Below are 57087 nucleotides of genomic sequence, written 5' to 3'. Positions count from 1 at the left end.
CCCGTGCACAGGTCGACGACGACGGCGTCCCCCCGGTCCGCGACGATCGCCGACGCCGCGTCGATCGCGACCTGGGCGACCTCCTCGGTCTCGGGCCGGGGCACGAAGACACCCGGACCCACCGCGAGCTCGAGGTGCCGGAACGCCGCCCACCCGGTGAGGTGCTGCAGCGGCTCGCGGCGCGCCCTGCGCTCCACCAGCCGCGTGTAGCGGTCCGCGACCGTGGTACCGGACAGGTTCTCGCCGTCGACCCCGGTGCACGGCACCGGCGCGTCCAGCAGGGCGAGTCGTCTCAGCTCGCCCCGGTCCAGCCCCAGGACGTGCCCGAGCAGGAGCTCCGCGTCGACGCGGGGCGACGGCACGCCGGCGTCGGCGAGCGTGGCGGACGCCGTGCGCAGGAGGGCGGCTGGTCGCGAGGCCGCCGCCGGGCGGTCAGGCATCACCGGCGGCGGCCAGTCGGGCTGCCTCGTCGGCGTCGATCGCCGACTGCACCACCGGGTCCAGCTCGCCCGACAGCACGTGGTCGAGGTTGTACGCCTTGTACCCCGTGCGGTGGTCCGCGATGCGGTTCTCCGGGAAGTTGTACGTCCGGATCCGCTCCGACCGGTCGACGGTACGGATCTGGGACCGGCGCAGGTCCGCCGCCTCGGCCGCCGCGGCCTCCTGCTGCGCGGCGAGCAGCCGGGCGCGCAGCACGCGCATCGCCTGCTCCTTGTTCTGGAGCTGCGACTTCTCGTTCTGCATCGACACGACGATGCCCGTGGGCAGGTGCGTGATCCGCACCGCCGAGTCGGTGGTGTTCACGGACTGACCACCCGGGCCGGAGGACCGGTAGACGTCGATGCGCAGGTCGTTCGGCTCGATCTGGACCTCCCCCGGGTCGTCCACCTCGGGGAACACGAGCACGCCGGCGGCCGAGGTGTGGATGCGACCCTGAGACTCGGTGACGGGCACACGCTGGACGCGGTGCACGCCGCCCTCGTACTTGAGGTGGGCCCAGACCCCGTCCCCCGGGTCCTGCAGGCTTCCCCGGGACTTGATCGCGACCTGCACGTCCTTGTACCCGCCGAGCTCGGTCTCCGTGGACTCGAGCACCTGGGTGGCCCAGCCGTGCCGCTCGGCATACCGCAGGTACATGCGCAGCAGGTCGCCGGCGAACAGCGCGGACTCGTCGCCACCCTCCCCCGCCTTGACCTCGAGGATGACGTCGCGGCCGTCGTCCGGGTCGCGTGGGACGAGCACGCGCCGCAGGTTCTCGGCGGCGACGTCCAGCGTCGTCTCCATGGCGGGCAGCTCGGCGGCGAACGAGGCGTCCTCGCGGGCCAGCTCGGCGGCGGCGACGACGTCGTCGCGCGCGGCCTCCCAGGACCGGTAGGCACCGACGACGCGGTTGAGCTCCGCGTACCGCCGTCCGAGCGTGCGGGCACGGCCGGCGTCGGCGTGCACGGCGGGGTCGGCGAGCGCACGCTCGATCTCGGCATGCTCGGCGAGCAAGGGCTCTGCCACCGCGAAGTCTTCGGTCACGTCATCTCCAGTCCGGGCGGTCCCGCGGGAGTGTGCGCTGCCTCGCGGAATACGACAGCGCCGGTGGTCCGACGTCCGACTGCCCCTGGAGAGGTTGTCGGGCGGACCACCGGCGCTGCGGGGGTGCTACTTCTTGCCGTACCGAGCCTGGAACCGGGCGACGCGGCCACCGGTGTCGAGGATCTTCTGCTTGCCCGTGTAGAACGGGTGGCAGGCGCTGCACACGTCGGCGGCGATCTTGCCGGACTTCTCGGTGCTGCGCGTCGTGAACGTGTTGCCGCAGGTACAGGTCACCTCGGTGGTGACGTACTCGGGGTGGATACCGGACTTCATGATGCTCCTTGGTGTGATGCCGCCGGGTCGCCCCGCAGGACAGCGGGCCGTGAACCGGCAGGCCGACGAACCATTGTGCCAGAACGCGTGAGCGCCTGGTGTATTCCCACTCGGGTATTCCCGCTCGGGGCCCCCTCGGGTCCCCGCTCGTGACGTCAGATCGTGTCGCCCGGATCGCCGTCCGAGAGCCCCGCCGGCGTCGTCTTCTGCACGTGCAGCAGGAACTCGACGTTGGTCTTGGACTTCCTGAGCTGGCCCAGCAGGAGCTCGATCGCCTGCTGCTGGTCCAGCGCACCCATGACCCGGCGCAGCTTGTAGACGATGCCGAGCTCGTCCTTCGACAGCAGGATCTCCTCGCGGCGCGTGCCGGACCCGTTGACGTCCACCGCCGGGAAGATCCGCTTGTTCGCGAGGTTGCGGGACAGGTGCAGCTCCATGTTGCCCGTGCCCTTGAACTCCTCGAAGATCACCTCGTCCATCTTCGAGCCCGTCTCGACCAGCGCGGAACCGAGGATGGTCAGCGAGCCGCCCTCCTCGATGTTGCGGGCCGCGCCGAAGAACCGCTTGGGCGGGTAGAGCGCCGCGGCGTCCACACCACCGGACAGGATGCGGCCCGACGCCGGGGCGGCCAGGTTGTACGCACGCGACAGGCGGGTGATGGAGTCGAGCAGCACGACGACGTCCTGACCCAGCTCGACGAGACGCTTGGCCCGCTCGATCGCGAGCTCCGCCACGATCGTGTGGTCCGAGGCCGGGCGGTCGAACGTCGAGGCGATGACCTCGCCCTTGACCGTCCGCTCCATGTCGGTGACCTCTTCGGGCCGCTCGTCCACGAGCACCACCATGAGGTGGACCTCGGGGTTGTTGGCGGTGATCGCGTTGGCGATCTGCTGCATGATGATCGTCTTGCCGGCCTTGGGAGGCGAGACGATGAGGCCGCGCTGACCCTTGCCGATCGGGGCGACGATGTCGATCACGCGCGGCGTGAGACGGGTCGCCTCCGGGTTCTCCAGCCGCAGGCGGTCCTGCGGGTACAGCGGCGTGAGCTTGGTGAACTCCGGCCGCTGGCGCGCCTCGTCGGGCGTCATGCCGTTGACGGTGTCCAGCCGCACGAGCGCGGAGAACTTGCTCCGGACGTTCTTGCCGCTCTGGCTGCCGCCGGTGGGCGGCTCCTCGCCCTCGCGCGGCTGGCGGATCGCCCCGACGACGGCGTCACCACGACGCAGGCCGGACTTCCGGACCTGGTTCAGCGAGACGTAGACGTCCTTCGGGCCGGGCAGGTAGCCGCTCGTGCGCACGAAGGCGTAGTTGTCGAGGATGTCGAGGATGCCCGCGACCGGGATCAGGACGTCGTCCTCGCGGACCTCGACCTCCTCGGGGCCCAGCTCGGGAGCGTTCCCGCCGCGACCGGTGCTGCGGTTGCGCTTGCGGTCACGACCGCGGTCACGCCCCCGACGGCGCCGCGAACCGTTGCGGTCCTGCTGGTCGCCGCGCTGCCGGTCGCCCTGGCCGCGATCGTCGGTGTCGATGCTCTGGTCGGAGCCCTTCCCCGCGTTCTGCGTGCTCTGTCCGCCCTGTCCGCCCTGGTTGCTGCTCTGGCCGGACTGGCGGTCGCCCCGCTGGCGCTGGCCCCGCTCGCGCGGCGCGGCGACGGCGTCGGCCAGCTCGGCGAGCCGAGCCTCACGGTCCGCGCTGCTCTCACCGGACGACTCGCCCGAACGTGCGGTGCTCTGGGCGGCATCGGCCGACGAGCCGATCGGACGCGTGGCGCGGCGCTGACGGCGCTGCCCGTCGGCAGGTGCGTCGGTGCGCACCGTCGGCGTACCGGTCGACGCCGCGGCGACCGGAGCGGCGGAGGCCTGCTCGACGGTCGCCGGGGCCTCGCCCTCGGCGGATCGACGCTTCTGGGCGGGACGCTTCTCGGCGGCAGGCGCGGACTGCGAGCCCGATGCGCCATCTCGCTTGGCGCGGATCGTCTCGGCAAGGTCTCCCTTGCGCATGCGGCTCGTGCCCTTGACGCCCAGCTGGGACGCCAGTGCCTGGAGCTCGGCAAGCTTCATCGAGCTCAGGTTGTCGGTGGTGTTCGTCACGAAGGACCCTTCCCCCTCGTATGCGGTCCGGCGGTTTTATCCGCGCGGACCGGGGTGGTGGGCGTCCGGGCGCAGGGGGCGCCAGGACGCGGAACCTCACGTCAGTGGTACGACGACGTCGGCTGACGGGGTTGCTGTCGGCCTTCTGCACGGGACGTCGGTGGCGATGGAGCTACCCCTGCGCCCTGGCACTCCGCTGACTGCGACGACGCGCGTAGTCGCACGGCGCAGAGTGGGGTGGGTGCCGTCGTGGTCGAACCTGAAGGCTTGCTTCATGCTATCACTTTCGCGCGACGCTCCGACATGTCGCCCCGGTCGTGTCGATCACCGGGTGACCGACGTGCCAGCCCGAGGCGCTGCCCGCGAGGTCGCCCAGGAGCTCGCCGACCAGGTCGTCGAGCATCGGCCGCTGCTCCTGCGTCGTGAGCACGAGGACCGACGGCCCGGCACCTGAGACGGCAGCCGCCAGGCCCGCGGCCCGCAGCGAGCGGACGAGCTCGGCCGTCGCCGACATGACCTCTGCCCGGTAGTCCTGGTGGAGCCGGTCCTCCGTCGCGTCCAGCAACAGCTCCGGTCGGCGCGCGAGCGCCTCGACCAGCAGCGCGGCACGCCCCGCGGTGAACGCGGCGTCCGCGTGCGGCACCTGCTCGGGCAGCACGCCACGCGCCCGGCTCGTGGCAAGGCGCACGTCCGGGACGAGCACCGTCGCGTGGATCCTGGGGTCGACCTCGAGGTCCACCGCCCGCGGACCGTCGTGACCGGCCCAGGCCAGGGTCGCCCCGCCCCGTAGCGCGGGCGCCGCGTTGTCGGGGTGCCCCTCGAACTCCGTGGCGATGCCCAGCATGGTCCGGGCGTCCAGAGCGTGCGGGTCGGCCAGCAGCCCGCGGGCCGCGACGACGCCCGAGACGACCGCCGCCGCGGACGAGCCCAGACCACGGCCGTGCGGGATCTGGTTCGTGCACCGCAGGTGGACCCCGGTCAGCGGCGCTCCCGCCAGCTCGAGCGTGTGCTGCAGCGCCCGCACCACCAGGTGGTCGGCGCCGTCGGGCACCTCGCCCGCACCCTCGCCGATGACCTCCACCCGGACGTCGTCGCTCGCGACCAGCTGCACCTCGATCTCGTCGTGCACCCCGAGAGCGAGCCCCATGGCGTCGAAGCCGGGCCCGAGGTTCGCGCTCGTGGCGGGGACCCGGACGACCACGTGGTCGGTGCCGAGCCTCATGTCACTCCAGCCCGAGCGCGTCGGCGACGGACACGACGTCGGCCGTGACGCGGGTCGGCGTGACCTCACCGCCGTCGAGCGTGCGCAACGCCCACTGCGGGTCCTTCAGCCCGTGGCCGGTGACGGTGACGACGATCCGCGCCCCGGCAGGAACCAGGCCCCGCTCCGCTCGGGAGAGGACGCCGGCGACGCCGGCCGCCGAGGCCGGCTCGACGAAGACGCCCACGTCGGCCGACAGGAGCCGGTGCGCCGCGAGGATCTCGTCGTCCGACACGGCCTCGATGACGCCCCCGGAGTCGTCGCGGGCCGCCTCGGCCTGAGCCCAGGACGCCGGGTTGCCGATCCGGATCGCGGTGGCGATCGTCTCGGGGTCCACCGGGTGGCCCTTGACGATCGGGGCCGCCCCCGCCGCCTGGAACCCCCACATCGCCGGGGTTCGCGACACGACAGCCTCAGGAGCCGCCCCCGGGCCCTCGTCGCTGGTCGAGATCCCCGCGTACTCGCGGTAGCCCTTCCAGTACGCCGTGATGTTCCCGGCGTTGCCCACAGGCAGCGCGTGGATGTCCGGGGCGTCGCCGAGCGCGTCGACGACCTCGAACGCTCCCGTCTTCTGCCCCTCGATGCGGTCCGGGTTCACCGAGTTCACGAGCTCGACCGGGTAGGCCTCCGCGAGCTTGCGCGCCACGACGAGGCAGTCATCGAAGTTCCCGTCCACCTGGAGCAGGCGGGCACCGTGGGCGATCGCCTGGCTCAGCTTGCCCATGGCGATCTTGCCGTCCGGGACGAGCACGGCGCAGGTCATCCCCGCACGCGTCGCGTACGCGGCCGCCGACGCCGAGGTGTTGCCGGTCGAGGCGCACACCACGACCTGGGCGCCGCGGCCGGCCGCCGCAGACATGGCTGTGGTCATGCCCCGGTCCTTGAAGGAGCCGGTCGGGTTCATGCCCTCGACCTTGACGTAGACCTCGGCGCCGGTCCGCTCCGAGAGCGCCGGGGCTTCGACGAGCGGCGTGCCGCCCTCGCCCAGGGTGACGATCTTCTCGGCGACGTGGGCCGGCAGGCGGTCGGCGTACTCGGCGATGACACCCCGCCACTGGTGTGCCGGCATTCTCAGACTCCCTCGACTCGCAGGACGGACGTGATCTGGCGGACGGGATCGAGCCCGTCCAGGGCCGCGACGGTCGCGGCCAGCGAGGCCTCGCGCGCCGCGTGGGTGGTGATGACCAGGCGCGCGAGGGGCTCGGTCTCCTCGGGCTCGGCCTCGGCCGCCGGCTCGGAGGCGGGCTCCGCCTCGAACGACGCGGTCAGCGCCTCGCTCTGCCGGACCGTGTCGATGGAGACGCCGTGGTCGGCGAGCACCCCCGCCACCTGGGCGAGCACGCCGGTCCGGTCCGCCACCTCGAGGCGGACCTGGTACCGCGTCACGGCGGCGTCGGCAGCCAGGACCGGCAGCGAGGCGTAGGCCGACTCGCGCGGCCCCTTGCCGCCGACCAGCCGGTCGCGCGCGGCGGACACGAGGTCGCCGAGCACCGCGGACGACGTCGGACGCCCGCCGGCACCCTGGCCGTAGAACATCAGCGGCCCGGCGGCCTCGGCCTCCACGAAGACGGCGTTGAAGGCGCCCCGCACGGCGGCCAGCGGGTGGTCGGTCGGAACGAGGGCAGGGTGCACCCGGGCGGCCACGCCCTCCGCGGTCCGCTCGGCAATGGCGAGCAGCTTCAGCACGTAGCCGCTGCGGCGGGCCCACTCGACGTCGTCGGTGGTGATGGAGCGGATGCCCTCGCGAGCGACCTGGTCGATGGAGACGCGCGTGTGGAACGCCAGCGACGCGAGGATCGCCGCCTTGGCCGCGGCGTCGAACCCGTCGACGTCGGCCGTCGGGTCGGCCTCGGCGTACCCGAGCTCCTGGGCCTGCTGCACGGCCTTGTCGAGCCCCAGCCCCTGGGTCGCCATCTCGTCGAGCACGTAGTTGGTGGTCCCGTTGACGATGCCGAGCACGCGGGTGACGTGGTCGCCGGCGAGCGACTCGCGCACCGGCCGCACGATCGGGATCGCGCCCGCCACGGCGGCCTCGAAGGACAGGTCGACGCCCGCGGCGTCGGCCGCCTCGAACAGGACCGGTCCCTGCTCGGCGAGGAGCGCCTTGTTCGCCGTCACGACGCTCGCGCCGTGCTCGATCGCGCTGAGGATGAGAGTCCGGGCCGGCTCGATGCCGCCCATGACCTCGACGACCAGGTCGGCACGCGTCACGAGCGACGCGGCATCGTCCGTGAGCAGCTCGGGCGGTACGCCGTCGCGCGGCGTCGTGGTGTCGCGCACGGCGATCCCGACGAGCTCGAGCGGCGCGCCGGCCCGCGCGGCCAGGTCGTCCGGGTGCTCGAGGAGGACACGGGCCACCTGCGTACCGACGACACCGCAGCCGAGCAGGGCGACCCGCAGCGGGCGGGGGGCGGCTGGGGACGGGTCGGGCGCCGGGGCGTGGGCAGGCACAGGTCCACCTTCGATTTCGGGTGCCGGGACGAAGGTCAGGATAGCCGCCCCGACCGGCCCGCGGCCGCGCCGTCCATGACGGGCACGATCGTCGTCGCGTGGCCGGGCCTCTTCGTCACGATCTGGTCACGGTCCCGGCTTTGCGAAGGCCTCAGGCAACGCTGTGTCAAGGGCAGGCTGCTGACGCGCCACTCGGTCGAAGAACTGCCCGCTGGTGCTCAGCATCGGTGTCTCCGGCGGCGAGGGACGGGCTGGTGGTCACGACCGCGTCCCGCACGAGGTCCCCAGAACGCTCCAGGCGCGCCAGCTGCTGCTGACGCCACGCCTCGGTCACCGCGACCTGGTTGAAGGTGAAGACGTGCAGCCCGAGGACGTTCATGTCGTCCGCACCGAGGGCGTCCACAGCCCGGCCGAGGAAGCGCAGCGGGTCGTAGCCTCCCGGCGCGGCGATCCTGGCGAAGACCCCTCGATTCTTGGCGAGGAACTTGGTCGACTCCCCCACCCCGATCTTCGTCGCCATCGCGAGCAGCTTGGCACGCTCGACCGGTCCCGGCAGACCGATGAGGATCGGCGTCGTCACGTCGCGGTCCCGCACCCGGCGCACCCACGAACCGAGCACGCGCGGGTCGAACGTCAGGTTGCTGACGATCTGGGTGGCGTACCGGCGCTTGTCCCACATCGTCTGGATGGTGACGTCGTCGCGGATGGTCGGATGCGACTCGGGGTAGCCGGTGATCCCGATCTGCGTGAAGGGGTTGCCCAGTCCGACGACGTCCTCCAGCAGGTCCAGCGCTCCTGTGTAGGGTCCGGCCGGTGGATCGGCGTCGCCCGCCGGTATGAACACCGTCGTGATGCCGGCCTGCTCCATTCGCCCGAGGATCTCGCTCAGCTCCGCCGGACCGGAGACCATGCGGGCCGCCAGGTGGGGCACGACGTCGTAGCCGCGGGCGGCCAGCCGCTCGGTCAGGGCGAGCGTCGCTTCCAGTCCCTTGCTGGGCGAGGCGGTCACGGTCAGCGTACGACCGAGCGGTAGATGGTCGGCGACGATGCCCTCGATCGTCTCCGTGGGCAGGATCTCGTAGCGCGCGTGGGTGAGGAGACGGTGCAGGACGGCGACGCGCCTTCGGTGGAGCATGGCTTACTCCCCGCGTCGCCCTGCGCCCACGGGCCCGCATGCAGGGGTGCCGATGGCGCCGAGCTGCGCAGCCGGGGGCATCGCTGCCCGAAGCCGACTGACGAATCGACTGGCCGCCACAGCCGGCGTCACGGCGTGGACACGGACCCCCCAGGCGCCGGCAGCGGCGGCCAGGGTCGCGGCCGCCGCGGACACGTCGTCGCGGTGCTCGGGCTGGGTGCCGTCCAGGCCCCCGTAGTCCACGCACTCGGCGAGGAACCTCTTGCGCGAGGCACCGACGAGCAGCGGGAACCCCAACGTGAGGAGCCTCGGTAGCGCGGCGAGAACCGACCAGCTGTGCTCGACGGTCTTGGCGAACCCGAGCCCCGGGTCGAGGATGATGCGGTCCTGGCGGACACCGGCCGACAGCGCCGCCTCGCAGCGTTGCGCCAGCTCGGTGCGGACCTCCTCGACGACGCAGCCGTAGGTGGCGTGCTGGGCCATGATCGTCGAGTGGGCACGCCAGTGCATCAGGACGCAAGGAACGCCGACGTCGGCGAGGAACGGCAGCATGGCAGGGTCGGCCCGACCTCCGGAGACGTCGTTGACGATGGCGGCGCCCGCGGCGACGGCCGCCTCCGCGACGCTTGCTCGCATGGTGTCGACGGAGACCTGGGCGCCCGCGCCAGCGAGCGCCTCCACGACCGGCACCACGCGGCGCAGCTCCTCCTCATGGCTCACCCTGGACGCCCCCGGCCGGGTCGACTCGCCGCCCACGTCGACCATGTCCGCGCCGTCGGCAACCAGGCGCAGTCCGTGCTCGACGGCGGCGTCGTGGTCAGCGAACCGGCCACCGTCGGAGAACGAGTCGGGAGTGACGTTGACGATGCCCATCACGAGGCAGCGATCACCCTGAGCGGCCGACAAGGGACCTGCGGGCGTCACCCTCGCTGACGGGGCGGCCATCTGAGTGGTGAAGCTCACGGTTCTCCTCGTCGCGGTCTGGATCGATGGGTCGTTCGACGGATCAGGCGGGCACGGTGGCAGAGCTGAGCTGGCGACGCCACCGGCCGAACAAGCGGGGCTGGTTCATCGCCAAGACCGCCACCGGGGCCTCGCCGCGCCGGTAGACGGCCAGGAGGCTGCGACTGTCCACCGAGCCTTCCTCGACCGTCACGGAGTCGGCCTGTGCCGCGTGGCCGGCGAACTGGATGCGCACGTCGTACTGGTCCGACCAGAAGTACGGGGCTTTGGTGGGCCTGGTGAGGTCGGGGGCGTCGGCCGAGCCACGCAGCAGGGCGGAGACGGCGGTCGCGGGACGCTCGAGCGCGCCGGTCCAGTGCTCGACCCGGTGTGAACGGCCCAGACCTGGGTCGTGCCAGGAAGCGCAGTCACCCACGGCGACGACGCCAGGAATGGTCGTCCTGCCTTCGTTGTCACAGTTCACCCCGCTGCCGATGGCGATGCCGGACCCGGTGAGCCACTCGACGTTCGGCGCGGCACCGATACCGACCACCACCACGTCGCTGGGCAGCACGGTGCCGTCCGTCAACTCGACAGCCGTCACCCGATCGCGTCCGACGAGGCGGTTGACTCCCGTTCCGCAGAGCAGCCGTACGCCGTGCTGCTCATGCAGACCAGAGACGACGGCACCCATCTCGGGGCCAAGGGGGCCGGCCAGCGGCGTCGCCATCGCCTCGACCACGGTCACCTCCAGGCCGAGGGCGCGAGCGGTCGAGGCGACCTCGGCGCCGATGAAGCCGGCACCGATGACCACGATCCTGCAGCCGGGAACGAGGTCGGTCCGCAGCCTGTGGGCGTCGTCGAGGGTCCGCAGGACATGCACGCCCGCCAGCGACCGGGCCGCAGGCATGCTACGGGCCCGGGCGCCGGTGGCGATCACGACCCCGTCGCTGCGGACCCGGGCGCCGTCACTGAGCACGACCTCGCGGGCGGTGGTGTCGAGGGATGTCGCGGCGCTGCCGAGCAGCCACTCGGCGTCGAGGTCGTCGTCGACGTCCTCGAGAGCGAGGGCGTCGGCCTCGACCCTTCCGGCGAGGAATGCCTTCGAGAGCGGCGGCCGGTCGTAGGGCCGGTGCGACTCCTCCCCGACGACGACCAGGCGGCCGTCGTACCCCTGATGGCGCAGGGCTCGGGCCGCATACAGGCCCGCCAAGGAGGCACCGACGACCGTGAGGGTTCTCATGACATCGATCCCCACGAGACCCCCGGAGGCAGGTTCGGGGTCTCGTCCGAGAGCTCCACGTAGGCGCGGTCGTCCTCGACCACCACGGCGTGGGTTCGAACGGGCTTCTTGGCCGGCGGTGCATCGACGTGCCCGGTACGAAGGGCGAACGTGGACTTGCCGTCGTCTGCGTAGACCTCGCCACCTTCGGTGTGGAACACGGCGATCGGCGGCTCAGCCTCGACGCGCCGCACCTCCCCCGGAGGGACGGCGGGCAGCGGGCGCACTCGGATCATCTCCCCCACCTCGACGCGAATAGCACAACCTAGCGCGTGATACGCAACAGGCTCCCCTTGAAGAGCCCCGCATGTCAAGGGGCGCGCCGCGGAGCTCGCCTGAGTTCGGGTGTCGCGCACGGGCGTCTGCGCTCACGCCTCACGGTCCGAGCAGTGAAGCCCTTCACGTAGGGTTGCGTCATGAGAAACGGGACGCAGGCCAGGAAGCGCGGTGCGGCCGGACGCAGCGACTCCTCCGGCGGCGTTCAGTCGGTGGACCGCGCGATCACCGTCTTGGAGATCTTGGCCCGCGAGGGCAGCGCCGGTGTCAGCGAGGTCGCCGACGAGGTCGGCGTGCACAAGTCGACCGCCTTCCGCCTTCTCGCCGCTCTCGAGGAACACGACCTGGTCGAGCAGAACTACGAGCGCGGGAAGTACCGACTCAGCTTCGGCCTGCTCCGCCTCGCCGGCGCCATCCCCACCAGGCTCGACGTCGTCCGCCAGGCGCGGGGCGTCGTGGACGACCTGGCCACACGACTCGACGAGACGATCAACGTCGCCGTCGTGCGAGAGCACTATGCAGTCAACGTGCACCAGGCCCTCGGCTCCGCCGCCGTGGCCACCCACAACTGGGTGGGCCACCTCACTCCGCTGCACGCGACCTCGAGCGGAAAGGTGCTGCTCGCGTTCATGAGCGAGGAGCAGTGCAACGCAATCCTGGACAAGACCGGGCTCCAGGCGTTCACCGAGCACACCATCAGCGCCCGCGAGGCGCTGATGGAGCAGCTGCATCAGGTTCACGAAGACGGGTTCGCCACGGCGTACGAGGAGCTCGAGACGGGGCTCAATGCTGCCGCGGTCCCGCTGCGCGACCACACAGGGGCCGTCGTCGCCGCACTCAGCATCTCCGGACCGGCCTACCGGATGGACACGGCGAGCATCAAGGCGCAGGTGAAGGACCTCAGGGCCGCGGGTGCCAGGATCAGCCGCCGGATGGGCTACCTCGACCGGAGCTCGTCGTCCTGACCTGACAGGTTGGTCGATCTGGTGACCGGTGGGCGGTTCTCGCAGGCGGTGTGGCTTCGATCTCGCCGTTGGCCTGGGCCTTGCCGACGAACCTCCACCCGCCGCCGTCGGGGATGTTGCCGACCTTTCTTGACGTCAACGTGCAGCGACGATCCCGGGTGGTCGCCCTCGTAGCGGCGTACTGGCTCGCCGGTAGCCCGGTCCACGTGAGACATCCGGTTGAGCCGGCAGCGCACCAGCACCCATGCGCGGTCGAAGGCGCCACACCGGCGAGTGCGGCCAGCCGGACCGGTCCCAGACGCTTGCGCAGCCGCAACGACACGATCCGGCGTGTGATGGCCTGTTCGATCTTGGCAAGCGTCCGGTGCGGGCGCGAGGACTCACCCACCCTCCGAACCCGGCGCCGCCGGCGTGACATGCTTGTTTCTCTTTAAGCAGTGTGTTGCGGATCACACAACCGTGGCGCTATGGTCCTGGGCATCCCGGGGCGGGGAGCCAGTTGGCCCGGGAACGTTGACACGACGATCCGAAGGGACAATCGCATGACAACCACCCCGGAGGTTCCGCGGGAGACGCGACAAGCGTCTCCGACAGACACCACGACAGAGGCGGAGATGGCGGAGGTGCCAGCAGCCCCGCCCCCACGGACGGACAGGCTCATCCCGGCACCCCGCGTCTTCTTCCCGGCGGCCGGCCTCCTGGTGGTCTTCGTCGCGGTCACCGCGCTCGCTCCCGAGCGGGTCGGTGAATGGATCGGCGCCGCGAACACCACCGTCGTCCAGGACCTCGCGTGGTGGTACATCGCCATCGTCGCCGGGTTCGTCTTCTTCTCCATCTGGATCGCCGCCTCGCACATGGGCAACATCGTGCTCGGCAAGGACGGCGACGCCCCCGCCTTCTCCCTCGGCTCCTGGTTCGCGATGCTCTTCGCCGCCGGTATGGGCATCGGCCTGGTGTTCTGGGGCGTCGCCGAGCCGCTCAACCACTTCGCCGCACCTCCGCCCGGGATGGCCGCCGACACCGCTGCCGAGCGAGCCAGGACGGCGATGGACGTCACGTTCCTGCACTGGGGTCTGCACGCCTGGGCGATCTACGTCGTCGTCGGCCTTGCCGTCGCCTACTCGGTGCACCGCAAGGGCAACCCGATCTCCCTGCGATGGGTGCTGCGGCCGCTGCTCGGCGATCGTGTGAAGGGCTTCTGGGGCGACGTCATCGATGTGATCGCCGTCCTGGGCACCTTGTTCGGCGTCGCCACCTCCCTGGGCCTCGGCGTGACCCAGATCGGGGCGGGCCTCGGCTTCCTCGGGGTCATCGACCAGCCGAGCACCTTGCTGCTGGTCTTCCTGATCATCGCCATCACCGCGATCGCGGTGGTCTCGGTGGCCACGGGCATCGACAAGGGCATCAAGTGGCTGTCGAACATCAACATGGTGGCGGCGGGGGCCCTGGTGGTCGTCCTGCTCGTGGTCGGCCCGACGGTGTTCATCCTGAGCGACCTGGTCACCCAGGTCGGTTCCTACATCCAGGGCTTCTTCCGGCTCTCCTTCAACGGCATGCCGTTCGAGGAGGACGGCAAGCAGTGGCTGGGCTGGTGGACCACGTTCTACTGGGGCTGGTGGATGAGCTGGGCGCCGTTCGTCGGTATCTTCATCGCACGCATCTCCAAGGGCCGCACGGTCCGCGAGTTCATCGTCGGCGTTCTCCTCGTGCCGACCACCGTCACCTTCGTGTGGTTCTCCGTGATGGGCGGCACCGCCCTGTACCAGGAGCTCTTCGGGGGCGGCGGCCTGGTGGGTGAGGACGGCGCGGTCGCGACCAGCACCGCGCTGTTCCAGATGATCGACAGCGTCGCACCGTCGCTGTCCGTCGTGCTCAGCGTGGTCGCGATCTTCCTCATCGTCATCTTCTTCGTCACGAGCTCCGACTCCGGCTCGTTCGTGGTCGACATGCTCGCCTCCGGCGGCAACCCCAACCCGCCGGTCTGGAGCCGCGTGCTCTGGGCGTGCCTGGAGGGGGCGGTCGCGGCGGTGCTGCTGCTCGCCGGCACTGCGGCCGGGGGTGACGCCAATCCGCTCGGGGCGCTCCAGACCATGGCGATCCTGCTGGCGCTGCCGTTCAGCATCGTGATGGTGCTGATGTGTATCGCGAGCGCCAAAGCTCTGCTGCGGGAGGAGCGCTTCCGCAAGCGCAAGGAGCGGCAGTGGCTCGCCGAACAGGTCGCGGTCGAGCTGGATACCGCCAGGCGCTGACGAGCGTCGAGGCCTCATCGCGCGTGCCCGGGACCGGTCGGCCCCGGGCACGCCGCCGTGTGGCCGCAGAAGCCAAGCCAGCCTCGTCCGCCGGTGCACGACCGGGTCACCCACCATCACGTCCCGCAGCCGAAGCACAGGCCCAGATTCCGCGCCGGGAACCTCTTGACGCGCCGCCCCAGGCAGGGCACGCTGTTTCGTAATGCCCACTGCGTTGTGTATTACGCAAAAGGAGGACCATCGTGGCACCCTGTCCCCCTGCCGGCCATGAGTACGTACTCACACTGACCTGTCGCGAGGCACCCGGCATCGTCTTTGCCGTCAGCCAGTTCGTGATGGAGCACGGCGGCAACATCAGCGCCAGTCAGCAGTTCGACGACCGGCTCACCGACACCTTCTTCATGCGGGTTCAGTTCCGTGTCGACGCGACTGATGCCGACCAGGTGCGGCAAGACTTCGCGCCCGTCGCCAGCCAGTTCTCCATGGCGTGGCAGCTGCACGACGTCGCCACACCGACCCGCACGCTGCTGATGGTCTCCCGCTTCGGCCACTGCCTGAACGACCTGCTGTTCCGTACTCAGACGGGCGCACTGAACATCGAGATCCCAGCGATCGTGTCCAACCACCGCGACTTCGAGCCGGTCGCCGAGACCAACGGCATCCCCTTCCACCACGTTCCGGTCACGCACGAGACCAAGCCGGAAGCCGAGGCCCAGCTTCTGGAGCTCGTGGACACCTACGGCGTCGACCTCATCGTCCTCGCGCGCTACATGCAGGTCCTCTCCAACGACCTGTGCAGCAAGCTGGAAGGCCGCGCCATCAACATCCACCACTCGTTCCTGCCGAGCTTCAAGGGCGCCAAGCCTTACCACCAGGCGCATGCCCGCGGCGTGAAGCTCGTCGGGGCGACCGCCCACTACGTCACGCCAGACCTCGACGAGGGTCCGATCATCGAGCAGGACGTGGTCAGAGTCGACCACTCGCTGGACCCCGCAGAGATGACTGCCGCGGGCCGGGACGTCGAGGCGCAGGTCCTCGCCCGAGCGATCCGCTGGCACAGCGAGCATCGCGTCCTGCTGGACCGCAACCACACCGTCGTCTTCCGCTGAGCCCGATCCGCTGACCGGCGCGACCGACCGCCACCGCCGCGGACCAGCCACACGAAACAGCAAGGAGAACCATGCCTGCCACCGTCAAGGGAGTCATCTCCCGCAGCAAGGGCGCACCGGTCGAGCTCGTCGACATCGTGGTGCCCGACCCCGGGCCCGGTGAGGCGGTCGTCCAGGTGCAAGCCTGCGGCGTGTGCCACACCGACATGCACTACCGCGACGGGGGAATCAACGACGCGTTCCCGTTCCTGCTCGGGCATGAGGCCGCGGGCGTGGTGGAGGCGGTCGGCAGCGGTGTCACCGAGGTGGCGCCCGGCGACTTCGTCGTGCTCAACTGGCGGGCGGTGTGCGGCCAGTGTCGGGCGTGCGCCAAGGGCAAGCCCCAGTACTGCTTCGCCACGCACAACGCCTCCCAGCCGATGACCCTCACTGACGGCACCCCGCTCTCCCCTGCCCTCGGCATCGGCGCGTTCATCGAGAAGACGCTGGTCGCCGCCGGACAGTGCACCAAGGTGGACCCGCAAGCGCCGGCTGACGCCGCCGGCCTGCTCGGCTGTGGCGTGATGGCAGGATTCGGCGCTGCCGTGAACACCGGCGGCGTCAGCCGGGGCGACTCGATCGCGGTGATCGGCTGCGGAGGCGTCGGCAACGGCGCCATCGCCGGGGCGGACCTCGCCGGGGCGACCACGATCATCGCCGTGGACGTGGACGACCGGAAGCTGGAGTGGGCCAAGAAGTTCGGTGCCACCCACACCGTCAACGCCCGACAGCAGGACACGGTCGAGGCCGTCCGAGGGCTCACGGGCGGGTTCGGCGCAGACGTGGTCGTCGACGCCGTGGGTCGCCCGGAGACCTACGAGCAGGCGTTCTACGCCCGCGATCTCGCCGGCACCGTCGTCCTGGTCGGCGTCCCGACGCCGGACCTGCAGATCACCCTGCCGCTGCTCGAGGTCTTCGGTCGCGGAGGCACGTTGAAGTCGTCCTGGTACGGCGACTGCCTTCCCTCCCGCGACTTCCCGATGCTGGTCGACCTCGCCCAGCAGGGCCGCTTCCCGCTCTCGGAGTTCGTCAGCGAGACCATCGGTCTCAAGGACGTCGAAGTGGCGTTCGCGAAGATGCACCGCGGCGAGGTGCTGCGCTCGGTGGTCGCGCTGTGAGCGACGTCCGCTGCACCCGGGTCGTCACCGCTGGCACCTTCAGCCTCGACGGCGGCACCTGGGACGTCGAGAACAACGTCTGGGTGGTCGGCGACGACGAGGAGTGCGTCATCATCGACGCCGCCCACGACGCCGAACCTGTTCTGGCGGCGGTCGGTGGCCGCCGGGTCCTGGCCGTCCTGCTCACCCATGCCCACGACGACCACATCGGCGCGGTCGGCAAGCTGTGCGCAGCCACAGGTGCCCCCTCCTACCTGCACCCGGACGACCGCGTGCTGTGGGACCGGGTGCACCCGTTCCCCCCGGATCGTGAGCTCGCGGACGGTGACGTCGTCACGGTGGGCGGCGTGCGCCTCGAGACCTTGCACACTCCCGGCCATGCGCCGGGTGCCTGTTGCTTCTACTGCCCGGATCTGGGCGCCGTGTTCACCGGCGACACGCTCTTCCAAGGCGGCCCCGGCGCGACCGGGCGGTCCTTCAGCGACTTCCCCACGATCATCGAGTCGATCCGCACCAAGCTGCTGTCGTTGCCGCCGGAGACAGTGGTGCACACCGGTCACGGCGATGACACCACCGTCGGCACCGAGCGCCCGGACCTCGAGGCCTGGATCGCCCGCGGTCACTGAACACCCGTCGGACGGCTACCCCCGTCCGAGGCGCGCCAGGCAGGGCCAGGTGTCGACGACGGTGTCGGGGTTCAGAGAGATCGACTCGATGCCCTGCGCCACCAGCCATTCCGCAAGCTCGGGATGGGCCGGGGCCCCTGGCCACAGATCCCGACGTACTTGCCCTTCTCGCGGAACTGCTCGGCGGGCAGGCGTTCGACGGCAGCTCGCATCACCGCGTCCATCCGGACACTCCTTTCAGCTCCTGCCGCCCGCCCTTGGGCCGCCGAAGGATCACCGCCAAGCTCGGCTGGGCGTGTCCTTCCCCACGGGTGTCCTGATGCTCCTCATCGACCGACCGCAGAACGCTCGAGCCTGACGATCACAGACTTCGAGGTCGGGGTGTTGCTCCCCACGGCCGCGGAGTCCAGTGGCACCAGAGGGTTGGTCTCCGGGTAGTAGGCGGCAGCGGTACCGACGGGGGTGTCGTACTCGACGACGCGGAAGCCGTGCACACGGCGGTCCCTCCCGTCGTCCCAGCACGCGATGATGTCGACCAGGTCGCCGGCACGCAGGCCCAGCGCCTGCAGGTCCCGTCGGTTGACCATCACCACCAGGCGGCCACCCTCGATTCCGCGGTAGCGGTCGCTGAGTCCGTAGACGGTGGTGTTGAACTGGTCATGGCTGCGCAGCGTCTGCAGCACCAGGTGGCCTTCCGGCACCTCGAGGGTCTCGAGCGGGGACGCCGTGAAGTGCGCCTTGCCGGTGGCTGTCGTGAAGGTGCGGCTGTCACGCGGGGGGTGCGGCAGCACGAAGCCGCCGCGGCGCGAGACCCGCCGCTCGTAGTCCTCGAACCCGGGCACCACTCTTTCGATGCCGGCCCGGATCAGGCTGTAGTCCGCACCCAAGGCCCTCCAGTCCACCACCGAGTCCCGTCCGAGGGTCGCTTCGGCGAGGCCGGTGACGATGGCCACCTCGGACCGCAGATGTTCGCTGGCGGGGTCGAGTCGCCCGCGAGAGGCGTGGACCACCGACATGGAGTCCTCGACCGTGATGAACTGCGGTCCCGAGGCTCGGTCGTCGCGCTCGGTCCGGCCCAGGGTGGGCAGGATGAGCGCGGTGCGTCCGGTGATCAGGTGGGACCGGTTCAGCTTGGTGGAGATCTGCACGGTCAGTGCGGTGCGCTGCAGCGCCTCGGCGGTCAGAGCGGTATCGGGGGCGGCGTGCAGGAAGTTGCCTCCCAGCGCCACGAACACCGACGCCTTGTCCTCGAGCATGGCGTGGATGCTCTCCACGGTGTCGTAGCCGTGGTGCCGCGGTGGCTCGAAGCCGTACTCGGCGGCCAGGGCGTCCAGGAAGGCCTTCGGAGGCTTCTCCCAGATGCCCATCGTGCGGTCGCCCTGGACGTTGGAGTGGCCGCGCACCGGGCACAGGCCGGCGCCGGGCTTGCCGATGTCCCCACGGGCCAGTGCCAGGTTGACGACCTCCTTGATGGTGGCCACCGCGTTGCGGTGCTGCGTCAGGCCCATCGCCCAGCAGTACACGGTGGCGTCGGAGTCGGCGATCATCCTGGCCGCTTGCGTGATCTGGTCACGGCTCAACCCGGTGACTGCCATCACCCGCTCCCAGTCCACGCCGGCAACATGGTCGCGCCACGCCTCGAAGCCCTCGGTGCAGCGGGCCGCGAAGTCGCGATCGAGGGCGTCCCACTCGACCAGGAGCGCGCCGATGGCCTGGAAGAGCGCGAGGTCGCCGTTGAGCCGGACCTGAAGGTGCAGGTCGGTCAGATCCGTTCCGCGCCCGAGGACACCCTGGGCGTTCTGGGGGTTGTGGAAGTTCACCAGACCCGCCTCGCGCAGCGGGTTGATCGAGATGATGCGCGCGCCGCGCTTCTTGGCGGTCTCGAGCGCGGAGAGCATCCGCGGATGATTGGTCCCGGGGTTCTGACCGGCCAGCACGATCAGCTCTGCTCGGTACAGGTCGTCCAGGCTGACGCTGCCCTTGCCGATCCCGATGGTGTCGATCAGCGCGACGCCACTGGACTCGTGGCACATGTTGGAACAGTCCGGCAGGTTGTTCGTCCCGAGCTCACGCACGAACAGCTGGTACGCGAAGGCCGCCTCGTTCGAGGCGCGTCCGGAGGTGTAGAAGACCGCCTCGTCCGGCGAGCCGAGCTGCTGCAGGTGCTCGGCCACCAGGCGCAGGCCGCCGTCCCACGAGATCGGCTCGTAGTGGTCGGATCCGGGCCACTTGACCATGGGATGCGTGAGGCGCCCCTGCTTGCCCAACCAGTGGTCGGCCTGCCGGAGCAGGTCGCCGACGCTGTGCTCGGCGAAGAACTCGGGGGTGACCCGGGCCTTGGTGGCTTCCTCGGCGACCGCCTTGGCGCCGTTCTCGCAGAACTCGGCACGGTGCCGATGCTCTGGGTCCGGGTCGGGCCACGCGCAGCTCATGCAGTCGAACCCGTCCACCTGGTTGAGCCGCGCCAGCGTCCGGGCGGTGCGGACCGGTCCCATCTCCGTCAGCGCGCGCCGCATCGCCACGGTGACCGCGGTCACCCCTGCAGCGTGGTGGTGAGGCTGCTCGACGCTCAGTCCCGACTCGTCCGCAGACCCCAGCAGAGATTCATCAGCTTCCATCAGCACTCGATCACGTTGACGGCGAGACCGCCGCGCGCGGTCTCCTTGTACTTGGTCTTCATGTCCCGGCCAGTGTCCCGCATGGTCTTGATGGCCTTGTCCAGGCTCACCTTGTGGCTCCCGTCGCCGTTGATGCTGAGCCGTGCGGCGTTGATCGCCTTGATCGAGGCGATCGCGTTGCGTTCGATGCACGGGATCTGTACCAGGCCGCCCACCGGATCGCACGTCAGGCCGAGGTTGTGCTCGATCCCGACCTCCGCAGCGTTCTCCACCTGGAGCGAGCTGCCGCCCAGGACCTCGGCAAGACCTGCGGCCGCCATGGAGCACGCCGACCCCACCTCCCCCTGGCAACCGACCTCGGCGCCCGAGATCGAGGCGTTGATCTTGAACAAGATCCCGATCGCCGCCGCCGTGAGCATGAACCGCACGATGCCGTCGTCGTTCGCACCAGGGACGAACCGGACGTAGTAGTGCAGCACCGCGGGGATGATTCCGGCGGCGCCGTTGGTCGGTGCCGTGACGATCCGGCCGCCCGAGGCGTTCTCCTCGTTGACCGCGAGCGCGTACAGGTTGACCCAGTCCATCACGTACAGCGGGTCCGCGCCGAGGTTGCTGGACAGCTCCCGGTACAGGCGAGGCGCCCGCCGAGGGACGCGCAGGCCGCCGGGGAGCACGCCCTCGCGGTGGAAGCCTCGCTCCACGCACTCGGCCATGACCGACCACAGGTGCAGCATCCCGGCCCGGACCTCGGCCTCGGTACGCCATGCCTGCTCGTTGGCGAGCATCACCTCACTGACCTTCATCCCCTCGCGCGCGCAGATCTCAAGGAGCTCGCCTCCCGTGGTGAACGGGAACTTGACCGGGGTGTCGTCGACGACGACGCGGTCGGCGCCGGTGGCCTTCTCGTCGACGACGAAGCCGCCACCGACGGAGTAGTAGGTGCGCTGGCTGATCTCGGCGTCGGCCTCGTCGAAGACGGCGAACCTCATCCCGTTGGGATGGGCCGGCAGGCTCTTGCGCCGGTGCATGATCAGGTCGGTGTCCACGTCGAACCGGACCGGGGTGGTGCCTGCGAGCAGCAGGAAGCCACCGGCTCGGATCTCGTCGATCCGGCCGTCGGCCCGGTCGGTGTCGGTGGTGGCCGGATCCTCCCCCTCCAGACCGAGCACGACTGCCTTCGCGGAGCCGTGCCCGTGGCCCGTGGCACCGAGCGACCCGAACAGCTCGGCCCGGATCCGCCGCACCTCGGGCAGGCGACCGGCCTCGGCCAGGCCGTCGGCGAACTGTTGCGCGGCACGCATCGGTCCGACCGTGTGCGAGGACGACGGCCCGATGCCGACGGAGTAGAGGTCGAATGCGGACAGGGCCATCAGGAAGCCGAACCGTCCTGGAAGTCCGAACCGAGCTCCTGCATCGCGTCCAGCAGCCAACAGGCGACGTACTGTGCGAACGAGGAGCGTGGCAACAGGCAGTAGGTGTCCGGCCCGGTCTGGCACAGCAGCAGCGGGACGCGAGCCAGAGTTGTCGACACGGCCCTGCCGACCTCGAAGGCACGCGGATGCAGGTCGACCGGACATCCCTTCTCGAGGACGGACCGCGCACCCGGTCCGGAGAGCTCCAGCAAGGTCCTGTTGGCGGACACATCGACCACCGCCGCGTGGGCCTCGCCGACAGCGTCGGTGAGCGCGCCGTGAAGGTCAGACGGCGCCACCTCGGAGACGATGAGCCACTCGTCAGGGCCGAGCCAGAGCACGTGGTCGAGGCCGTGCGCCGTCACCTGGCCGCACCACCGGGGGAGGTCCGCGCCCAACACCCCCTCGACAGCGGCGGCGGCCGGCGAGCCGGGATCCACCCGCACACTGATCATGGTCCAGAACGGCAGCTCCGCCAGCCGCACGTGCCGGCTGCCGGTGACCGCGCCGTCACGCATGCGGTCCGCCAGGTCCGCCAGAGGGCTCCTGCGCTGCAGGGTCAGGTCATCCATCTCGCCTCGTCCCTTCGGGGTCATAGAGCACGGAGGAGGTCACCTCGACCTCGATCAGCTGGTCACCCACCGGAGCCACCAGCACCTCACCGATCCGGTCCCGGCCGCTCTCGATGAGGGCGAGGCCGAACGGGCGCCCGAGGGCCGCACTGTGGTAGCTCGAAGTGACGTGTCCGAGCATCGATACCGGATCCACTCCGGCGCCGATCTGCGTCCCGGCGGCGATCAGCTGGCTCCCCTCGGGCAGGACGGTGGTCCGGTCGACGGGCAGCACCCCGACCATGTGCTTGCGGTCGGTGCGCAGGGCGTCGGGGCGGGCGTAGGAGCGCCGGCCGACGAAGTCCTTCCGCTTGGACACGATCCACTCCATGCCCGCGTCCTGCGGGGTGACCGTGCCGTCGGTGTCCTGCCCGACGATGGGATAGCCCTTCTCGGCCCTGAGCACATGCATCGTCTCGGTGCCATACGGAGTGATGCCCAGGTCCTGGCCCGCGGCGTACACCTGCTGCCAGACCGAGAGCCCGTACCAGCCGGAAACGTTGATCTCGAAGGCGAGCTCACCGGAGAACGAGATCCGGCAGATCCGTGTCGGGACACCCGAGGCGAGCACGGTCTCTCGCATCGTCATGAACGGGAATGCCTCGTTGCTCACGTCCAGGTCGGGTGCGACCCGGGCGATCACCTCGCGGGAGCGAGGGCCGACCACGGCGATGGTGGACCACTGCTCGGTGACCGACGTGCAGTAGACGTCGAGCTCGGGCCACTCGGTCTGCAGCCACTCCTCCAACCAGTCGAGCACCGTGGCGGCGCCACCAGTGGTGGTGGTCATGAAGTAGCGCTTCTCGGCCAGCCGGAGGGTGACGCCGTCGTCGAAGATCATCCCGTCGGGCTTGCACATCACTCCGTAGCGGGCGGAGCCGACGGGGAGCTTCTTGAACGCGTTGGTGTAGATCCGGTTGAGGAACTCCCCCGCGTCCGTGCCGCTGATCTCGATCTTGCCCAGCGTGGAAGCGTCCATCATGGCCACACCCGTCCGGGCCGCCTGGCACTCGCGGTGAACGGCGGCGTCCATGTCCTCCCCGGGCAGCGGGTAGTACCGCGGACGGAGCCACTGGCCGACGATCTCGAAGTCGGCACCCTGCTCGACGTGCCAGGGGTGGATCGGCGTGGTGCGCTCGGGGTCGAACAGCGCGCCGCGCTCGCGACCGGCCAGGGCGGCGAAGGAGACCGGTGAGTAAGGGGCACGGTAGGTCGTCGTCCCGACCTCGCCGATGCCCGACGAGCCGGGCCCGCCGAGGGCGGCGGCGATGACTCCGATGGCGTTGACTCCGGACGTCTTGCCCTGGTCCTGCCCGGTACCGATGGAGGTGTAGCGCTTGACATGCTCCACGCTGCGCATCCCGGCCCCGGTGGCGCGCCACACGTCTGCGACGGTCTGGTCACGTTGGAGGTCGACGAAGTGCTCGTCCCACTCCCCGGGGTCGTCGTTGTCGATCGCGGGGACCAGCCACAGCTGGCGAACTTCGCCGGCCTCGACGAGCGGCGCCGAGCCCGCGACCTCGAGCGGGGGGACCGCGAAGCCGGCCCGCGTGGCTGCTTCGGCGCCGGCGATGGCACCCTCACGCAGCCCGTCGTCCAGGGTGAACGTGCCAGCAGCAGCCCCGACGACCTGCTGGTCCTTGACGGTCCCGACCGGAACGAACGCGGCCGACAGGTCGTCCCAGCGGAGCTTGCCGCCGCGTTGGCTGTGCAGGTGCACGACCGGGCTCCAACCACCCGAGACCGCCAATGTGTCGCACGCGATGGTGTAACGCTCGCCCACGAGCTGTCCGTGGTCGTCGATCTTGCTGATCTCCACCGAGGACACCCGGGGCTCGCCGTGTGTCGCCACGACGACCATACCCAGTCCCACGGGGACGCCGTGGGAGGCCGAGCAGGCGGCGGCGCGGTCGGACAACGTCACGCGGGCGTCCAGGACGACGGGCACGTCGACGCCGGCTGCGAGCAGGTCGGAGACCAGGTCGTAGGCACTGTCATTGGTCGTGGCGACGACCACGCTGTCGCCCACGGAGACGGCGTACCGGTTCAGGTACGTCCGGACCGCATCGGCCAGCATGACGCCCGGACGGTCGTTGCCGGCGAAGACCAGGGGCCGCTCGTGCGCTCCGGTGGCCAGCACGACCCGACGAGCTCGGATGTGCCAGACCCTCTGCCGAGAGACGCCACGCGGCGCCGGTGCGTGGAGGTGGTCGGTGCGGTTCTGGACCGCCAGCACGTAGTTGTCGTCGTAGGAGCCGAAGGCGACGGTGCGGGTGAGCACGGTGACCTCAGGCTCGGCGGCCAGGGCCTCGGCGGTCTCCGCGACCCAGTCGAGGACGGGTCGGCCGTTGACCTGCTCGTCCCGGCTCGACAGCAGTGACCCGCCGAGCTCGGAACGCTCGTCGAGCAGCACGACCCGAGCCCCGGACCGGGACGCGGACCGGGCCGCGGCGAGCCCGGCGGGGCCGCCCCCGACGACGAGGACGTCGGTGTGCAGGAAGTACTTGTCGTAGATCGCCTCGTCGGTCTCGGGATCCAGGACTCCGAGGCCGGACAGGCTGCTGGCGACGAGGCCGTCGACCAGGGCGCGCGTGGTGGCGGGCACCATAGGCTCCGGACAGTCGCCACCGACCTGCAGCAACGCGTTGGGCTCTTCCGCGCCGGCGGCCACGATGCCGCGGGGCCGGCCACGGTAGATCGAGTCACCCACGCGGACCTGCCCGCCCGCGAGCATCGCGGAGGCGACCGTGTCACCGGGGTGACCGGCGTACTCGACGCCGTCGACAGTGACGGTCCAGACGGTGTTGCGGTCGATCCGCCCTCCGGTGGGAAGGCGGCGGGACTGGGTGCTCATCGCGGGCCTCCTGCTTGGGCGCCGAACCCGACCGCGGGCCGCGGGTCGGAGTGGGTGTAGACCGCAAGGACCTGATAGGTCCGGGTGTCGCGGACGACGTTGAACCAGCGACGGCAGCCGGCGCTGTGGACCCAGCGTTCCGCGAAGGGCCCACACGGGTTGTCGCGGAAGAACAGGTACTCGGCCCACTCCTCGTCGGTCAGGGTGCTGGGCTCTTCCGGGTAGGGGACGTGAGCCTGGCCGCCGTAGTGGTACTCGGTCTCGTCCCGCGGGCCGCACCAGGGGCAGTTCAGCAGCAGCATCTCGGGTTGCTCCCTCGTTGTGTGCGCAAGGTGTCGTCGGATCAGTGCGCGACGGCGGCGGCGCCGTGCTCGTCGATGAGCGCCCCGGAGACGAACCGTTCCAGCCCGAACGGGCGGTTGAGCTCGTGGGGTGCACCGGTGGCCATGGTGTGCGCCATCGCCCACCCCGCCCCCGGGGTGGCCTTGAAGCCGCCGGTCCCCCAGCCGCAGTTGACGTACAGGTTCTCGACCGGCGTCGGGCCGATGATCGGCGAGGCATCGGGCGAGACGTCGACGATGCCGCCCCAGGTGCGCAGCAGGTGGGCTCGACCGAAGATCGGGAACAGCTCGAGAGCGGCGGCCATCTGGTGCTCGATCACGTGGAAGGAGCCTCGCTGGCCGTACCCGTTGTAGGCGTCCACGCCGGCACCCATGACGAGCTCGCCCTTGTGGGCCTGGGAGACGTAGACGTGGACGTGGTTGGACATGACCACGGTGGGGTGGGCCGGCTCGTAGAGCTCAGAGACCAGGGCCTGCAGCGGATGTGACTGGACGGGCAGCCGGAAGCCGGCCTTCTCCGCCAGGACGCTGATGTGACCGGCGGCGACCAGGCCGACCGTGCCGGCGCTGATGCTTCCGCGGGTGGTCTCGACCCCTGTGACCCGGTCGCCGTCCTTGATGAACCCGGTGACCTCGCAGTTCTGGATGAGGTCGACGCCCATGGCGTCACAGGCCCTGGCGAAGGCCCAGGCGACGTGATCGTGCTTGGCGATCCCGGCTCGCGGCTGGAAGGTCGCGCCGAGGACGGGGTAGCGCACGTCGGGAGAGACGTTGATGATCGGGCAGATCTTGGCGACCTCGTCCGGCTCCAGCCATTCGGCGTCGACCCGGTTGAGTCGGTTGGCGTTGACCCGGCGGGTGGCCTCGCGGACGTCTTGCAAGGTGTGGGCCAGGTTGAGCACGCCGCGCTGGCTGAACAGGAAGTCGTAGTCCAGCTCCTCGGGGAGCTGCTCCCACTGTTTGAGCGAGAACTCGTAGATCGCGGCGCTCTCGTCCCACAGGTAGTTGGACCGGATGATGGTGGTGTTGCGGGCCATGTTGCCGCCCGCCAGCCAGCCCTTCTCCAGGACGGCGACGTTCGTGATGCCGTGGTTCTTCGCCAGGTAGTAGGCGGTAGCGAGGCCGTGGCCGCCGCCACCGACCACGATGGCGTCGTAGGACGCCTTCGGGTCGGGGTCGCGCCAGAGCCAGGCGGGATGCTCCGGGAGCGGCTTGGCCATCAGTCCTCCTGCAGGGGGTAGAGCGGGAACGTGGAGGCGAGGGTGTGCACGCGACCACGCAGCTCCGCGGTCAACGCCGCGTCGAGGGGCCCGCGCAGCGCGAGGGCGATGATGTCGGCGACCTCCTCGAACGCGTCCGCGTCGAAACCCCGGGTGGCCAGCGCAGGAGTGCCGATCCGCAGCCCGGAGGACACCATGGGCGGGCGCGGGTCGAACGGGACGGCGTTGCGGTTGACCGTGATCCCGATGGAGTGCAGCCGGTCCTCGCCCTGCTGGCCGTCGAGCTCGGACTCGCGCAGGTCGACCAGCACCAGGTGGACGTCGGTGCCACCGGTAAGGACGGAGACGCCGGCCTCGGCCACGTCCGGAGCGGAGAGCCGACGAGCGAGGATCTGAGCACCGTGGAGGGTGCGGCGCTGCCGGTCGCGGAACTCCTCGGAGGCCGCCACCTTGAACGCCACCGCCTTGGCCGCGATGACGTGCTCGAGCGGTCCGCCCTGCTGGCCGGGGAACACCGCGGAGTTGATCTTCTTCAGCAGCTCCTGGCGGCACAGGATGACGCCGCCACGTGGACCGCCCAGCGTCTTGTGGGTGGTGGTCGTGACCACGTCGGCGTACGGCACCGGGCTGGGGTGCAGGCCAGCGGCCACCAGGCCGGCGAAGTGCGCCATGTCGACCATCAGCAGGGCGCCGACGGAGTCGGCGATGCGGCGGAAGGCGGCGAAGTCCAGCTGGCGCGGGTACGCCGACCAGCCGGCGACGATCAGCTGGGGGCGGTGCTCGTGGGCCAGCCGCTCCACCTCGTCCATGTCGACGAGGAGGTCGGTCTCGCTGACGTGGTACGGGACGACGTCGTACAGGCGGCCGGAGAAGTTGATCCGCATGCCGTGCGTGAGGTGGCCGCCATGGGCGAGGTCGAGCCCGAGGATCGTGTCGCCGGGCTCGAGCAGCGCGAACATCGCCGCCGCGTTGGCCTGGGCGCCGGAGTGCGGCTGGACGTTCGCCGCCTCGGCACCGAACAGCGCCGTGACCCGGTCGATGGCCAGCTGCTCGACGACGTCGACGTGCTCGCATCCACCGTAGTAGCGGCGGCCCGGGTAGCCCTCGGCGTACTTGTTCGTCAGCACCGAGCCCTGGGCCTGCAGGACCGCGGTCGGCGCGAAGTTCTCGCTCGCGATCATCTCCAGCGTGGACTGCTGGCGCCGTAGCTCCTGGCCGACAGCCTCGGCGACCTCAGGATCGAGGTCGCCGAGACTGCGATCGAGCAGGCTGCCGGCCGACGTGATGCTCTGCGTGGTCGTCACAGGTTCGTCTTCCTTCGGTCTCGAGACGGGGCAGCGTCAGTCGGTGCCCTGGAGGGCTTCGAGGACCCACTCGTGGAACGCGCTGATGTGGTGCTCGCTGGGCACCAGCACACCGCCGTCGGCGTAGACGCGGGAGTTGGTGGCGAGCTGGCAGCGCTCGCAGGCATCGAAGTCCTGCTGATTGACACGGTGGAACAGCTCGACGGAGTGGGAGACGTCCTTGCCGCTCGCGACGACGTCCGGCAGGTAGAGCCAGTCGCACTCGACGATGGTGCGGTCAGGGGCGAGAGGGTACATCCGGTGCAGGATGACGTGGTCGGGGACGAGGTTGAGGAACACCTGGGGACGGATGGTGACCGCGAAGTAGCGGCGGTCCTGGTCCTCGGTGACGCCGGGGATGCGGTCGAAGCCCTCGGAACCGTCGACGGTGAAGCCCTTGACGTCCTCACCGAACTCGGCACCGTGGCCGACGAAGAACTGCGCGGCGAAGCCGTCAGCAAACTCCGGCAGCACCTCGGTGAGCTCGGGGTGGATCGTGGCGCAGTGGTAGCACTCCATGAAGTTCTCGATGATGAGCTTCCAGTTCGCCTTCACGTCGTAGGTGATCCGGCGGCCCAGCTCGAGGTTCTCCACGCCGTAGTGGTCGATGGACTCGATGTCGCCCAGACGGGTACGGACATCCCCCATGACTGACTCCTCGAAGGGGGGAGCCTCCGCGGCGAGGCAGACCCAGACGTAGCCCAACCACTCGCGGACAGCGACCTTGCGCAGGCCGTACTCGAGCCGGTCGACGTCGGGCATCTTGGTCAGGTTCGGCGCGGCGACCAGCTTGCCGTCGAGGTCGTAGGTCCAGGCGTGGTAGGGGCACTGGAAGGAGCGCTTGACCTCGCCGGACTCCTCGGTGCACAGCTGGGCACCGCGGTGTCGGCAGATGTTGAAGAAGGCGCGGGCCTCACCGCTGCGGCTGCGCGTGACGAGAATGCTCTCCCGGCCGACCTGGACGGTCTTGAAGGCCCCGGGCTTGCCGACGTCGGCGGACCGCGCCGCACAGAACCACATCTTCTCGAAGATGAGCTCCTGCTCACGAGCGAACATCTCGGGATCCGAGTAGGCAGAACCGGGCAAGGTCTTGATCAAGCTCTCGGGAAGGGCCTTCTTCTCGATGATGGTCATGCTGTTGCTCCTTGCAGGGACGGGACGGCCGGTATCGAGACGAGTCGGCGACGAACGGACATGAAGTGCTTGGGTTGGTTGACGCCGAGCACCGCGACCGGGTGGCCGCCGCGGCGGTAGACCGCGACGAACGATCCGTCGGCGACTGAGCCGGTCTCGACCTCGCAGGTGTCGGCCAGCTCGGCGTGGCCCGCCATCTGGATGCGACTGCCGTGGATGTCCGACCACAGGTAGGGGGCTCGGCGCGCCGCCGTCGCGGGGGCTTCCCCGCCGAGGAGGGTGCGCGCGGCGACGGGCGCCTGGTCGATGGCGGAGGTCCAGTGCTCCTTGCGGTGGTGCCGGCCGAGCGCTGGATCGAACCAGGCGCTGCAGTCACCCACGGCGACCACACCGGGAAGCGAGGTGCCGCCCGTGGGGTCGCACAGGACGCCGTCGCCGAGCTCGATCCCGTATCCGTCCAACCAGGCGATGGCCGGGACCGCTCCGGTCCCCAGCACCACCCTGTCTGCCGGCAGCTGCCGGTCGTCGGCCAGGTGGACGACGAGCGACCCGCCGGAGGGACGGATGCCGGTGACCCGGGCGCGGGTCACCACCTCGACGCCGTGACGGTGGTGCAGGTCCGAGACAGCAACGGCGTGAGGCCCGAGGGCGTGGTGCAGCGGCGTGGTGCCGGACACCAGGAGGGTGACCTCGCAGCCCATGGCACGTGCGGTCGAGGCGACCTCCGAGCCGATGTAGCCACCACCGACGACGACGACGCGGCCGCCGCGTCGCAGGCCCTCGCGCAACGCGAGGGCGTCGTCGACGGTGCGCAGCAGGTGCACGCCGTCGAGCCGGGCGCCGACCACGTCGGTGCGCGGCCTGGTGCCCGTGGCGATCACCAGGCCGTCGTACGTCCAGGTGCTGCCGTCGTCGAGGTGCACCCGGCCGTTCTCGAGGCGGTCCGCGCGGGTGCCGAGCCTCCAGTCGATGCCGAGGTGCTCGCCGTCGGCCTCCAGCGTGAGGTCGGCGATGTCGGTGGTGCCGGCCAGGAACTCCTTGGAGAGCGGGGGCCGGTCGTAAGGGCGGTGCGGCTCCTCCCCCACCACGACGAGCTCTCCGTCGTAGCCCTGGGCTCGCAACGAGCGTGCGGTCGCCAGTCCGGCCAGGGAGGCGCCGACCACGATGACGCGGTTCATGGCGCTGCTCCCACGGAACCCGCGCTGACCCCGGGGGGCAGGTTGGGCTCGTCCTCAGAGAGGGTCACGTAGACCGTGGCGTCCTGGATGTGGACCTGGTGGGTTCGGACCGGCCGCTTGGCCGGTGGCGCGTCGACGGCGCCCGTGTGCAGGTTGAAGCGAGACGCGTGCAGCGGGCACTCGACCTCGCAGCCCTCCAGCCAACCATCGGCCAGGGAGGCGTCCTGGTGGGTGCACGTGTCGTCGATGGCGAGGACCTCGCCGTCCTCGGTATGGAAGACGGCAATGGGCACGTCGCCCTCGACGCGGACGGCCTCGCCTCGTGGCAACGCGGACAACGGACAGACGGGAATCATCAGTTCACCTCGCTGGCGGTAGGGCGGGGAGTCAGGCCGGCAGTGCGCTCGGCGAGCGTGGGGACGCGGGATCGCAGGTCGGCCCGGATCGCGGCGGCGGTCGCCGTGCCGTCGAGGAGCTGCGCTGTCATGTGGCTCCCTGTCGAGGTCGTCATGTCGGGCATGGGTGACTCAGCCGCGCAGCCGGGTCATCTTCGGGTCGAAGAGCGGCTCGGGGGTGACCGTCGCGCGGACCCGGCGGTCGAAGTAGCCGATCTCGGCCTCCTGGCCGGGGGCGGAGAGCTCGCTGGGCAGCCAGGCGTAGGCGATGCCCTTGCCGATGGTGTAGCCGTAGGCGGCGCTGGTGACGTAACCGACGGGCCGACCGTCGACGAAGACCGGCTCCTTGCCCAGCACCACGTCGGTGGGGTCGTCGATGGTGAGGCAGGCGAGGGTGCGGGTCTGGATCTCCTGACGGCGCAGCAACGCCTCGCGGCCGATGAAGTCGCCCTTGTCGAGCTTGACGGCGAACCCGACGCCGGCCTCGTAGGGGTCGTGCTCGAAGGTCATGTCGGAACCGAAGGACCGGTAGCCCTTCTCCAGGCGGAGGCTGTTGAAGGCGCCGCGTCCGGCGGCGATGAGACCGTGGTCCTGTCCGGCCTGCCAGATGGTGTCCCACAGCCGCAGGCCGAGGTCTGCGGTGGTGTAGAGCTCCCAGCCCAGCTCGCCGACGTAGGACAGCCGCATGGCGGTCACCGGGACGCTGCCGACGTGGAGCCGGCGGGCTCGGAAGTACTTCAGGCCGTCGTTGGTCAGGTCGGCGTCCGCCAGGGGCCCGAGGACCTCGCGGGCATTCGGGCCCCACAGGCCGATGCAGCACGTGCCGGGGGTGATGTCGGTGACCTGGACCGACCCGTCCTCGGGCAGGAAGCGGCGGAACCAGTCGATGTCGAGCGCGCCGTTGGCGCCCACCTGGTAGTGGTTCTCGCCGAGCCGGGCGACAGTGACATCGCTGCGGATCCCACCATCGACGTCGAGCAGCAGGGTGTAGGTCACCGAACCGACGGACTTGGCCATGTTGCCGGTGGTGAGCCGCTGCAGGAAGGACGTCGCACCAGGCCCGATGACGGTGAGCCGTTTGAGGGCGGTCATGTCGTACATCGCGACGCTCTCGCGGGTCGCCAGTGCCTCGGCGCCGACGACCGGGGACCAGAAGCGGGCGGCCCAGTCGTTGGGTCGGGGGACCGTGAACCGCTCCAGCAGGTTCTGGTTGGCCTCGTACCACTGCGGGCGCTCCCAGCCGGTGGCCTCGAGGAAGAACGCGTCGAGCTCCTGCTGGCGCTCGTAGAACGGTGACGTGCGCAGCGGCCGGGGCGACTCCATCGGCTGCAGCGGGTGGAGGATGTCGTAGACCTCGACGAAGTTCTGGCAGTCGCGCTCGAGCACGTACTCGGGCGTGAGCTGGAAGTCCTCAAAGCGGTTCACATCGCACTCGTGCAGGTCGAACGAGCTGCAGTACCCGTCGGCCAGCCACTCGGCCATGGCCCGCCCGACGCCGGCGGAGTGGGTCACCCAGACGGCCTCGGCGACCCAGAAGCCGGCCAGGCCGGGCGACTCGCCGAGCAGCGGCATACCGTCGGTGGTGAAGGAGAAGATGCCGTTGATCCCCTCCTCGACCTTCGTCTCCGTCGTCGCGGGCAGGAGCGACTGGGTCTCCTCCCAGGCCGGGGCGAAGTCCTCGGCGGTGAAGGCGAGCACCGACGGCATCACCTCGGACTCGTCGACCGAGAGCAGGTCGTACGGGTCGACCGGCATCGGGCGGTGCCCGTAGTAGCCGATGCCCAGGGAGTCGTAGCGGTCGCGGTAGTACAGGTCGGCGTCCTGGTGCCGCAGGATCGGCCGAATCGCCTCCTCTTCCTGGGCATCGAGCTCAGGGATCGGACCGGTCCACGCGAGCTGGTGGCCCAGCGGGGTCAGCGGCAGGTTCATGCCGGCCAGCGCAGCGACCTTCGGACCCCAGATGCCGGCGCAGCAGACGACGACGTCCGCGGGCAGCTCGCCGTGGTCGGTGACGACGCCGACCACTGTGCCGCCCTCGGCCCGGATATCGAGCACCTCGTGGCGCGCCAGGAAGCGGACGCCGCGGCTCTTGGCACGCTCGATCTGCGCCTCGACCGCCCAGAGCGCCTTGGCCAGGCCGTCGGTGGGGATGTGGAGACCACCCAGGACGCGGTCGCGGTGGAGCAGGGAGTGCAGCTCGACGCACTCGTCGGGGTCGACCAGGCGGGCGTCGACGCCCCAGGAGGTGAGCCAACCATGGCGGCGCCGGATCTCGGCAAGCCGCTCGGGGGTGGTGGCGACCTCGAGCCCGCCCACCTGGAGAAAGCAGGAACGGCCCTCGTGCTGGAGGGAGACGAACTTCTCCACGGTGTACCTGGCCATCTCGGTCATCGCCTTGGAGCTGTTGGCCTGGAACACCAAACCCGGTGCGTGCGACGAGGAGCCGCCCGTCGCGGGGAGGTCGCCCTGGTCGACGACGGTGATGTCGGTCCAGCCCAGTGCGGACAGCTCGTCCGCGAGGGCAGCTCCCACCACCCCGGCACCGATGATGACGGTCCGCCGTCCGGCCATACCTGCCTCCTGTTGCGTAATCTGCATTCGATTGCGTTGCGAGCAACGATGCACGCCTGTTGACAGGAGCGTCAAGAGTCAACGCCGACGAATTTCGACAACATCTCCGGCCGCCCTCTTGGCGGGCATCCTCCGTGCAGCGGGCTCGCCATCGCACGGCCGGTCTGCTTCGATCAGCACATGGGTTGGAGGGCCGACCGGCGGAGGGTGCTGCGGCTGCGCAATGGCGCGACGACGACCCGGCCAGACATGCTCGCGGTCGAGGAGCCGCTGGAGATCCGGGTCAACGGCAAGCAGCTCGCGGTCACCATGCGCACACCCGGCGACGACTTCGAGCTCGCGGCCGGGTTCCTCGTGTCAGAAGGCGTGGTAGGGGCGCGGGAAGACACGCTGGGCATCCGCTACTGCGACGACGGCCGGCCCGACTCGACTCTCAACGTGCTGGACGTGAGGCTTGCGCCGCACGTCGACCTCCCCGACTTCTCACGCAACTTCTACACGTCCAGCTCCTGTGGCGTCTGTGGCAAGGACAGCCTGGACGCGGTGCGCACCACCGCACGCTGGTCGGTCGCCGACGACCCGGTGGAGGTGCCCGCCGGGCTACTGACGGAGCTGCCGGAGCGGCTGCGGGCGGGACAGGCGATCTTCGAGCGCACCGGCGGGCTCCACGCCGCGGGCCTGTTCTCCGCACGCGGCGACGTCCTCTGCGTGCGCGAGGACGTGGGTCGGCACAACGCGGTCGACAAGGTGGTCGGTTGGGCGCTGGCCGAGGGACGGCTGCCGCTGACCGGGTGCATCCTCCAGGTCAGCGGGCGCACGTCGTTCGAGCTGGTGCAGAAGGCATGGATGGCCGGGGTTCCGGTCCTCTCCGCGGTCTCCGCGCCCTCGACGCTGGCGGTCGACCTGGCCACCGAGGCCGGCATGACGCTGGCCGGCTTCGTCCGGAACGGTGGCCTGAACCTGTACGCCGGAGGGCACCGGATCGACCTGGCGTCCGCTCCAGGTGGAGGGCCCGGCCGGACCGGCAGCTGAGATGGTTTCCCGAACGGAGACCGAGATCAGCCCTGGTCGAGCGCGAGCAGGTCGTCGACGGTCTCGCGGCGCACGAGCACGCGCGACGCGCCGTCGGCCACCGCGACCACCGGTGGGCGCGTCAGGGCGTTGTAGTTCGAGGCCATCGAGCGGCCGTACGCGCCGGTCGCCGCGACCGCGAGCAGGTCCCCCGCACGGACGTCGCCGGGCAGCATGACCTGGTGCACGACGATGTCCCCGCTCTCGCAGTGCTTGCCGACCACGCGGGACAGCACCTTCGCGGCGCTCGACGCCCGCCCCACGATCTCCGCGTGGTAGTCCGCCCCGTAGAGCGCAGGGCGGATGTTGTCGCTCATGCCGCCGTCCACCGAGACGTACAGGCGGGTCAACGTCGCGGCTTCCCCGGAGGCGTCGGGGCTCGACACCGTGACCGGCTTGACCGTGCCGACCGTGTACAGCGTCAGGCCCGCCGGCCCGACCACCGCACGTCCCGGCTCGATGGAGAACCGTGGCAGCGGCGTGCCCAGCTGGTGGGAGACGGCCGCGACGACCTGAGCGACCGAGAGGGCGACCGGCCCCGGCTCGAGCGCCTCGTCGCCCGGCAGGTAGGCGATGCCGTAGCCGCCGCCTAGGTCGACCTCGTCGACGAGCACGCCCGTCCGCGTGGCCAGGTCCGCCCGGAGCTGCAGCACCACGCGCGCCGCCGCCTCGAAGCCCGAGGGGTCGAGGATCTGCGAACCGATGTGCGAGTGGATCCCGAGCAGCTCCAGCTCCGGCCGGGCCACAACGGCCTCCAGGGCCGCGAGCGCCGGCGACGTGCCGCCGTCGGGCCCCGGGTTCACCGAGAGGCCGAACTTCTGGTCCTCGTGCGCGGTCGAGATGTACTCGTGCCCGCCGGCGTGCACGCCCGTGGTGACGCGCACCATGACCGGTGCGACGACCCCTCGCGAGGCGGCCAGGTCCGCCACCCGCTCGATCTCCACGAGCGAGTCCACGATCAGGCGCCCCACGCCGGCGTCGAGCGCGGCGAGGACCTCGGCGTCGGACTTGTTGTTGCCGTGCAGCCCGATCGCCGCACCCGGGACGCCCGCCCGCAGCGCCACGGCGAGCTCGCCGCCCGAGGCGGTGTCCACGCGCAGGCCCTCCTGCGTGGCCCATCGGGCGACGGCGACCGTCAGGAGCGCCTTGCCCGCGTAGTAGACGTCGACGCCGGCACCCACCTGCTCGAAGGCCGCCTCGAACGCCGACCGGTACGCGCGGGCACGAGCGCGGAAGTCGGCCTCGTCCAGCACGTAGGCGGGGGTGCCGTGCTCGGCGGCCAGCTCGCTCACCGCGACGCCGGCGACCTCCAGCTCGCCGTCCGTGCGGCGTCTCGCGCCGGACGACCACGGCGTCCCGGCGGCACCCGGGCCGCCCGACGGCAGTGCCGACGCCGTGGGCACCGCGGGTTCCGGCACGGCGCTCACATCCGCTCCGGCGCGGTCACGCCGAGCAGGTCCAGGCCGTTGGCCAGGACCTGGCGGACGGCGTCGTTCAGCCACAGGCGCGCGCGGTGCGTGTCGGTCACCGACTCGTCCGGGTACGGCAGGACGCGACGGTCCTTCTGCTGGTACCAGGTGTGGTATTCGCCCGCCAGGGCCTCGAGATACCGGGCGACGCGGTGCGGCTCGCGGAGCTGCGCGGCCTGGGCCACGACGCGCGGGAACTCGTTGAGCCGCCCCAGCAGGGCGGACTCGGTCGGGTGGTCGAGCAGCGCCGGGTCGAACCCGTCCTCCCGGCGCACACCCCGGTCGGCGGCGTTGCGGTCGACGGCGCAGGTGCGCGAGTGCGCGTACTGCACGTAGTAGACGGGGTTCTCGTTCTTCTGGCTCGCCAGCAGGTCGAGGTCGAGGTCGATGTTCTGGTCGGCCGACGAGCGCGCGAGCGAATAGCGTGCGGCGTCGACGCCGACAGCGTCCACCAGGTCGTCGATCGTCAGGACGTTGCCCGCGCGCTTGGACATGCGCACCGGCTGGCCGTCCTTGACGAGGTTGACCATCTGGCCGATGAGGATCTGCAGGTTCTCGTTCGGCTCGTCGCCGAACGCGGCGCACACGGCCATCATGCGGCCGATGTACCCGTGGTGGTCGGCGCCGAGCATGATGATGACGTCGTCGAAGCCGCGCTCGCGCTTGTCGAGGTAGTAGGCGATGTCGCCCGCGATGTATGCGGCCTGGCCGTCCGACTTGATGACCACGCGGTCCTTGTCGTCACCGAAGTCCGTGGTGCGCAGCCACACCGCGCCGTCGGCGTCGAAGACGTGCCCCTCCTGACGCAGGCGGTCGACCGCGTGGTCCACGGCCCCCGACTCGTGGAGCGAGTCCTCGTGGAAGTAGACCGCGAAGTCGACCCCGAAGTCGTGGAGCGACTGCTTGATCTCTCCGAACATGCGCTGGACGCCGCGCGCGCGGAAGGCCTCCTGCGCCTCGGCGTCGGGCAGCGTGCGAGGGTCCGGCTCGCCGGCAGCGAGCGCGTCGGCGACCACGGCGTCGGCGATCTCGGCGATGTACTGGCCGCCGTACCCGTCCTCGGGTGCCTGCTCACCGCGGGCGCGCGCCAGCAGCGACCGGGCGAAGCGGTCGATCTGCGCACCGTGGTCGTTGAAGTAGTACTCGCGGGTCACCTCGGCACCGCTCGCTTCAAGCACGCGCGCCAGCGAGTCGCCGACGGCGGCCCAGCGGACCCCGCCGATGTGGATCGGGCCCGTGGGGTTGGCCGAGACGAACTCCAGGTTGACCTTCTTGCCCGCCTCGGAGGCGCCCTTGCCGTAGTCGGCGCCCGTCTCGACGATCGTTCGGGCCAGTTCGCCCGCCGAGGCGGCGTCGAGCGTGATGTTGAGGAAGCCGGGCCCGGCGACCTCGACGGCCTGGATACCGGGGTGCACGGCCAGACGCGCCGCCAGGTCCTCGGCCAACGCACGCGGCGTCGTGCCCGCCTTCTTGGCGAGCTGCAGCGCCACGTTCGTGGCCCAGTCCCCGTGCTCTCGCTGCCGGGGTCGCTCGACGTGCACCGACGCCGGGACGGCGTCGGTGGGCAGGGCGAGGGTGCCGTCGGCGACGGCCGCGGCCAGGGCAGAGCTGAGTGCTTCAGAGAGCTCGGAAGGGGTCACGCGACGATTCTACGGGCGACAGCCGACGAGCGGCCCGCCCCTTCCACCGGCTGACGCACCGGGCGACGCGACCCGTCGTCGGGCAGCCGATCCGGGCGCGATGGTCAGGCAACCTTCTCCCCCGGCGCGACGTCTATGGTCAGATCGCTCGACCGACCGGAGAAGGTGCACATGACCACCGAGGACCCCGCTACGCCGACCCTGCCGTCCAGCGACGGACGAGTCCGCGTCCTGACCCGGGGGTCGACCGCCGAGGACCGGTTCACGGCGTTCGCCGAGTCGAGCATCGCCGGCCTCTCCCGGATCGCCGTCATGCTCTGCGGGGACGAGCACCGCGCCAACGACCTCGTGCAGCTCGCCCTCGAGCGCACGTACCGAGCCTGGGACCGGGTCGGCGACGGCGAGCCCTACGCGTACGCCCGGCGGGTGATCGCCACCGCCCGGATCGACTCGTGGCGGCGCACGCGTCGCGATGTCATGACCGACCCCCAACAGCTTCGTGGTGCGTCGGCGCCCGATCCCACCGAGTCGTTGCTGCACCGCGACGAGCTCGTCCGCGCGCTGCGCACCCTGCCCCCGGCGCAGCGACGGGTGATCGTGCTGCGATATCTCCTCGACCAGACCGAGGCGCAGACCGCGGCAGAGCTGGGGATCTCCGTCGGGTCGGTGAAGTCGGCGACCTCCCGTGGCCTCGCCAGGCTCCGCGGCGTGCTCGACAGCGCCCACGAGGCACCAGCACCCGTGCTCGTGTCCGAGGACGGCCGCGCCATGGCCCGGCGCGCCGTGCAGCACGAGAAGCGCCGCCGGGTGGCGCTCGCCGCCGGCGCGGCAGCGCTGGCGACAGTGCTGCTCGTGATGGGTCACTGGGCGGCCGGTGGACCGCTGCAGAGCGCACCGATCCCGCCCGCCGGCCCGACGTCGGTCCTCGATGCCCCGAGCGGGGTCTGGGACGACCTGCCCCTGTACCAGCCCGTCTCCACGCCGCCCGAGTCCTGGACCGAGGAGACCGTCGGACGGCTCCGGCTGGCGGTTCCCCCCGGATGGACGAACGACTCGGCCGACCAGGCCGCCGGGCGCGGGTCCTGGGTCGACGGGCCGACCCAGGACCCGTACGACCGCGCGGAGCTCACCGTCTACCGCCAGGCCGAGCGCTACCCCTGGGACAAGGGTGACGAGCTGAACGTCTCCCGGGCGGACGTGGCGGGTGCCGCGTCCGTCCTGGTGGTGCGCGAGGACATGATCGACCACGGCGAGCTCGTGCACTCCTCCGTCATCGAGGTCGTCCTGGACGGTGGCGGCGTCTACATCCTGAAGTACACGGCACCCGACGACGGTGCGCAGGAGCAGCTCGTCGGCACGATCCTCGGGTCGCTCGCCGTGCTGCCTTCGTAGAAGTTCGCGCAGGCCGGCAACCTTTCCGGCTTCGGCGGCGTCTGTGCTCGAGTTCCCCGACGACAAGGAGTGTGTGATGACGATCGACAGCCAGCACCAGCCGGACCGCTGTGCCGACCAGGGCGCCGACCACAGGCCGCAGCGCGGCCGGACCGTCCGGACGGTCACAGCACTGGTCCTGCTCACGATGCTGGGAGCGGGCGGACTGACGGCCTGCGCGTCGTCCGGCGGGAACCCTGTGGACGAGGACCAGGTGCGGCGTTCCGCCGGTGGGTTGTCGTTCACCCTGCCGGCCAGCTGGGAGTACCACGAGGGGCTGAGCTGGCCCGGCGCCTGGGCACCGCCGGGCAGCGACGGCGGGGCCGACGGAGGGCCGCGCCTCACCGTGCACACCGTCGACCTGATCGGCGAGGATTTCGGCACGGGTGCGCTGGGGCAGGAGTTCGACGTCCCCGGGGCCGACGGCGCCCGGTACTGGCACCACGACATCCCGCCCGAGGGCGGTGACCTGCACGAGGTCGTCGTCTCGGTGGTGGAGGACTGGGTCGGCGTGCGGGTCGCACTGGCCGCAGGTGACCTGTCGGACGCAGCGTCGCGGGACCTGTTCGAGAGTGTGGTCGCCTCGCTCGAGGTGGACGGAGAGAACGACTGGGAGGCCGTCCAGCGGTTCGGACCCTTCACCGAGCTCGACGCCACCGGCGAGACCGCTGAGCTTCCCGACCTCGGCGACCTGCCGTCGGGGATCCCGGACGGCTGGGGCAACGCGGGCCTTCGAGGCATCCAGATCGGCGTCCCGGACGGTTGGCTCGGCGACCCTGAAGAAGAGGAAGAGGAAGTGGGTCCCGCCTGGATCCACCCCGGGACGGGCGCTCGGATCCGCGTCGACAAGGCGCCGTCGTCCGACACCTGGAAGCTCACGCGGGACGGCACCCCCTTCGCCATGCCGGGTGCCGACATCGCGGTCGCCTCCGCCTCTGTCGTCACGGACCAGACCGGCCAGGAGCTCGTCGAGGTCCAGATCGATGTCCGACGCGACGGCGGACGCGGGTACACGGCCTTCGTCGACGCCCCGGCCGCGGATCTCCAGGACCTGCTGATCCCGTTCCTCGGTTCCCTGAGCTTCCAGGCGGAGGCCGGAGGGACCGCCTGGGTCAACGACCTGCCCGAGTACCCGCACCTGGCCGATCCCCCGGCCTCGTGGACCGATGCCCGGTTCGGCCAGCTGAGCCTGTCCGTCCCGGAGACGATGCGCGACGAGTCCACCGGCTGGTACGGCCACTGGACGGCGGACGACGGCGAGCTCGAAGTCGCCACGTGGGACGGGCCGACCGAGAAGCCGCGCCCCGGCCAGACCTCGGTGCCGGTCGCCGGCGCTACCTCGGCGCTCATCGAGATCGTCGAGGACCACGACCTGGATCCTGACTACTTCGTCGGAACCGTCGAGATCGTCCGGGAGTCCGGGGACGTCTACTACATCTCGTACCGCTCGGGCGGGGAGGCATCGGAGAAGACCTTCGGCCAGATCCTCGGCTCCCTCACGGTGGACGAGCAGTCCTGAGGGGACGGCACCGCGGGCCGTGGCCCCGCCCGACGGCGACCGGTGCGCGGGTGCACCGGTCGCCGTCGGGTACGGCGCCCCGTCGCGGATCGGATGCACGTCTCCCGCCCGTCACCTGGTAACCTCGGTTCGGCCGATACGGTGAGCACTCGCTCCTGGATGTCGGTCACGCGCCTGTAGCTCAGTGGATAGAGCGTCTGCCTCCGGAGCAGAAGGTCGGGGGTTCGAATCCCTTCAGGCGCACCCAACGCACAAGGCTCGAACCATTGGCCCGATGAATCAGGGGCCGGGGTTCGAGCCTTGTCGGCGTTCGCGGCCAGACACCGAAGCCTTGGCAGGGCCCGCAGGCGGGTAGGGCTGATCTGGGACGGAGGCGATGTGAGCGAGTTCTGGCGCAGCGCTGAGCTTCCGCATCTGGAGGCGAGGCGGTCCTGTCAGGAGAACTCGTGCTACCGCCCGCACACCCACGACGCGTTCTCGGTGGGGCTGATCGACGCGGGCGCCTCCGTCCTCGCCGGTCACCTCGGCGGTGTCATCGGCCTGCGCCCGGGAGACGTGGTCCTGATCCCGGCCGGGCAGGTGCACGACTGCAACCCGGACGACGGCGTGTGGCGGTACCAGATGATCCATATGGACCAGGAGTGGGCAGCAACCCTCGCACCCCGTAGCGCGAGCAGCGGGCTGTTCTCGGGTATCAGCGTGATCCGCCGTCCCGACCTGCACCGCCGGGTGAGCGTATGGAGCGAGTCGATCTTCGCCGACGCGCCGGCCGAGCGCATCGAGGCCGAATTCCGGGCACTGTCGCGTGAGCTCGATGCCGCGGCACCCGAGCACCGGGTTCCGGGTGGGGCCGATCCCGAGCTGTTCGCCCGCCTGGCCTCGGTCATGCACCGGCTGCGGCATGACGATTCGAACCCGGCGCTGAGCGAGCTGGCGGAGCTGGTGGGCATGACCAAGTACCAGCTCGTCCGTGCGATGAAGCGCGCGACCGGGCTGGCCCCGCTGGCCTGGCGCCAGAACGCCCGCGTCGCCACAGCGCGGCGCATGCTCCGCGACGGGCAGCCCATCGCCGAGACCGCCCACGCACTGGGATTCACCGACCAGAGCCACTTCCACCGCGTGTTCCGCGCCCACGTCGCCACCTCACCGGGTGCCTACCGGGGCTGAGCGCAAGAACGTACAAGACGCCGCTGCCACGCATTCTCGATGCTTGACGGGTTCACCGTCAGACATGAGGGAGCACATGGAGCAGTTCGTCGCCGTCGCCATCGCGCACTTCCTGGCCCTGCTGATCCCCGGGGTCGATTTCTTCCTCATCGCCCGCACCGCGATGACCAGCGGCTGGCGCAACGCCACCGGGGTGTGCCTGGGCATCGCCACCGCGAACGGGATCTTCATCGCCGCAGCTTTCTCCGGCCTCTCACTCATCTCCCACCCGACCGTGCTCGCCGTGATCCAACTGGCCGGCAGCGCGTTCCTGGTCTTCATCGGAGTCGCATTCCTCAGATCGACCACGCGCATCGACCTCGATCGTGGACCGCACGCCGAGCGAGCCACCTGGGCAAGGAACTTCGCTCTGGGTATCGCATCGGGACTGCTCAACCCGAAGAACGCGCTGTTCTACCTCAGCCTGGCCGCCGCCGTATCCACCACCGCACCGCTGACGCTTCTCGCGTACGGGGTATGGATGTCCACCATCGTCCTGGTCTGGGATCTGTTCGTGGCGATCGCGCTCGGCTCCCGGCGCGCTCGTGCCCGCATGGAGCGCATACTGCCCTGGCTCACGAAAACCGCAGGAGCCTTTCTTGTCCTGTTCGGCGCGAGCATGGCCTTCGGACTCGTCATCCAGTACCTCCGCTAGTCACCGGGCGCCTCTCCTCAGCGCGTGGGAACTCGGAGCCATCGCGGCAGATGGGACTGCTGCACGGGCAGCTGGCCGGCACCAGCCTCCTCTCGACCGCCGGCCACTGGCTCGTGTGCTCGCCTGAGGTCGTCTCAGTGCTCGTCGTAGTGGTCTTCGTGCTCGGCGTGCTTGTGCCCGTCGTGGACGTAGTCGACGTGGTCGTCGTGCTCGACGGCCTCGTGACCGCAGTCCGTCCCGTGGGTGTGCTCGGTGAGGGTGTGCTCGGCGACGGACTCGTGCTCGTCGTAGTGGTCGCCGTGCAGTGCGTGCCGGTGCGTGCCGTGGACGTAGTCCACGTGGTCGCCGTGCTGCACCGCCTCGTGGCCGCAGTCGGCACCGTGCTGGTGCTCCACCGTGGTGTGCTCCGCGTGGACATCGGTGACAGTCATGCTGATTCCTCCTGTGCTGGATGGGGCCGCCCGTCCGCAGCGCTGACGGCCGCGGCAGGTTCTTGGACATGGATGAGCGCGTCGGCGATGACGTGGGTGACGTGCAGGTCGGCGACCTGGTAGATCAGCTCTTTCCCCCGACGGTCCGCGGTGACCAGGCCTGCCTGGCGAAGCGTGCGCAGATGCTGGGAGACCAGCGGCTGCGACATGCCCGTCGCGTCGGCCAGCGCCCCGACCGCGCGCGGCTCCTGGCCGATCAGGTGCAGCAGACCGAGCCTCGGCTCGCTGCCGAGGACCTTGAACAGCTGTGCCGCTTCGGCGAGACCTGGCTCCGCTTCCATGACCCGATCAGAACACACATATAAACAAGTTGCAATAGGTTTATCTTATTGAGAAGGAGTCCCATTCCCCCGACGGCCGGTGGTTGCGGCCACCACGACCCGGGGTGCGAGGACGGCAGCGAGGACGAGCGGGAGCGCGAGGAAGCACCAGGGAAGCACCGCTGCTGCTGGTCCGGTCGCCGGGCTCCCGAGCAGCCCGCCCGAGACGAGGTTGCCCACGAGGACCGCGAGACCACCGAACGTGGCGAGAAGGCCGAAGTACGAGCCCGAGGCGTGCCCGTCGGCGAAGCGCGGGACGATGCTGAGGGCGGTCGGGTTGGCGATCAGGTGACCGAGCGTCACGAGCGACGCTGCTGCCAGCACAGCCGCTGTGCGTTCCCCGTCGGACAGGGGCAGAAGTGCGGCCCCTGCGAGGCCCAGGAAGCCCGTGGCACCTGTCGCATAGCCGGCGCGAAGCGCGGCCGGGGCGCCGATCCGCGCGCACACCCGTGCGACCGGCAGCTGAAGCACGAGAATGAGGATCGACACCCAGGCGAACAGCAGGCCCACGGTCTGCGGGGCCGCACCGGCACCGCGGAGCTCGAGCGGGAGGGTGAGGTAGAGCTGGTTGTAGGCCAGCAGGTCGGCGGAGTGCAGGGCCGCGTAGGCCACGAAACGGCGATCCCGCAGGACCGGCCACGGTCGCCCCCGTCGACGTCCGCCGTCGTCCGCCCTGCCGACCCGTCGCCCCTCCCCCGTGGGCAACGTCCTCCACAGGAGCATGCCGATCGCGGCGAAGAAGCCCGCCCCGGAGACGGCGACCATGGCGAAGCCCCAGTCCAGCAGCACCGCGCCGAGCAGCGGTCCGACGACGGCACCGATCTCCCCGGTGAAGCTCAGCCAGGCGAAGAGCGTGACGCGCCGCCGAGGTCCCGATCGCGCGCGATCCGCTTCGGAGGCCGCCACCAGGGTGTTGAGCCCCGGCGAGAAGAGGGCGCCGCCGAGCCCCGTGAGCACGGTGCCGAGGACGAACAGCCAGAGCAACGGCACAGCCGGCCAGAGCGAGGCCGCGAGGGTGAAGAACCCCGTGGCACGCACGGCGCAGCCGAGAAGGATGATCGAGCGGGCACCGAAACGATCGGCGAGCACACCGCCGGCGAGGAACATGCCCTGCTGGGCGAAGGTGCGTAGGCCGAGGACCAGGCCGACCGCAGCGCCGGCGAGCCGGAAGTCCTCGGTCAGCACGAGCGCGAGGAACGGCACCACCGCATAGAAGCCCACGTTGAAGAGCAGCTGGGTGCCGAGGAGCACCGGCACACCCGAGCGCTCGGCCGGGAGGCGCGCCGCCCGCATCACGCCTCTGCGCGGCGGTCCGTCCGGCACCAGCGCGGCAGGACGCCGCGCAGGTTGATGCCGTACTTGCATGCCGCTCCACACCTAATCGATAATGCGTCTCATTATGATCTCCGATACTACCCAGGTCGCTCGCGAGCGCCCGCCGCACGGCACACCGGAGCGGCTGGCCGACCGGGCGATCCTCTCGCTGCGTGACGTCACGGTGCGCACCGCCGGCGGTCGCACGCTGCTCGCCGTGGCAGAGCTCGACATCGTCCCGGGCGAGAGGATCGTGATCACGGGCCCCTCGGGCAGCGGCAAGTCGCTCCTGCTCAGCACGTTGACGGGCCGGTGGCCGGTCGGGCTCCGCTTCGACGGGGAACGCCGTGGGCTGCTCGATCGCATCGGCTTCGTGCCTCAGCGCGGCCTCGATGCCCTGCACCCGCTGGTGCCCCTGAGCCGACAGCTTCGCGCCGTCACCTCGGCGACACCGGCACGCGTCGCCGAGGTCCTCGACGCGGTGGGACTGCCCGACCCCGCCCTGCAGCGCCGTCGGCCGACCGAGCTCTCCGGCGGCCAGGCGCAGCGGGCCGCCGTCGCCCTCGCCGCGCTCACGAAGGCACCGCTGATCCTCGCCGACGAGCCGACCAGCGCCCTCGACCACGAGTCCCGCGACCAGACACTCCGCCTGCTCGAGTCCGTCCTCGGCCCGGAACAGACGCTCGTCGTCGCCACCCACGACGTCACCGTCGCGGAGGTCCTCGGAACCCGCCACCTGTGCGTGGCGGACGGCCAGGTCTCCGAGAACACGGTCCGGACCAACCTCCAGAAGGTCGGCGCATGAGGCTGCCGCCCACCACTCCGACGATCTCGATCTCACGCATCACCGCTGAGCACGGACAGGGGGCGAACGCCCGCGCGACCCTTGCCCCGACGAGCCTCGACATCCACCGCGGAGAGTCCGTCGCCGTGGTCGGCCGCTCCGGCGCAGGCAAGTCGACCCTCGCCGACATCGTGCTGGGCCTGCGTCCGCCTGCTGGGGGCCGGGTCTCGGTGTGCGGCGAGGGGTGGTGCACCCCAGCAGAGCGCCCGCCGCGACGCAGCCGCCACCTCGTGCAGGGAGTCCCCCAGGACCCGACGACCGCCTTCGTGCCCCGGTGGACGCTGCGACAGTCGATCGAGCGAGCCGTCCGCGCACTCACCGGCGACCGCGACGTGGAACCACGCGTCCGAGACGCCGCGGCGCTGGCCCAGCTCGATCCCGAGCTGCTCGACCGCCGACCGTCGGAGGTCTCCGGGGGCCAGGCGCAGCGTGCGGCCATCGCACGCGCGCTCGCGGCAGGGCCGGCGGTGCTCGTCGCCGACGAGCCGACGAGCGCGCTCGACGCCGACACCGCGCTGGCGGTCTCCTCCGCGCTGCTGACCATCGCGCGGGAGACCGAGATCGCCCTGCTGCTGGTCACTCACGACCCCGAGCTCGCCGAGCGCTGCACCCGGACCGTCACCCTCACCGCACCGAGCGTCTAGCAGCCGGCCACCTCCGCAGCCTCCCATCCTCCGCCGCCTGCCCTGCAGGAAGCGGGAACCGACCCATGCTTCCCCTGCCATGAAAGAGAGCACCCCATGACCACGCCCGCACGGCTCACCACACGCCGGCTCCTCCCCCTGGCGGCCACCCCGCTCGCACTCGCACTCCTCGCGGGGTGCGCCTCCCCGTCGGGTGCCGGTGCCGCCGACGACTCCGGCGACCGGGTCTCCCTCGCGATGCTGCAGCCGCCCCGCTCCGGGCTGAGCCCTCTGAGCGACGACGCGTTCAAGCTCTCGCGCTGGGCCACGGCCGAGACCCTCGTCGTCCTCGACGCGGACGGCGAGGCGCTGCCGGCGCTCGCCACGGAGTGGGAGCAGGTCGACGACACGACGTGGCGCTTCACCATCCGGCCGGGGGTGCACTTCCACGACGGCGACGAGCTCACCTCCGCCACCGTGGTGAACGCCCTGCAGCACGCCATCGACGCATCTCCCCTGCCGCGCATCCTGGACGGCGTGGACATGACGGTCGCGGCGGACGGGGACGACGTCATCATCACCACGGCGGACTACGACCCTCTGCTGCCGCACCGCCTGTCGAGCCCCCAGCTCGCGATCCTCGACGAGGACGCCTATGCCGACGGCGGGGTCGACCCGGTGGGCACCGGCACCGGGCCGTTCGAGCTGATCGAGGTCGACGGCATCGTCGGCGCGACGCTCGACCGGTTCGACGGCTACTGGGGCGAGGCCGCGCAGTCCTCCGGCATCGACGTGAAGTTCGTGCCGGACGGGACCGCCCGCGCCGCCGCCCTGCGCACGGGCGAGGCCGACGTCGTCGAGGCGATCCCTGCCGGGCAGGCTGCGACGATCGACGAGGACCTCATCACCGAGGTGCCGATGCCTCGCACCAACACGCTGTACCTGAACTCCGAGACGGGCCCCTTCGCGGACCCCGCCGTCCGAGCGGCGGCCCGGGAGGCCATCGACCGCGCCGCGATCGTCGCCTCGGTCTACGAGGGTCGCGCCGATGTCGCGGAAGGACTCCTCGGCCCCGCGCTGCCCTGGGCCGCCGGCCACCGCCAGCAGGACACGTACCAGGAGACGCTCGAGGGGCGCGCGGAGCCGGCGGAGGTCGACGGCGTGAAGATCACGCTGGGCACCTTCACGGACCGGGCCGAGCTGCCGGAGGTCGCCGTCATGATCGAGCAGCAGCTCGAGGCGGTCGGCTTCGACGTCCAGCAGGACGTCCGCGAGTACCAGTTCATCGAGGCGGACGCGCTCGACGGCGTGTTCGACGCGTTCATCCTGTCCCGCGCCACCGTCCTCGACTCCGGCGATCCCGTCGCCTACCTCGCCTCCGACTTCACCTGCGAGGGCGGGTTCTCCATCTCCCAGCTCTGCGAACCCCAGGTCGACGAGTCGATCCGTGCCGCTTCCGCGACCGACGCCGGAGACGAACGCCAGCGCGCGATCATGCTGGCCGAGGCCGAGATCCTTGCCGCCGACGCCGTCGTCCCGCTCCTGCACGAGCGGGTCATCCAGGGCGAGGCACCGCGGGTGACGGACGCCGCGCGCGACCCCCGCGAGCGCATCCTCGTGACGACCGACACCCGCCTCGATGCGGCACAGTAGCGCCCTCGGGATCGCCTCCCGCCTCCTGAGCGGGGTCGCGCTGCTGCTCGTGGCCGGGGCGCTGCCCTGGCTCTCCCAGCGCGACCCCGCAGCCTCCGTCCTTCGCGCTCGCTACGCAGAGCTCGATCCGACCCCCGAGGCGCTCGCCTCGATCCGCACCGAGCTCGGCCTCGACGGCGGCCCCGTGGTCACCAGCCTGCGCTGGTGGTCCGGGGTCCTGGGTGGCGACCTGGGTACGTCGTGGGTGAGCGGCGGGCAGATCGGTCCCGGCGTCTGGGACGCGCTCGCCGTCTCCGCCACGCTCACGTCCCTGGCGATCGTCGTCGCCCTCGTGATCGCGGCCGCCCTCGTGACGCCGGCCGCGCTGCGGGTCCTGCGAGACCGCCCGCAGCGCGGCTCGGGCCCCGTCGGCGTCGCCCTCACCGCGCTGCCGGAGTTCCTCCTCGCCAGCGCCTTCCTTGTCGTCGTCGCGGTGCAGCTGCGCTGGCTACCTCCCTACGGCTGGGGCGGGCTCGACACGGCGATCCTGCCCTCGCTCGCCCTCGGCATCCCCGCCGGCGGCCTCCTGGGACGGCTCCTCGCCGACGCGGTCTCCGGGGTCGCCGAGGAACGCTGGGTCAACGTCTGGCGGCTCGCCGGGGCGCCTCGCGCGGTGATCCTCGCCGGCACCCTGCGCCGCGCCGCCGCTGCCGTCGTCGATCAGCTCGGACTCGTCGTCATCGGGGTGCTCGGCGGAGCCGTCGCCGTCGAGCAGGTCTTCGCCATCCCGGGGATCGGCCGCTACCTCCTCGGTGCCGCGAACGCCCAGGACCTTCCTGCTCTCCAGGCGGGCGTCCTCCTCATGGCGCTCGCCGCCGGCCTCGTCGGCGTGGTCACCGGCCTCGCCCGCCGCACCCTGCGAGGAGGGCCCCTTCCCCCCGGCGCGCTCCCGCCTCCACCCGAGCCGCGCAGCGACGGCCGCGCGGCTCGCTGGACCGCCGGTGCCGCGTTGGGTCTGCTGTTGCTGATCTTCGCCTTCGGCCTGCCCCGCGACCCCTTGGCGCTCGACCACCCCCGGCTCGCCCCGCCCAGCCTCGAGCTGCCCTTCGGTGCCGACGCCAGCGGACGCGACCTGCTCGCCCGTGTCGCCCACGGCACGATCGGCACCCTGCTGCCGTCGCTCGGGATCGTCCTCCTGGCGATCGTCGTCGGCCTGCTCCTCGCCGTCCTGGGGGAGCTCTCCCGGGGCCCGGCCGAGATCGCGAACGGCACCCCGCCGATCCTCGCCGGCGTCATCGTCGCGGCGCTCCTCGGCCCGTCGGTCGGCGGCGCGGCCATGGCCGTGCTCTGGGTCACCTGGCCACCTCTGACGGCCCATGCTGCGGCGCTCATCGACGAGGCGAGCGCGGCGCCGCACGTCCGATGGCTTCCGCTCTCAGGAGTCTCCCGCGTCGAGATCTGGGGCCGCCACGTGCTCCCCGCGACGATCCCGGCGCTCCTGCGTCACGGCATGCTGCGGCTCCCCGGCGTCGCCCTCGCGCTCGCCGCGCTCGGGTTCCTCGGGCTCGGCGCCCAGCCGCCTCGACCCGAGTGGGGGCTGCTGCTCTCGGAGGGCATCGACTACGTCGAGCGCGCGCCCTGGACCACCCTGGCCCCGGCGCTCGCGCTGATCCTCACGTCGGTGCTCGCCGTGGCTCTCGCCGGCATCCGCCGTACCCGCAGGAACCATCGGGCTGAAGACCCGCTGGCAGCCGACCGCTTGGACGCCGTCGCGCCCAGGCGTTAGGTTCCAAGCAGCAGTCGACGACGACGCGTGGTCTCGCCCGACCCAGCGGCCCGCGCGGCCATCACCCCCCGCGACCCGGAGGACCCATGATCGATCACACCGTGCGCACCTACGCATCGGACGAGCCCCTGGCCCGGACCGACCAGCTCGCCTGGAAGATCGCCGAGGTCGCCACCGAACAGGCCGAGCCCACCGACGCGGTCACGGACATGGTGATCAACCGCGTCATCGACAACGCCGCCGTCGCGACGGCGTCCCTCGGCCGGGCCCCGATCCTCGCGGCACGGGCGCAGGCGGAGGCGCACCCCGTCTCCCGCGGAGGTGCGGGCGCCACGATCGTCGGCAGCCACGAGCTGACGAGCCCCGAGTGGGCCGCCTGGGCCAACGGCGTGGCCGTCCGCGAGCTCGACTACCACGACACGTTCCTGGCCGCGGACTACTCGCACCCCGGCGACAACATCCCGCCGATCCTCGCCGTCGCGCAGCACCTGGGCCGCGACGGCGCCGACCTGCTGCGCGGGATCGTCACCGGCTACGAGATCCAGGTCGACCTCGTCAAGGGCATCTGCCTGCACGAGCACAAGATCGACCACGTCGCCCACCTCGGCCCCAGCGCCGCCGCGGGCATCGGCACGCTCCTGGGCCTGCCGACCGAGACGGTCTACCAGGCGATCGGCCAGGCCCTGCACACCACCACCGCGACACGCCAGTCGCGCAAGGGCGAGATCTCTACGTGGAAGGCCCACGCTCCCGCCTTCGCCGGGAAGATGGCGATCGAGGCGGTCGACCGGGCGATGCGCGGCCAGACCTCCCCGAGCCCGATCTACGAGGGCTCCGACGGGTTCATCGCCTGGCTGCTCTCCGGGCCCGAGGCCCGCTACACCGTGCCCCTGCCCGAGCGCGGCGAGCCGCGCACCGCGATCCTCGAGACGTACACCAAGGAGCACTCCGCCGAGTACCAGGCCCAGGCCTGGATCGACCTCGCACGCCGCCTCGGTCGCGAGCGACCTGAGCTCCGCGATCCGGAGGCGGTGCGCTCGATCGTGCTGCACACCTCGCACCACACCCACTTCGTCATCGGTTCGGGTTCCGGCGACCCGCAGAAGTACGACCCCACGGCCAGCCGCGAGACGCTCGACCACTCGATCCCGTACATCTTCACCGTCGCTCTGCAGGACGGCGCCTGGGACCACGCCGGCAGCTATGCGCCCGAGCGGGCCGGTCGCCCCGACACGGTGGAGCTGTGGCGCAAGGTCACCACGGCGGAGGACCCGGAGTGGACCCGCCGCTACCACTCGGCCGACCCGGCCGAGAAGTCGTTCGGTGGACGGGTCGAGATCGAGCTCGCCGACGGCGGACGAGTCGTCGAGGAGATCGCTGTCGCCGACGCCCATCCGTTCGGCGCGCGGCCCTTCGCCCGCGAGCAGTACGTGGACAAGTTCCGCACGCTGGCGGACGGCGTGCTCGCCGCCGACGAGATCGACCGCTTCCTGGACGTCGCCCAGCGCCTGCCGGAGCTCCGGGCCCACGAGCTGGCCGGGCTCAGCGTGACTCCGGCGGACGATCCCGCAGCGCGTGCCGCCGTCGTGCCCGGGATCTTCTGATGCTCTACTCGACCCTGACTCCCGCGGCGAAGCGCGCAGCGTTCCGCGAGCGCCTGCGCTCCGGCGACCTGCTGCAGCTGCCCGGCGCGTTCAACCCGCTCTCGGCCCGGCTGATCGAGGCCAAGGGGTTCGACGGCGTCTACGTCTCCGGCGCGGTCGTCGCGGCCGACCTCGGCCTGCCCGACGTCGGGCTCACCACGCTGAGCGAGGTCGCCGGCCGGGCCGGGCAGATCGCCCGCATGACCGACCTGCCGACGCTGGTCGACGCCGACACCGGTTTCGGCGAGGCGATGAACGTGGCCCGCACGGTCCAGACGTTGGAGGACGCCGGCGTCGCCGGCCTGCACATCGAGGACCAGGTCAACCCCAAGCGGTGCGGCCACCTCGACGGCAAGCAGGTCGTCGACGACACCACCGCCCTGCAGCGCATCCGTGCGGCCGTGACCGCCCGTCGCGACGAGAACCTGCTGATCATGGCGCGCACGGACATCCGCGCCGGCGCAGGGCTGGAGGCCGCCGTCGAGCGCGCACGGGCCCTCGTCGACGCCGGGGCGGACGCCGTCTTCCCCGAGGCGATGAGGGACCTCGACGAGTTCGCGGCGATGGCCGCCGCCCTGGACGTGCCCGTGCTGGCGAACATGACCGAGTTCGGCAAGTCGGAGCTGTTCACCGCCGCGCAGCTCCGCGACGCCGGCGTCGCGCTGGTGATCTACCCCGTGTCGCTGCTGCGCCTGGCCATGGGCGCCGCCGACCGCGCCCTGGACGACCTGCGGACCACCGGTTCCCTCGCCTCGCAGGTCGAGGACATGCAGACGCGAGCCGAGCTCTACGAGCTCCTCGACTACCCGGCGTACGGCACGTTCGACGCCGGCGTGTACGACTTCTCCCTGGAGGATCACCACCACTGAACCACCCTGAGGTCCGGCGCCCACCTCGCGCCGTGCGTCGTTGAGAGCGAAGGAGCACCGATGACCGAGCCCCGTACCGAACCCGAGGTCCACAAGGGCCTGGCCGGCGTCGTCGCGGACACCACCGCGATCTCGAAGGTCGACCCCGAGACCAACTCCCTGCTGTACCGCGGGTATCCCGTCCAGGACCTCGCGGCGAGCCAGCCGTTCGAGGCCGTGGCGCACCTGCTGTGGCACGGCGAGCTACCGGACGCTACCCAGCTGGACGAGCTCCAGGCGCTCGAACGGTCGCTGCGACCGCTGGACGACCGCACGCGCCGGGCGATCGACGACATGCCGCTCGAGGCGCACCCGATGGACGTGCTGCGCACCGCCGTGAGCCAGCTCGGCGGGCTGGACGACACGCTCGGTCGCTCCGGCGGCGTCCTCGACCCGGAGCTGAACCAGGGCCGAGCCGTCTACCTGTTCGCCCAGCTGCCCGGCATCGTCGCGTACAGCCAGCGCCGGCGGCACGGCCTGGAACCCGTCGCGCCGCGCGACGACCTCGACTACGCCCGCAACTTCCTGTGGCAGACCTTCGGCGAGGTGCCCGACGACACGGTCGTGGACGCGTTCCGGGTCTCGCTCGTGCTGTACGCCGAGCACTCCTTCAACGCCTCGACGTTCACCGCCCGGGTGATCGCGTCGACGCTGTCGGACGTGTACTCGGCCGTCACCGGCGCGATCGGGGCGCTGAAAGGTCCGCTGCACGGCGGGGCCAACGAGGCCGTCATGCACGCCTTCGCCGAGATCGGCGCCGCCGACCGGGCGGAGGCCTGGCTCGACGAGGCCCTGGCGGCCAAGCGCAAGGTCATGGGCTTCGGCCACCGGGTCTACCGGCACGGTGACTCGCGTGTGCCGTCGATGAAGGCTGCCCTGGACTCCCTCGTGGACCACTACGACCGCCGTGACCTGGCCGACCTCTACACCGCGCTCGAGTCGGCGTTCGTCGAGCGCAAGGGCATCTATCCGAACCTCGACTACCCCGCCGGCCCGGCCTACCACCTCATGGGCTTCGACACCCCGACCTTCACGCCGATCTTCGTCGCGGCGCGCGTCACGGGCTGGACGGCGCACGTCGCGGAGCAGCAGAGCGCGAACTCCCTCATCCGTCCGCTCTCGCAGTACGTGGGCCCCGAGCGGCGCGAGGTGCCGACCGAGCAGCCGGGGTAGCGCACGACGGCGTCGGGGCGTGCGGTCGTCGGGCCATCGGACCGTCCGTCCGGCGGACCCGTCCGGGTAGTGTCGATACCATGTCCACGAGCTACTCCGACTTCGAGTTCGAGCGCCGCTTCCTCGTCCGGCAGCTTCCGGACGTGCTCCGGGACGCGCCGTCGCTCATCGTCCAGTCGTACTTCCTGTCCGACGGCGGCTACGCGCTGCGGGTGCGGGTCCAGGCCGGCGGCGTGGACGGCCAGATCGACGGCGAGAGCGACCCGCGCGAGATGATCGACGCCTACCGGGACTGGTTCGACTTCGCCGCCGTCACCGTCAAGGGACCGTCGGCCGGTGGCACCCGGTACGAGGCCGAACGGCAGCTCGACCCCCTCGTGGGCGTGGAGCTGGTCGGGCGAGGTGGCGCTCGGATCGCCAAGACCCGCTACGCGGTGTGGCTGGGTGCGGACGGATGGTCGATCGACGTGTTCGGGGGCGCCAACCACCCGCTGATCGTCGCGGAGTGCGAACGCTCGGGGCCCGTGACCGGCCTCCAGATCCCCGACTTCTGTGTCACCGAGATCACCGACGACCGCCGGTTCTCCAACGAGTCGCTCGCCGTGGAGCCCTATGGGGAATGGGCCGCCGACTACGCTCAGGAGCTCCTGCGTACCGGGGCGCACTTCCGCGACGACTTCGGGGAGAACCGCCGGCTCGAGTCGCCGTAGCGGGCCCCTCTGCCGCTGCGCTACCTCGCGGCTACCTCGCGGCAGCCGGCAGCCGGCGGGCGAGAGGATCAGCGCCAGGTCGAGACTTCTTCGACGCCCGCACGGTACTCGAAGTGCCAGGGCTCGTACTTGCCGGAACCACCGCGCTGCGCCCACGGCGGGTTCTCCCAGCCGTAGGCCGGGGCGTTGTCCCACAGCCACTTGTAGACCTCGGCGCTGCCCGTCTCCTTGGAGCACAGGTCGATCGCGAGGCCCCAGCCATGCATCGACGTACCAGGGGTCGCGGCGAGAAAGCCGCGGCTCGCCTTGACCGAGTACTGCGAGGAGAGCGAACGATAGCTGTCCACGAGACAGAGGTCACGGCCGAACCGGGCGCGGAACGCCTCGTTGAGAGCACTGAGCGAGACGGCGGCGTCGGGACGCAGCTTCTCACCGCTCTGCCACAGGTCGCACAGGGAGTGGTCGGCGAGCTGACCGTTGGATCCGTCGACGGAAGCCGAAGGGTCGCAGTCCGGCAGCGGGTCGCGGTTGGTGGACCGGCTGGCGGTCTCGGCAGTGCGCTCGCGCGGTGCCGCGGCGATGGCCGCTGCCGTGCCGGGCGTCTCCGCCCCGGACCTCAGCAGCGCCAGCGTCGACGGTCCCGTGGGTGCCGTCTCCAGGTCGAACGGAGAACGTTCGTCGGCGTCCGCCGCACCGGTCAGGGGAACCGCGATGGTCGCCGCCGCGAGAGATCCGAGCACCGTGACGCGGGTGACCCAGGTGTGACCGGCCGGAGCGGCGTGCGCACCGCGGCCACGACTCCTCGGCGTCGTCGTCGACGACCGACGGCGTGTGGTGCGTCCGGAGCGGGCCTCGGCAGCCTCACGGATCTCACGCCGCGAGCGCGGAGCGGGGCCGTCGCCCTGGGACGTCGTGTCCACGCCACCTCCGTGCGTCTCGCCGCGCTCCCGCGGTACCTGGTCAACCTGCTGGTCGTCATGCCGCGCGAGCGGCGGCGGCACGTGCGTCGCGCCCGCGTGGTCGTTCCGTGACCGCACCTTAGCGGCGACCCGGCCTACCGCCAAGTCCTCCGTTGTTCAAGACCTGTTCACCGCAACCGCTGCATCGCGTCACGAACCTCGCCCACGAGCTCCTCGAGGATGTCCTCGAGGAAGACCACCCCGACGGTGCGGGCGCCGTCGTCCACCCGGGCGAGGTGCGCGCCCGAGCGCTGCATGGCCCGCAGCGCGTCCTCGACCTCGTCGTCCGGGCCGACCTGCGCCGTCGCGCGCACGCGCCACGCGGGCACGGGACGGTCCCGGTCGCCGTTCGTCGCATAGAGGACGTCCTTGAGGTGCAGGTAGCCGACCAGGAGCTCCGGCGCGTCCCCTCGCGAGGCCTCGACCACCGGGAACCTGCTGAAGCCGGTCCGCGAGACCAACCGCTCGACGTCGTCCGGCGTCGCGTCCCGGGACAGGGTGACGAGGGAGTCGAGCGGCACCATGACGTCGCGCGCGGTACGGGAGGAGAACTCGAAGGCACCCGAGAGCAGGCCCTGCTCGTCCGCCAGCACGCCCTCGGCACGGGAGTGCTCGACGATCGACTGGACCTCCTCGGCCGTGAAGGACGAGACCACCTCGTCCTTGGGCTCGACCCCGAGGAGCCGGACCACATGGTTGGCGACCCAGTTGAGCGCCACGATGAGCGGTCGCAGCACCCGGGCGAGGAACACCAGGGGCGGCGCGAACCACAGGGCGGCGTTCTCCGGTCCGGTGACGGCAAGGTTCTTGGGCACCATCTCGCCGAGCACCACGTGCAGGTACACGACGATGCCGAGCGCGATGACGAGCGCGACCGGGTGGAGCAGCCGTTCCGGGACGCCCAGTGCCGCGAACGGTTCCTCGAGGAGGTGCGCCAGCGCGGGCTCCGCGATGATGCCGAGACCTGTCGAGCACACGGTGACACCGAGCTGGGCGCAGGCGAGCATCAACGAGACGTGCTCCATCGCCCACAGGACGACCTGGGCACGCTTCTCCCCCGCCTCGGCACGCGGCTCGATCGTGCTGCGCCGCACGGAGAGCACGGCGAACTCCGCGCCGACGAAGAAGGCGTTGCCGACGAGCAGGGACAGGCCGATCACCAGGGCGGTCCCCGTGCTCATGCGGTCCCGCCCCGGACGCGCAGGCGTTCCACACGGCGTCCGTCGACGAGCTCCACACGCATCCCGACGCCGTCGACCTCCACCGTGTCGCCGACCTCCGGCAACCGGCCGAGGCTGGCCATCACGAACCCGCCGAGCGTCTCGTAGGCGGGGCCCTCCGGGACGCGAAGACCGGTGGCCTCGGCCAGCTCGTCGGGCCGCAGCACCCCGGGGACGATCCAGGAACCGTCGGCGGTGCGCGCCACCCCGCCGCGGCGACGGTCGTGCTCGTCCGCCACGTCCCCGACGAGCTCCTCGACGACGTCCTCGAGGGTCACCACGCCCGAGGTGCCCCCGTACTCGTCGACCACCACGGCCATCTGCAGGCCGAGCCCCCGCAGCTCGACGAGCAGCGGGCCCAGGCTGACGGTGTCAGGGACCCGTGGGGCGTCCGTCATGAGCGCGCCGGCGGGCACCTCCTGCCGCCTCTCGAACGGGACACCGACGGCGCGGCGCAGGTGGACCAGGCCGACGATGTCGTCACGGTCGTCCCCGATGACGGGGAACCGGGAGTGACCGGTCCGGTGGGCGAGGGCGACGACCTCTGCGGCGCTCGTGCCGCGCCGGACGACGGACATCCGGGTGCGGTCCGTCATCACGTCGCGCGCGACGAGCCCGTCGAGCTCGAGCGTGTTCGCGAGCAGCACCGCCGTGCCCTCCTCGAGCGTGCCCTCCTGGGCGGACCGGCGCACCAGCGAGAGGAGCTCGGTCGCGGACCGGGCACCGGACAGCTCCTCGCGCGGCTCGATCCCCATCCTGCGCAGGATGGCGTTCGCCGACCCGTTGAACACCGCGATGAGGGGGCCGCAGACGATCGTGAAGACCCGCTGCAGCGGTACGACCGTCCGCGCCGTGGCATGCGGGGCGGACAGCGCGAAGTTCTTCGGGATGAGCTCGCCGAAGAGCATCGAGAACGCGTTGACGGCCACCAGGGCGAGGACGGCGGCCAGCACGCCGGAGGCGGCGGAACCGAGCGGCGTGGACGCCAGGCCGGCGCCGAACAGGCTCAGCAGGGCCGGCTGCGCGGTGTAGCCGAGCAGGATCGTGGTGACGGTGATACCGACCTGCGCGGAGCTGAGCTCCGTCGACAGGTGCTTGAGCCCGGCGCGGACGATGCCGTCCCGACGATCGGGCGACCTCCGGCCGGGCGACCGACTGTCGCCCTCCTCGTCGTCGTTGCCCACGACGGCGGGGTCCAACGTCACGAGCGAGAACTCGCTCGCCACGAAGATCGCGGTACCCGCGGTGAGCAGAACACCCACCGCGATCATGATCGTCTCGGTCAGCAAGGCCGGCCCCGCAGGCACGCATTTCGACTGTCATCCATCGTGGCACCGATGGTATCTCGGAGTCGTCCCACCGTCCCCGTCCCGCCGCCACGCCAGCGCATCCCCAG

General features: G+C 71.0%; 49 protein-coding genes, 1 tRNA gene and 2 pseudogenes (1 of these 52 running past the window's edge). 19 read left to right on the top strand and 33 right to left on the bottom strand.

The annotated features are described in order from the left end of the window. The 11 genes from prmC to PZC42_RS08425 all read right to left on the bottom strand — a co-directional run. Window positions 1-440, bottom strand: the 5' end (the start) of a protein-coding gene (gene prmC / locus PZC42_RS08475; protein WP_277209947.1) for a peptide chain release factor N(5)-glutamine methyltransferase. Its footprint begins 565 nt before the window's first position; the window shows 440 of its 1005 coding nt (coding positions 1-440); it begins with the start codon at window positions 438-440; its stop codon lies off the left edge, out of view. Beyond that, on the bottom strand, window positions 433-1524 hold the full coding sequence (gene prfA, locus PZC42_RS08470; RefSeq protein ID WP_277209945.1) for a peptide chain release factor 1: 1092 nt from the start codon (window positions 1522-1524) through the stop codon (window positions 433-435). The genes prmC and prfA overlap by 8 nt, the downstream gene beginning before the upstream one ends. 126 nt (window positions 1525-1650) lie before the next feature. Continuing rightward, on the bottom strand, window positions 1651-1857 hold the full coding sequence (gene rpmE, locus PZC42_RS08465; protein ID WP_277209943.1) for a 50S ribosomal protein L31: 207 nt from the start codon (window positions 1855-1857) through the stop codon (window positions 1651-1653). A gap of 155 nt (window positions 1858-2012) precedes the next feature. Beyond that, on the bottom strand, window positions 2013-3947 hold the full coding sequence (gene rho / locus PZC42_RS08460; protein ID WP_277209941.1) for a transcription termination factor Rho: 1935 nt from the start codon (window positions 3945-3947) through the stop codon (window positions 2013-2015). Between the two features lie 280 nt (window positions 3948-4227). Continuing rightward, a complete protein-coding gene (gene thrB, locus PZC42_RS08455) occupies window positions 4228-5169 on the bottom strand; it encodes a homoserine kinase (protein ID WP_277209939.1) in 942 nt (313 codons plus the stop codon). 1 nt (window position 5170) lies between these two features. Next, window positions 5171-6277, bottom strand: coding sequence for a threonine synthase (thrC, locus tag PZC42_RS08450; protein ID WP_277209937.1), 1107 nt, complete (start codon window positions 6275-6277; stop codon window positions 5171-5173). A gap of 2 nt (window positions 6278-6279) precedes the next feature. Further along, window positions 6280-7659, bottom strand: a complete 1380-nt coding sequence (locus tag PZC42_RS08445; protein ID WP_277209935.1) for a homoserine dehydrogenase — start codon at window positions 7657-7659, stop codon at window positions 6280-6282. Between the two features lie 166 nt (window positions 7660-7825). Further along, window positions 7826-8794, bottom strand: a complete 969-nt coding sequence (locus tag PZC42_RS08440; RefSeq protein ID WP_277209933.1) for a methylenetetrahydrofolate reductase — start codon at window positions 8792-8794, stop codon at window positions 7826-7828. A gap of 3 nt (window positions 8795-8797) precedes the next feature. Next, window positions 8798-9757 carry a dihydropteroate synthase gene (folP, locus tag PZC42_RS08435; RefSeq protein WP_308199832.1) on the bottom strand — a complete coding sequence of 320 codons (960 nt, stop codon included), beginning with the start codon at window positions 9755-9757 and terminating at the stop codon, window positions 8798-8800. A gap of 43 nt (window positions 9758-9800) precedes the next feature. Beyond that, window positions 9801-10979: an NAD(P)/FAD-dependent oxidoreductase gene (locus PZC42_RS08430; protein WP_277209931.1), complete on the bottom strand. Its 1179-nt coding sequence runs from the start codon at window positions 10977-10979 to the stop codon at window positions 9801-9803. After that, on the bottom strand, window positions 10976-11254 hold the full coding sequence (locus tag PZC42_RS08425) for a Rieske (2Fe-2S) protein (protein WP_277209929.1): 279 nt from the start codon (window positions 11252-11254) through the stop codon (window positions 10976-10978). Before PZC42_RS08425 ends, PZC42_RS08430 begins: the two co-directional genes overlap by 4 nt. Window positions 11255-11434: 180 nt before the next feature. Between PZC42_RS08425 and PZC42_RS08420 the strand changes: the two genes are divergently transcribed. Next, window positions 11435-12259, top strand: a complete 825-nt coding sequence (locus tag PZC42_RS08420; protein ID WP_277209927.1) for an IclR family transcriptional regulator — start codon at window positions 11435-11437, stop codon at window positions 12257-12259. A 19-nt stretch (window positions 12260-12278) separates the two neighbouring features. Here PZC42_RS08420 and PZC42_RS08415 read toward each other — a convergent pair. Then, window positions 12279-12638 (bottom strand): annotated as a pseudogene (locus tag PZC42_RS08415) (IS481 family transposase); the annotation flags it as partial. A gap of 163 nt (window positions 12639-12801) precedes the next feature. On the opposite strand from PZC42_RS08415, the gene PZC42_RS08410 reads away from it, so the two are divergent. From PZC42_RS08410 to PZC42_RS08395, 4 genes are all read left to right on the top strand, one after another. Beyond that, window positions 12802-14508, top strand: a complete 1707-nt coding sequence (locus tag PZC42_RS08410; RefSeq protein WP_277209925.1) for a BCCT family transporter — start codon at window positions 12802-12804, stop codon at window positions 14506-14508. Window positions 14509-14747: 239 nt separating this feature from the next. Continuing rightward, window positions 14748-15617: a formyltetrahydrofolate deformylase gene (gene purU, locus PZC42_RS08405; protein ID WP_438802937.1), complete on the top strand. Its 870-nt coding sequence runs from the start codon at window positions 14748-14750 to the stop codon at window positions 15615-15617. A 71-nt stretch (window positions 15618-15688) separates the two neighbouring features. Then, entirely contained in the window at window positions 15689-16774 is a 1086-nt protein-coding gene (locus PZC42_RS08400) for an S-(hydroxymethyl)mycothiol dehydrogenase (protein WP_277209921.1), read from the top strand. Further along, entirely contained in the window at window positions 16771-17400 is a 630-nt protein-coding gene (locus tag PZC42_RS08395; RefSeq protein WP_277209919.1) for an MBL fold metallo-hydrolase, read from the top strand. Before PZC42_RS08400 ends, PZC42_RS08395 begins: the two co-directional genes overlap by 4 nt. 15 nt (window positions 17401-17415) lie before the next feature. On the opposite strand, the pseudogene PZC42_RS22240 reads toward PZC42_RS08395, so the two are convergent. The 13 genes and pseudogenes from PZC42_RS22240 to PZC42_RS08335 all read right to left on the bottom strand — a co-directional run. Beyond that, window positions 17416-17573: pseudogene (locus PZC42_RS22240) on the bottom strand (putative PEP-binding protein); the annotation flags it as partial. A gap of 153 nt (window positions 17574-17726) precedes the next feature. Beyond that, window positions 17727-20018 carry an FdhF/YdeP family oxidoreductase gene (locus tag PZC42_RS08390; protein WP_277209917.1) on the bottom strand — a complete coding sequence of 764 codons (2292 nt, stop codon included), beginning with the start codon at window positions 20016-20018 and terminating at the stop codon, window positions 17727-17729. Further along, a complete protein-coding gene (locus PZC42_RS08385) occupies window positions 20018-21388 on the bottom strand; it encodes an L-serine ammonia-lyase (protein ID WP_277209916.1) in 1371 nt (456 codons plus the stop codon). The genes PZC42_RS08390 and PZC42_RS08385 overlap by 1 nt, the downstream gene beginning before the upstream one ends. Next, window positions 21388-22002, bottom strand: a complete 615-nt coding sequence (locus PZC42_RS08380) for a sarcosine oxidase subunit gamma (protein ID WP_277209914.1) — start codon at window positions 22000-22002, stop codon at window positions 21388-21390. The genes PZC42_RS08385 and PZC42_RS08380 overlap by 1 nt, the downstream gene beginning before the upstream one ends. Beyond that, the gene (locus tag PZC42_RS08375) at window positions 21995-24895 is read right to left on the bottom strand and encodes a sarcosine oxidase subunit alpha family protein (protein ID WP_277209912.1); all 2901 of its coding nucleotides are present in this window, start codon (window positions 24893-24895) and stop codon (window positions 21995-21997) included. The genes PZC42_RS08380 and PZC42_RS08375 overlap by 8 nt, the downstream gene beginning before the upstream one ends. Beyond that, window positions 24892-25197, bottom strand: coding sequence for a sarcosine oxidase subunit delta (locus PZC42_RS08370; protein ID WP_277209910.1), 306 nt, complete (start codon window positions 25195-25197; stop codon window positions 24892-24894). The genes PZC42_RS08375 and PZC42_RS08370 overlap by 4 nt, the downstream gene beginning before the upstream one ends. A 41-nt stretch (window positions 25198-25238) precedes the next feature. Beyond that, window positions 25239-26456 (bottom strand): sarcosine oxidase subunit beta family protein, encoded by a 1218-nt coding sequence (locus tag PZC42_RS08365; protein WP_277209908.1) that lies wholly within the window; start codon window positions 26454-26456, stop codon window positions 25239-25241. Beyond that, window positions 26456-27724, bottom strand: coding sequence for a serine hydroxymethyltransferase (glyA, locus tag PZC42_RS08360; protein WP_277210013.1), 1269 nt, complete (start codon window positions 27722-27724; stop codon window positions 26456-26458). Before glyA ends, PZC42_RS08365 begins: the two co-directional genes overlap by 1 nt. 72 nt (window positions 27725-27796) lie before the next feature. Next, complete coding sequence (locus PZC42_RS08355; RefSeq protein WP_277209905.1) at window positions 27797-28933, bottom strand: aromatic ring-hydroxylating oxygenase subunit alpha; 1137 nt, start codon at window positions 28931-28933, stop codon at window positions 27797-27799. Continuing rightward, window positions 28930-30111, bottom strand: a complete 1182-nt coding sequence (locus tag PZC42_RS08350) for an NAD(P)/FAD-dependent oxidoreductase (protein ID WP_277209903.1) — start codon at window positions 30109-30111, stop codon at window positions 28930-28932. The genes PZC42_RS08355 and PZC42_RS08350 overlap by 4 nt, the downstream gene beginning before the upstream one ends. Beyond that, entirely contained in the window at window positions 30108-30467 is a 360-nt protein-coding gene (locus tag PZC42_RS08345; RefSeq protein ID WP_277209901.1) for a bifunctional 3-phenylpropionate/cinnamic acid dioxygenase ferredoxin subunit, read from the bottom strand. The genes PZC42_RS08350 and PZC42_RS08345 overlap by 4 nt, the downstream gene beginning before the upstream one ends. Beyond that, a complete protein-coding gene (locus tag PZC42_RS08340) occupies window positions 30467-30598 on the bottom strand; it encodes a hypothetical protein (protein ID WP_438802928.1) in 132 nt (43 codons plus the stop codon). Before PZC42_RS08340 ends, PZC42_RS08345 begins: the two co-directional genes overlap by 1 nt. A 40-nt stretch (window positions 30599-30638) precedes the next feature. Beyond that, entirely contained in the window at window positions 30639-33077 is a 2439-nt protein-coding gene (locus PZC42_RS08335) for a GcvT family protein (protein WP_277209899.1), read from the bottom strand. Between the two features lie 180 nt (window positions 33078-33257). On the opposite strand from PZC42_RS08335, the gene fdhD reads away from it, so the two are divergent. Then, complete coding sequence (gene fdhD, locus PZC42_RS08330; protein WP_277209897.1) at window positions 33258-34109, top strand: formate dehydrogenase accessory sulfurtransferase FdhD; 852 nt, start codon at window positions 33258-33260, stop codon at window positions 34107-34109. A gap of 26 nt (window positions 34110-34135) precedes the next feature. Here fdhD and lysA read toward each other — a convergent pair whose 3' ends face one another. Both lysA and argS read right to left on the bottom strand, forming a co-directional pair. Further along, window positions 34136-35566 (bottom strand): diaminopimelate decarboxylase, encoded by a 1431-nt coding sequence (gene lysA / locus PZC42_RS08325; protein WP_277210010.1) that lies wholly within the window; start codon window positions 35564-35566, stop codon window positions 34136-34138. 5 nt (window positions 35567-35571) lie between these two features. Then, window positions 35572-37257, bottom strand: a complete 1686-nt coding sequence (gene argS, locus PZC42_RS08320) for an arginine--tRNA ligase (protein ID WP_277209895.1) — start codon at window positions 37255-37257, stop codon at window positions 35572-35574. A 171-nt stretch (window positions 37258-37428) separates the two neighbouring features. Between argS and PZC42_RS08315 the strand changes: the two genes are divergently transcribed. The 5 genes from PZC42_RS08315 (at window position 37429) to PZC42_RS08295 (ending at window position 42068) form a co-directional block, all read left to right on the top strand. Next, window positions 37429-38649, top strand: coding sequence for a SigE family RNA polymerase sigma factor (locus PZC42_RS08315; RefSeq protein ID WP_277209893.1), 1221 nt, complete (start codon window positions 37429-37431; stop codon window positions 38647-38649). 76 nt (window positions 38650-38725) lie between these two features. Continuing rightward, a complete protein-coding gene (locus tag PZC42_RS08310) occupies window positions 38726-40207 on the top strand; it encodes a hypothetical protein (protein WP_277209891.1) in 1482 nt (493 codons plus the stop codon). A gap of 170 nt (window positions 40208-40377) precedes the next feature. Further along, a tRNA-Arg gene (locus PZC42_RS08305) sits at window positions 40378-40450 on the top strand. A gap of 135 nt (window positions 40451-40585) precedes the next feature. Next, a complete protein-coding gene (locus PZC42_RS08300; RefSeq protein ID WP_277209890.1) occupies window positions 40586-41374 on the top strand; it encodes a helix-turn-helix transcriptional regulator in 789 nt (262 codons plus the stop codon). A 76-nt stretch (window positions 41375-41450) separates the two neighbouring features. Continuing rightward, window positions 41451-42068 carry a LysE family translocator gene (locus PZC42_RS08295; RefSeq protein WP_277209888.1) on the top strand — a complete coding sequence of 206 codons (618 nt, stop codon included), beginning with the start codon at window positions 41451-41453 and terminating at the stop codon, window positions 42066-42068. A 134-nt stretch (window positions 42069-42202) separates the two neighbouring features. Here PZC42_RS08295 and PZC42_RS08290 read toward each other — a convergent pair whose 3' ends face one another. From PZC42_RS08290 to PZC42_RS08280, 3 genes are read right to left on the bottom strand one after another with little or no spacing between them, the layout of a single operon-like run. Beyond that, window positions 42203-42499, bottom strand: coding sequence for a hypothetical protein (locus tag PZC42_RS08290; protein WP_277209886.1), 297 nt, complete (start codon window positions 42497-42499; stop codon window positions 42203-42205). Next, window positions 42496-42840, bottom strand: coding sequence for an ArsR/SmtB family transcription factor (locus tag PZC42_RS08285; RefSeq protein WP_277209885.1), 345 nt, complete (start codon window positions 42838-42840; stop codon window positions 42496-42498). The genes PZC42_RS08290 and PZC42_RS08285 overlap by 4 nt, the downstream gene beginning before the upstream one ends. A gap of 45 nt (window positions 42841-42885) precedes the next feature. Beyond that, entirely contained in the window at window positions 42886-44244 is a 1359-nt protein-coding gene (locus PZC42_RS08280) for an MFS transporter (protein WP_277209883.1), read from the bottom strand. Window positions 44245-44278: 34 nt separating this feature from the next. Between PZC42_RS08280 and PZC42_RS08275 the strand changes: the two genes are divergently transcribed. The 8 genes from PZC42_RS08275 (at window position 44279) to PZC42_RS08240 (ending at window position 53512) form a co-directional block, all read left to right on the top strand. Then, window positions 44279-44998 (top strand): ATP-binding cassette domain-containing protein, encoded by a 720-nt coding sequence (locus tag PZC42_RS08275; protein WP_277209882.1) that lies wholly within the window; start codon window positions 44279-44281, stop codon window positions 44996-44998. Continuing rightward, window positions 44995-45681, top strand: coding sequence for an ATP-binding cassette domain-containing protein (locus PZC42_RS08270; protein ID WP_277209880.1), 687 nt, complete (start codon window positions 44995-44997; stop codon window positions 45679-45681). The genes PZC42_RS08275 and PZC42_RS08270 overlap by 4 nt, the downstream gene beginning before the upstream one ends. A gap of 96 nt (window positions 45682-45777) precedes the next feature. Beyond that, window positions 45778-47313: an ABC transporter substrate-binding protein gene (locus PZC42_RS08265; RefSeq protein WP_277209879.1), complete on the top strand. Its 1536-nt coding sequence runs from the start codon at window positions 45778-45780 to the stop codon at window positions 47311-47313. Continuing rightward, entirely contained in the window at window positions 47300-49078 is a 1779-nt protein-coding gene (locus tag PZC42_RS08260) for an ABC transporter permease subunit (RefSeq protein ID WP_277209877.1), read from the top strand. The genes PZC42_RS08265 and PZC42_RS08260 overlap by 14 nt, the downstream gene beginning before the upstream one ends. A gap of 86 nt (window positions 49079-49164) precedes the next feature. After that, window positions 49165-50682, top strand: coding sequence for an MmgE/PrpD family protein (locus tag PZC42_RS08255; protein WP_277209875.1), 1518 nt, complete (start codon window positions 49165-49167; stop codon window positions 50680-50682). Further along, the gene (gene prpB / locus PZC42_RS08250) at window positions 50682-51590 is read left to right on the top strand and encodes a methylisocitrate lyase (protein WP_277209874.1); all 909 of its coding nucleotides are present in this window, start codon (window positions 50682-50684) and stop codon (window positions 51588-51590) included. Before PZC42_RS08255 ends, prpB begins: the two co-directional genes overlap by 1 nt. Window positions 51591-51650: 60 nt before the next feature. Then, window positions 51651-52802 carry a bifunctional 2-methylcitrate synthase/citrate synthase gene (locus PZC42_RS08245; protein ID WP_277209872.1) on the top strand — a complete coding sequence of 384 codons (1152 nt, stop codon included), beginning with the start codon at window positions 51651-51653 and terminating at the stop codon, window positions 52800-52802. Window positions 52803-52882: 80 nt separating this feature from the next. Then, window positions 52883-53512, top strand: coding sequence for a CYTH domain-containing protein (locus PZC42_RS08240; protein WP_277209870.1), 630 nt, complete (start codon window positions 52883-52885; stop codon window positions 53510-53512). 68 nt (window positions 53513-53580) lie between these two features. Here the strand turns inward: PZC42_RS08240 and PZC42_RS08235 are convergent, their stop codons facing one another. The 3 genes from PZC42_RS08235 to PZC42_RS08225 all read right to left on the bottom strand — a co-directional run bounded on the left by PZC42_RS08235 (window position 53581) and on the right by PZC42_RS08225 (window position 56962). Next, window positions 53581-54432, bottom strand: coding sequence for a M15 family metallopeptidase (locus tag PZC42_RS08235; protein WP_277209868.1), 852 nt, complete (start codon window positions 54430-54432; stop codon window positions 53581-53583). Window positions 54433-54599: 167 nt separating this feature from the next. Then, entirely contained in the window at window positions 54600-55652 is a 1053-nt protein-coding gene (locus PZC42_RS08230) for a hemolysin family protein (RefSeq protein ID WP_277209866.1), read from the bottom strand. Beyond that, window positions 55649-56962, bottom strand: coding sequence for a hemolysin family protein (locus tag PZC42_RS08225; protein ID WP_438802936.1), 1314 nt, complete (start codon window positions 56960-56962; stop codon window positions 55649-55651). The genes PZC42_RS08230 and PZC42_RS08225 overlap by 4 nt, the downstream gene beginning before the upstream one ends. Window positions 56963-57087 lie beyond the last annotated feature (125 nt).

Source organism: Isoptericola croceus (genome assembly GCF_029382255.1).
GTDB lineage: Bacteria > Actinomycetota > Actinomycetes > Actinomycetales > Cellulomonadaceae > Isoptericola > Isoptericola croceus.
Note: the sequence above shows the minus strand (reverse complement) of the source record. Positions and strands in the feature narration are given on the sequence as shown.

Coding starts and splice junctions, on each gene's coding strand:
- PZC42_RS08295 (WP_277209888.1), top strand. CDS start 41,451: ATGGAGCAGTTCGTCGCCGTCGCCATCGCGCACTTCCTGGCCCTGCTG.
- PZC42_RS08225 (WP_438802936.1), bottom strand. CDS start 56,962: ATGATCGCGGTGGGTGTTCTGCTCACCGCGGGTACCGCGATCTTCGTG.
- thrB (WP_277209939.1), bottom strand. CDS start 5,169: ATGAGGCTCGGCACCGACCACGTGGTCGTCCGGGTCCCCGCCACGAGC.
- PZC42_RS08240 (WP_277209870.1), top strand. CDS start 52,883: ATGTCCACGAGCTACTCCGACTTCGAGTTCGAGCGCCGCTTCCTCGTC.
- PZC42_RS08350 (WP_277209903.1), bottom strand. CDS start 30,111: ATGAACCGCGTCATCGTGGTCGGCGCCTCCCTGGCCGGACTGGCGACC.
- PZC42_RS08345 (WP_277209901.1), bottom strand. CDS start 30,467: ATGATTCCCGTCTGTCCGTTGTCCGCGTTGCCACGAGGCGAGGCCGTC.
- PZC42_RS08440 (WP_277209933.1), bottom strand. CDS start 8,794: ATGCTCCACCGAAGGCGCGTCGCCGTCCTGCACCGTCTCCTCACCCAC.
- PZC42_RS08430 (WP_277209931.1), bottom strand. CDS start 10,979: ATGAGAACCCTCACGGTCGTCGGTGCCTCCTTGGCGGGCCTGTATGCG.
- PZC42_RS08265 (WP_277209879.1), top strand. CDS start 45,778: ATGACCACGCCCGCACGGCTCACCACACGCCGGCTCCTCCCCCTGGCG.
- thrC (WP_277209937.1), bottom strand. CDS start 6,277: ATGCCGGCACACCAGTGGCGGGGTGTCATCGCCGAGTACGCCGACCGC.
- PZC42_RS08275 (WP_277209882.1), top strand. CDS start 44,279: ATGATCTCCGATACTACCCAGGTCGCTCGCGAGCGCCCGCCGCACGGC.
- PZC42_RS08340 (WP_438802928.1), bottom strand. CDS start 30,598: ATGACAGCGCAGCTCCTCGACGGCACGGCGACCGCCGCCGCGATCCGG.
- PZC42_RS08400 (WP_277209921.1), top strand. CDS start 15,689: ATGCCTGCCACCGTCAAGGGAGTCATCTCCCGCAGCAAGGGCGCACCG.
- PZC42_RS08420 (WP_277209927.1), top strand. CDS start 11,435: ATGAGAAACGGGACGCAGGCCAGGAAGCGCGGTGCGGCCGGACGCAGC.
- fdhD (WP_277209897.1), top strand. CDS start 33,258: ATGGGTTGGAGGGCCGACCGGCGGAGGGTGCTGCGGCTGCGCAATGGC.
- PZC42_RS08285 (WP_277209885.1), bottom strand. CDS start 42,840: ATGGAAGCGGAGCCAGGTCTCGCCGAAGCGGCACAGCTGTTCAAGGTC.
- PZC42_RS08260 (WP_277209877.1), top strand. CDS start 47,300: ATGCGGCACAGTAGCGCCCTCGGGATCGCCTCCCGCCTCCTGAGCGGG.
- PZC42_RS08390 (WP_277209917.1), bottom strand. CDS start 20,018: ATGGAAGCTGATGAATCTCTGCTGGGGTCTGCGGACGAGTCGGGACTG.
- PZC42_RS08410 (WP_277209925.1), top strand. CDS start 12,802: ATGACAACCACCCCGGAGGTTCCGCGGGAGACGCGACAAGCGTCTCCG.
- PZC42_RS08355 (WP_277209905.1), bottom strand. CDS start 28,933: ATGACCATCATCGAGAAGAAGGCCCTTCCCGAGAGCTTGATCAAGACC.
- PZC42_RS08280 (WP_277209883.1), bottom strand. CDS start 44,244: ATGCAAGTACGGCATCAACCTGCGCGGCGTCCTGCCGCGCTGGTGCCG.
- PZC42_RS08255 (WP_277209875.1), top strand. CDS start 49,165: ATGATCGATCACACCGTGCGCACCTACGCATCGGACGAGCCCCTGGCC.
- PZC42_RS08310 (WP_277209891.1), top strand. CDS start 38,726: ATGACGATCGACAGCCAGCACCAGCCGGACCGCTGTGCCGACCAGGGC.
- PZC42_RS08315 (WP_277209893.1), top strand. CDS start 37,429: ATGACCACCGAGGACCCCGCTACGCCGACCCTGCCGTCCAGCGACGGA.
- PZC42_RS08245 (WP_277209872.1), top strand. CDS start 51,651: ATGACCGAGCCCCGTACCGAACCCGAGGTCCACAAGGGCCTGGCCGGC.
- PZC42_RS08425 (WP_277209929.1), bottom strand. CDS start 11,254: ATGATCCGAGTGCGCCCGCTGCCCGCCGTCCCTCCGGGGGAGGTGCGG.
- rpmE (WP_277209943.1), bottom strand. CDS start 1,857: ATGAAGTCCGGTATCCACCCCGAGTACGTCACCACCGAGGTGACCTGT.
- PZC42_RS08375 (WP_277209912.1), bottom strand. CDS start 24,895: ATGAGCACCCAGTCCCGCCGCCTTCCCACCGGAGGGCGGATCGACCGC.
- PZC42_RS08365 (WP_277209908.1), bottom strand. CDS start 26,456: ATGGCCAAGCCGCTCCCGGAGCATCCCGCCTGGCTCTGGCGCGACCCC.
- PZC42_RS08230 (WP_277209866.1), bottom strand. CDS start 55,652: ATGAGCACGGGGACCGCCCTGGTGATCGGCCTGTCCCTGCTCGTCGGC.
- PZC42_RS08335 (WP_277209899.1), bottom strand. CDS start 33,077: ATGGCCGGACGGCGGACCGTCATCATCGGTGCCGGGGTGGTGGGAGCT.
- prpB (WP_277209874.1), top strand. CDS start 50,682: ATGCTCTACTCGACCCTGACTCCCGCGGCGAAGCGCGCAGCGTTCCGC.
- PZC42_RS08370 (WP_277209910.1), bottom strand. CDS start 25,197: ATGCTGCTGCTGAACTGCCCCTGGTGCGGCCCGCGGGACGAGACCGAG.
- PZC42_RS08270 (WP_277209880.1), top strand. CDS start 44,995: ATGAGGCTGCCGCCCACCACTCCGACGATCTCGATCTCACGCATCACC.
- PZC42_RS08290 (WP_277209886.1), bottom strand. CDS start 42,499: ATGACTGTCACCGATGTCCACGCGGAGCACACCACGGTGGAGCACCAG.
- PZC42_RS08380 (WP_277209914.1), bottom strand. CDS start 22,002: ATGGATGACCTGACCCTGCAGCGCAGGAGCCCTCTGGCGGACCTGGCG.
- PZC42_RS08385 (WP_277209916.1), bottom strand. CDS start 21,388: ATGGCCCTGTCCGCATTCGACCTCTACTCCGTCGGCATCGGGCCGTCG.